The sequence below is a fragment of the Herbiconiux sp. genome, assembly GCF_023264855.1.
In the GTDB taxonomy this organism is placed as follows: Bacteria; Actinomycetota; Actinomycetes; order Actinomycetales; family Microbacteriaceae; genus Herbiconiux.
This window is the reverse complement of sequence record NZ_JAHFUW010000022.1, coordinates 1-55975: the sequence shown is the minus strand read 5'-3', so window position 1 is coordinate 55975 and position 55975 is coordinate 1. Positions and strand designations below refer to the sequence as shown.

The window sequence follows — 55975 nt, the reverse complement described above, 5'->3', positions numbered from 1 at the left end:
CGGATCCTCCAGCAGCGAAGCGATCTCCTCGGCGTTGTCGGGGGTCACGATGTCGAAGCCGGTGTTGATCCAGCCCTCGGGCTGGGCGGCGTCACGGAACGCGGTGTTCGCGATCAGGCGCATCCCCACGTACCCCTGCAGCCACGGGCGCTGGGTGACGGCGCCCACCATCTCGCCGCCGGCGATCGACTTGGCGGCCACCGGGTCGTCGCCGCCCGCGGTCACGCCGATCAGGAAGTCCCCGCCCGCCTGCTGCTTCATCTTGACCATGTTGGTCAGGTCTTGGTCGCAGGCGCCCACGAAACCGAGGGCATCCGGGTACTTGGCCTGGATGCGCTGCCAGGCGGCGAAGTTGCTCGGCGGGTCGCCGGCGGTCACCTCGGCCTCGATCACGTCGATGCCGGGGCGCTCCTGCTCCATCCGGGTGGTGAAGCCCTCGATCGGAGCGGTGAGGCTGCGCAGCCCCGCCACGCAGATGCCGGGCACGATGATGCCGGTGGCGTCTTCGGGCAGCTGCTTGATGTACTCGTCGGCGAGCGCGGCGCCCATGGCGACCTTCTGCGGGCCGACGTTGGTGAGGGCACCCGAGCCGACGGAGGGCACGTCCGAGGTGGCGACCGTGACTCCGACACCGGTCGCCTTCTTGATCGGCGCGACCCACAGGTCTCCCGGGAAGGCCTGCACGAGCACGCCGGTGGCCCCGGCGGCGACGGCGTTCTGGAAGTCGGAGATCGCCTTGTTCGGGTCGAGGGTGACGGGGCCGTACTGGGTGAACTCCGCGCCGTCGAGGTCGGCGGCGGCCTTCGCGCCATCGGCCACGCCGTCGGTGTAGGGGGCGGCGTAGAGGCCGACCATGGCGAGTTTCTGGCCGGCGCCGTCGGAGCCGCCCGAGCCGTCGGTGGAGGAGGCGGCGCCTCCGGAGGAACAGCCGGCGAGCAGGGCGGTCGCGGCCAGGGCTGCGCCCGCGATCAGCAGACGGGGTGAGTGGGACATGGTTCTCCTGTGATCGTCATTGATGAGGGATGAGTGGTGCGGTGTCGGGTGGTGCGGTGTGGGGTGGTGCGGTGTTCGGGTCCAGCGGAAGGGAAGACGAGAAGCGGCGGTGGCGCCGAGGCCGCTTGCGGCGCTACGGCCGTTTGCGGCGCTTGAGCACCGAGTCGAGGGCCACGGCGCCCACGATCACGAGGCCCGTGACGAAGCCGGCGTAGTTGGCCGAGACGCCGAAGGCGGTGAGGGCTCCGTTGATGACGCTCACGATCAGGGCTCCGAGCGCGGCACCCACCACGCTGCCGCGGCCGCCCGAGAGCGTGGTGCCGCCGATCACGGCCGCCGCCACGACGAGCAGCTCGTACCCGGTGCCGACGGCGGGGTCCGAGGCCTGGAAGAACGCGAACGAGAGGATGCCGGAGATGCCGCAGAGCACACCGACGAGGGCGCCGACGGTGATGCGGATGCGGTTGATCGGGTAGCCGCTCAACCGGGCCGCGTGCGGGTTCGAGCCCACGGCGCGTACCGCGAAGCCGAACGAGGTCTTGGTGTAGACGAAGGTGAGGATGATCGTGAGCACCAGGAACGCGATGCTGAGGGCCGGGATGCCGCCGATCGAGCCGCCCAGCACGGCGAAGAACGGATCGTCGGGGTCGCCGCCCGACACCGAGCCGGCTCCCGAGATGATGAGCGAGGCTCCGCGATAGGCGGCGAGGGTACCGAGGCTGATCACGATGATGGGCACCCTGAGGGCGTTGGAGAGCAGCGCATTCAGTGCTCCGAGGCATCCTCCCACCGCCACCGCAGCGAGCGCGGCGAGCCAGGGATTGACGCCCGACTGCACGAGCAGCGCCACCACCATCGCGCAGAAGGCGAAGTTGCCGCCCACCGAGAGGTCGAGCTCGCCCATCGAGAGCAGGAACACCATGCCGAGGGCGATGATGCCGAAGAACGAGGCCTGCTGGGTGATGTTCGCGATCGAGGCGATCGAGAGGAACTGGGGGTGGAACACCGTCACGATGACCACGAGCACCACCAGCACGCCGAGCACACGGATCTCGTCCATCCGCCGCACGATGAGGCCCTTCGAGCGCCCTCGACCCGGGCCGCCGCCCGATCCGGACGCCGTGGTCGGGGCGGAGGACGACGCCGCGGCGTCGCCGTGGGCGGGAGCCGGTTCGGTCGCGCCGAGGAGAGGGGATGATTGCGCCATTGCTGATCCTTCGAATGCCCGGGAAGTGTGCACACATGCTCTTCACGGATCCGCGGCATGTCAATGGACCGTTCCGGTGACTGCAACACAGCGTTGGGAACGGCCGCCCAGAGTACCTACACTTGCGGCGACCGTCACCGTCGACGTACTGGAGGATCCCATGACCGCACTGCCCACCGCCGAAGCCGGCTACAACGTCTACGACATCTACTCGCCGGTTCAGGACGTCGTCTCCGTGACCGACTCGAACCGCGATGCCGTGCTCACCGAACTGCTCGACCGCCAGCGCATCTCCGAGGTGATGCTGCGCTTCGGCCGCGGCCTCGACCTGCACGACTGGGAGATGTACGCCGCCACGCTCGACGACGAGTTCGACGTGAACTTCTTCGACCTCACCGGCCAGGCGCCGGCGCGCACCACCCCCGCCGCCTGGGCCCGCTTCGCGAAGGCGTGCCTGGAGCGGCTCACGCTGCAGCACCAGTACTCGAACTTCGCGATCGACATCCGCGGCGACGAGGCCGACGGCGTGTTCTACTACATCGCCCGCCACCGTTTCCCGAACCGCTTCGGGGGCGACGACTACACGCAGTACGGCTGGTACGAGAACTCGTTCCGCAAGACGGAGTCGGGCTGGAAGATCACCAAGCTCAAGCACTCGTTCCAGTGGAGCGACGGCAACCCCACCCTCATCGACGCCACCGACCCCGAGTGGCAGGCCGCCGCCGCCGCGGTCTTCGGCGGTGGCGAGTAGACCCCACCCGTCGTCGGTGCACCCCTCCCAGGTCAGGCGGAGGGGTGCACCGGGGTCCAGAGGAGACGGGTGCGGCCGTGCATGTAGGCCTTGCCGCGGGGGAAGGAGACGAGCTCGAGCAGCATGCCCCAGGGGGAGAGGAAGTGGGCGAAGGTCGAGCCGTCGCCGCCCTCGACGCCCAGGCCGTCCTTCGCGCCGCCCAGGATGCGCAGGCCGTGCTGCTCGAGTTCGGCCAGTGACGTCGCCATGTCGTCGACGTAGAACGCGAGGTGCACGCCGCCCCAGTCGCTCATCCGCGGCATCCGCTGCACCTGGCCGGGGGCCTCGTACTCGAAGATCTCGAAGTTCGAGCCGTGGCCGCAGCGCAGCAGCGCGCCGCGTGGGATGCGGGCGCGGGGATCGAGGTCGAGGTTCACCGCGAACCAGTCGCCCTCGGGGTCTTCGAACGGGCCGATGTCGTAGAGGTGCTCGCAGCCCAGCACGACGACGAAGAAGCGGATGGCCTGCTCGAGGTCGGGCACGGTGAAGGCGACGTGCTCCATCCCCCGCAGGGTCGAGACGGGTGGTGCGGTCATGGGGTGCTCCTCTGGTCGGGTGTCGATCTGCTCGGGATCGGGCTGGTTAGGATCGGGGCATGCCCGCCGATGACGCCTCCGCCTCGGCGATCGACGAGGTGCGGCGCAGTATGAGCCGCTCGTCGGACACGAAGGTGGCGCGCACCAGGCAGGCGATCTTCGAGGCGGTGGAGTCGTTCGGCGAAGACGAACCGGTCACCGTCGGCGAGGTCGTGCGCCGGGCCGGCATCAGCCGGGCGGCGTTCTACACGCACTTCGCCGGCTTGGAGGAGCTCGGCCTCGCCATCATGCACGACATGCTGGAGACCATCGCGGCGCAGCACCACGACGCCCCGCTCACCGGGTACGCCGGCTGGCGCGAGGCCTCCACCGCCATGCTGCGCCGCAACGTGGAGCATGTCGTTCGCCACCGGGGCCTCTACCTCAGCGTGTTCGGGATGCCCGGCAGCTCCGGCGCCTTCGAGGTGGCCGTGGTCGACCTGGCCGGGGCGATCGCCGCGGCGTTCGAGCAGATGCCCGTCCTCCCCGCCCGCCTCGACGTGGCGGAGACCTCGCGGTTCATCGCCGGAGGCACTCTCACGATGCTCATGCACTGGATGCGCACCGACCCCGGGCTGCCCGTGGACGAGATGGTGACACGGCTGATCTCCTTCTTCCCCGACGTGGAACCCTGAGCCCCGGCGCACTCAGCGCAGCAGGCCGCCGTCGACCCACAGGGTCTGCCCCGTCACGAACGAGGCGTCCTCCGAGGCGAGGAACGAGATCGCACCGACGAGATCCTCCGGCACCTCCGCCCGGGTGATGGCCTGCAGGGCGGGCACCGCGTCGAAGAGCTCGTCGGGATTGGTCTTCACGGGCGTGCGCACGAGGCTCGGGCCGACGGCGTTCACCGTGATGCCGAACTCGGCCAGCTCGGTGGCGGCCGCCCGGGTGAGCCCGATCACGGCCATCTTCGAGGAGATGTAGTGCGCGAGACCCGGGATGACCAGCCCGGTGGAGTTCGAGGTGATGTTGATGATGCGGCCCCAGCGCGCCTGCTTCATGCCCCGCGAGTAGGCCTGCAGGGCGCTGAAGACGCCCTCGACGTTGACGGCGAACATGTGCCGCCAGTCGTCGATGGTGATCTCGGCGAGCGGCTTCGGCGGGTAGATGCCCGCATTGTTGACGAGGATGCCGACGGGTCCGAGCGCCCGGGTCACAGCATCCACCGAGGCCTCGACGGCCTCGGGATCGGTGAGGTCGACCCGGTGGGAGAAGGCCCGTCCGCCCTGCGCGGTGATGGCGTCGACCGTCTCGACGGCGTCTTCGACGTCGAGCACGGCCACGGCGGCACCGTCGGCGGCGAGCCGTTCGGCGTAGGAGCGGCCCACGTTGCGGGCACCGCCGGTGACGACGGCCACCCGGCCGGAGAGACGGCCGGGAGCCGAGGAGCGGGAGGCGGGGGCGGTCTGGGGAGGGAGCGTGGATGTCATGGCCCGCAGTCTGGACCGGCGTCGGCCGGAGGGGCCAGCATCCGGCCCACTGAGCGGGACGGAATGACGGATGTCGCGGGGCCGGGCCGCGTCGGGGCGAGCGTTATTCCGCGAGCTCGCCGCGCACGATGGCGATGGCGCGGCGGCTCCACGCGATGCCGAGCTCGGCCGAGTCGATCAGGTAGTCGAACACGTGCGCCTTGAGGGCCGCGATGCGGGCGTGGTCGGCGGTGTCGCGCGAGGCCAGCCGCTCGCGCAGCAGCGGCGTGTCCCGGGCGAGCAGGCGGTTGCGGTGCACCGTCCACTGCTCGATTCCGGCCTCCAGCGCGTGCAGGTGGGCGGTGAGCACGCGCTCGGCGTCGGCCGGTTCGACGGTGTCCAGGAACAGCGTCTGCAGCAGCAGGGGATCGCGCACCGGGGGCTCGTCGTGCGGCTCGGCCAGCCAGTCGCGCAGGTCGGCGAGGCCGGCTTCGGTGAGCGAGTACGAGGTGCGCTTCAGCTTCTCGCCCCGCAGCTGCTCCTCGCCCACGATGAGCCCCTCGGCCTCGAGCCGGCGCAGCAGGGGGTAGATCTGGCTCTGCGGGGCGCTCCACACCCAGCGGGCGGTCGACTCGAAGAATCGGGTGAGCTCATAGCCCGTCATCGGCCGCGCCTCGAGCACACCGAGGATCGCGTGCGGCAAGGACATGACCGAGATTCTACGCCGCGGCCGCCGCCATCCTTGCACTCTTGACATTTCTACATATACAGGTACGTTTTGGGATAACGGTAAAGGAGCCCGATGGACGACGACGTGCAGGATCGGCTGACCGAAGCGGCCCACGCGGTCGCGGCGGCCGGGCTGGTCGATGCCTTCGGCCATCTCTCGGTGCGCACCGCAGCCGGGGCCTTCGCCATCACGCCGCCGAGGCCACTGGGTTCCCTCTCGACGGGATCCACTCTCACCTCCGTGCCCCTGGACGCCGCCGAGTTGCCGGACGGCGCGCCCAAGGAGGCCTGGATCCACACCGCCCTCTATGACCGCCGGCCCGGGATCGGTGCGGTATGCCGGGCGCAACCGCCGAAGCTCGCGGCCTTCGCCGCGCTCGGCCGCGAGCTGCCGGCCCTCAACGGGCACGCCGCGATGCTCGGCCCGGTGGCGGTACACCACGACTCCCGTCTCGTGCGCGACGCGGCGGGCGGCGCCGCCGTCGCGCGCTCGGCCGGCGATGCCGACGCGATCATCCTGCTCGGCAACGGCGCCGTCACGCGCGGCCGCGACCTCGCCGAGGCGGTGGCCCGGATGTGGCTGCTCGAGCGCACGGCCGAACTCGCCCTGCGCGCCCTGGCCGCCGGCGATCCGCAGACCATCCCCCTCGACGAGCAGGAGTGGTGGCGCGACCGTGCCGCCGAGCTCCTGCCCCGCATCTACACCCATCTCGCCAACCCTGAGGGAAAGGACCTCTCGTGATCGAACTGAAAGACATCCAGTACGTGCGCTCCGGATCGGCCGACGCGGCCGAGGCGGTGCGCTTCGCCACCGAGATCGTGGGCATGGAGTACCGCGGCAGCGAAGACGGCGTGCACTACCTGCGCGCCGACGGCCGCCACCACTGCCTCGCCTTCGTGGAGGGCCGCTCGGGCGTGCTGAGCTCGGGCCTCTCGCTCGCCGACAGCGCCGCGCTGCGCGCCGCCGAGGTGGAGCTCACCCTGGCCGGCATCACCACGCGCTGGGGCACGCCCGAGGAGGCACACTCGCGTCACGTGCGGGAGTTCCTCGAGTTCCTCGACCCGTGGGGCAACCGTTTCGACCTCGTGGTCGACGCCGAGTCGGATGCCGCACCGGTGGAGTTCAGCCGCCGGGCCGGCATCATCGAGTTCGGCCACCTCTGCGTCGACGCGCCCGACCCGCGCGCCGCCTTCGAGTGGTGGAGCTCGCTGTTCAACATCAAGATCAGCGACTGGATCGGCAACAAGGCGGCGCTCATGCGCTTCGATCCGGTGCACCACAAGCTCGCGGTGTTCCAGGGCGATCGGCCCGGCCTCTGCCACATCAACTTCCAGGTGGAGTCGATCGACGACGTGATGCGCAGCTGGCACTTCCTCGAGAAGCACGAGGTGGAGATCGAGCAGGGCCCGGGACGGCATCCGCAGTCCACGGCCGTGTTCATCTACTTCAAGGGGCCGGAGGGGCTCACCTACGAGTACTCCTACGGTGTGCGCCGCATCGAGGACGACGCCAGCTGGGTGCCGCGCTACTTCGACCCGGCGCTGCCGAACTCGATCGACATGTGGGGCGGGCCCACGCAGCGCGCCTCGACGCAGTACCAGGTCGACGACGAGCCGGCGGTGACGGATGCCACGCCCCCCGCGTCCGATGCCACCCCGGCGTCCGCTCCCAGTCTGCAGGGGGCCTGATGCCGTTCATCGAGGCCACCGTCGCGGCGGGCCGCACCCCCGAGCAGCTGCGCTCGCTGATGAGCGAGCTGCACGGCGCGGTCGAGCGATCGCTCGGGGCGCCGGCCCAGAGCATCCGCGTGGTCGTGCGCGAGGTGCCGCCCGAGCACTGGTCGTCGGGCGGGGTCACCCTCGCCGAGAAGGCGGCCGCCGCGGGCACCTGAGCCGGATCCTCCCCACCCCCTCGACGCCCCGGCGTCGTAAACGAAGCGCCCCTCCCGTCCCGCACGGAGAGGGGCGCTTCGTCGTGCGCCCGGCATCCCACTCAGCGGACCGGGCACTTGACGTGGGCGAGACGGATGCGGAGACTCGTCACGAATAGACATGTGTCCATTTCGACACGGGTCGTTCGCCACGACTTCGAAGGAGCAGTTGTGCCCACCCTCCCCCGCACCGCGCTGCACGGACTGAGCTGGCCGGTCAAGCAGAGTTTCGCCCGGTACACGGCCGCCTCCCCCGGCGGCGGCATCGACCTCGGCCACGGCGCCTCGGTGGTGCCGGGGTGGGACCTGGTATTCGCGCCGGCCACGGCCCGCTTCGATGCGGCGAGCGGCGACGGTGAGATCGGCTTCGCCGGATCGGTGCGCTACACCGGGCATTTCGGGGCGCTGGAGGTGACCGTGCGCGATCCGCTGCTGCGACTCACGGCCGGTACCGGTGTGCTGGAGATCGGCGAGCCGGATGCCCGGCTGATCCTCGCGACCGTCTCCTGCGCGTACTCCGTCGGAGACGACGGGGCCTCGGTGTGGGAGTCGCTCACCTGTACCCTCACCGCCTCGGGCATCGCCTTTCTGGGCGGGGTGTACGAGCAGGGCACCCCGCTCGACCCGTTCTCCGCGCGTCTCGCACCGGGCGGATCGGCGGTGGGCTCGTGAGCGGCGCCGTGACGGCCGACCGCTCCGTCATCCTCACGACCGGGCCGGCGGATGCGGCCTCCGGCACGCTGATCGTGGCGTACGCCACCGAGTCGGGAAACGCGCGGGGCGTCGCGGCGGCCGCCGGCGCCTACGCCGCCTCCCTGGGACTCGGGCACCGCGTGGTCGACCTGGCCGAGGTGGCGCCCGCCGACCTCGCGAGCGCCGCATCGCTGCTCGTGGTGGCGGCGACGGCCGGCGAGGGCGAGGCGCCCGAGCGCTCGGCGGGCTTCCTGGCCGCGCTGCTGGCTGACGACGCCCCGCGCTTCGACGGGGTGCGCTTCGCGGTGCTCGCTCTCGGCGACCTCGCGTATCCGACCTTCTGCGGCCACGGCGAGACCCTCGACGCCCGCCTGGCCGAGCTCGGCGGCATCCGGATGGCCGAGCTCGTGCGCTGCGACTTCGACTACCAGGCCGACGCGAGCGGGTGGATCCCGCGCACCGTGCCGCTGCTCGCCCCGATGACCGCGACCGGCACCGGCACCGGCACCGGCACCGGCACCGGCACCGGAGCCGGAGCCGCGATCACCCTCGAGCAGCCCGGCGAGGAGTACGAGGCCGTGCTGGCCGAACGGCGCGAGCTGCACGGTGAGGGGGCCGAGCGCCGCTCGGTTCAGCTCACGCTCGAACTCGACCGGGATGCATCCTTCGAGGCGGGCGACGTGGTGCTGATCACCCCGCAGAACGATCCGGCCGTGATCGACGACCTGCTCGAGGCCGTGGGCCTCTCGGACCACGAGGCCCTGCGCGCCGAGCTGCGCGACCTCGACATCACCTCGGTCACCGCCGCCCACGTCGCCGCCTGGGCGGACCGCACGGGCGACCCCGGCCTGCGCACGCTGGCCGCGGCCGGCCCCGGCGCCCTCGCCGGCTACCTCGGCACGCACCGCCTGGCGGACCTGTTGCGCAGCGTGCGCACCCGGCTCACTCCGAACGAGTTCCGGTCACTGCTGCGCGCTCAGCCGCCACGTTCGTACTCGATCGCCTCGAGCCCGCTCGTCAGCCGGCGGCGGCTCGATCTGCTGGTCGCCGAGACGAGCTGGCGAGCGTCGGACGGCGGGCAGCGCACCGGCGTGGCGAGCGGCGACCTGATCGACCGGCGGCCGATCGGCAGCCGGTTCCGCGTGCGCATCGCGCCGAACGAGCAGTTCCGGCTGCCCGCCGATCCGTCGACGCCCGTGGTGATGATCGGGCCCGGATCGGGCGTGGCCCCGTTCCGCGGGTTCCTCCAGGAGCGGCGCGCGAGCGGAGCATCCGGAGCCGCCTGGCTGTTCTTCGGGCACCGGCGGCGCTCGTCGGACTACCTGTACGAACACGAGTGGCAGGCCGCGCTGAACGACGGCACGCTGCAGCGCATCGACCTCGCGTTCTCACGCGACCAGGAGCAGAAGGTCTACGTGCAGCACCGCATCCTCGACCGCGCCGACGAGCTCGCCGAGTGGATCGCCTCCGGCGCCGAGCTGTACATCTGCGGCGACCGTGCGATGGGGGCCGCCGTCGAGCAGGCGCTCGAGAGCGCGCTCGGCCCGAGCCGCTCCGGCGGCACTTCCCTCGCCGATCTCCGGGCGCAGAACCGCCTGCACAAAGACACCTACTGACCCGATCGCCCCCCGCCCCACCGTTCTCGAAGGAGAGACAATGAGCACGACAGCACTGGCCTGGAACCCCGAGGCCGAATTCGCCGCCCTCCGCCACGGCGAGGCCCCCGGAACCGCGGGCGTCTACGAGGCCCTGTTGCACCAGGGCTCCGTGGGCCTGCTCGACCGCGGTGACGGAAACCCCAGCTACGGCCTGTTCAGCCGCGAGGCCATCCAGAAGGCAGCACTCGACACGGCCACCTTCAGCAGTGTGACCGTGCCGCCCGGCACCCCGCGCATCCTGCCGCTGATGGCCGACCCGCCCGAGCACACCCCGTACCGCCGCCTGTTCGGCGAGTGCTTCAAGGCCGACGAGATCGCCCGCGTGGAGGCGGAGGTGCGCCCGCTGGCCGCCGAGTGGCTCGACCGGATGATCGCCGCGGGCTCCGCCGACTTCTCGCAGGAATACGCGTACCCGTTCACCACCCACAGCCTCTGCGTGCTGCTGCGGGTGGAGGACGACTGGAGCATCTTCAACGACTGGTCGAGCACGATGGAGAAGCTCACCGCATCGGGCTCGCGCAACTCGGGCAATGCACTGCCCGCCGAGCACTTCGGGAAGATCATCCCCTACCTCGGCAAGCTGATCGGCGAGGCCCGGCAGAACCCCGGCACCGACCCGGTGAGCCGCTTCCTCGCCGCCGAGATCGACGGTTCCCCGCTCGACGACCAGATCGTGATCGGGCTGATCATCGCGCTCATCCTCGCCGGCCGCTCCACCACGGCCTCGGGTGTCACCAACCTGGTGCTGCGACTGGCGCAGAACCCGGAGCTGCAGGCGTTCCTGCGCGCGCATCCCGAGCGCATCTCCGACGCGATGGAGGAGAGCCTGCGCCTGGACAGCCCGCAGCAGCAGATGCCGCGGATGGTCACCACCGACGTCACGATCGACGGGGTCGACATCCCGGCCGGCTCACCGCTGTTCCTGAACTACGGATCGGCCAACGTCGACCCCGCCTTCTGGGACCGCCCGGCCGAGTACGACCTCGACCGCCCCACCCGCCCGCACTTCGCGTTCGGCCGAGGGATGCACCAGTGCCCGGGCGCCCCGCTCGGGCGGATGCAGATCCGCCTCACCATCGAAGAGCTGCTGAAGCGCACGCGCTCCTTCACGCTCACCGGCCCGATCGAGCGCGACACCTGGCCGCGCCTCTCGGTCGAGCGGATGCCGCTGACCTTCGTGCCCGCCTGACGCCTGACCCCACCATCCACCGCCGACAAGGAGCCTGACCATGCCCACCGAAATCATCACCCTCACCGTCCAGCCCGGCCGCCGGGCGGAGTTCCTGCAGAAGGTCGCCGAGACCGGCCCCGCCTACCTGGCGCAGCCGGGCGTGCAGAGCGCCCGCTTCTTCACCCAGATCGACGATGACGACTCCGTTCTGGGAGTGATCGACTGGGCCTCGAAGGCCGACCTGGAGGCGGCCGTCGCGAGCCCGGCCGGGCAGTCCTTCCTCGGCGCGATCGGCCCGCTTCTGGCGGGCGCGCCGGCGATGCGCCTCGGCGAGGCCGTGCCCGCATGAGCGACATCCGGCCCTTCCTCCTGGACATCCCCGAGAGCGAGCTCGACGACCTGCGCGCGCGACTCGCCCTCACACGGTGGCCGGTCGCGGAGACCGTCGACGACGGCAGCCAGGGCGTGCGGCTCGAGCAGCTGCGGCCGCTCGTGGAGCATTGGCGCGACCATTACGACTGGCGGCGGGTGGAACGCGAGCTGAACGGGATCGGGCAGTTCCAGACCTCCATCGATGGCGTCGACGTGCACTTCCTGCACGCGGTCTCGCCCGAGCCGGATGCGCTGCCGCTGCTCATGACGCACGGCTGGCCGGGCTCGGTGCTGGAGTTCCGCAAAGTGATCGGGCCCCTCACCGACCCCGTGGCCTTCGGCGGAGACGCGCGGGACGCGTTCCATGTGATCGCTCCCTCGATGCCGGGCTTCGGCTTCTCGAGCGCGCCCACGTCGACGGGCTGGTCGTTCGACCGCATCGCAGAGGCCTGGGTCACCCTGATGAATCGGCTGGGCTACGAGTCCTGGGGCATCCAAGGAGGCGATCTGGGCGCGGGCGTGTCGGAGACGATCGCGGCCACGAATCCGCGCGGGCTGGTCGGGATGCACCTCAATTTCTCCACCGCGCAACCGACGCCGGCCGAGATCGCCGAGGCGGATGCCACGGAGGGACGCATCCTCGCCGACGGCCAGGACTTCTGGGTGAACAAGTCGTCGTACGCCCAGCAGCACCAGAGCGGCCCGCAGACGATCGGCTACTCGCTGGCCGACTCGCCGGTGGGACTGGCCGCCTGGCTCTACTCGGTGTTCCAGAACGGCTGCGCCACCCCGGATGACGCGCTCGCGACGTTCACGAAGGACGAGCTGCTCGACGACTTCATGCTGTACTGGCTGCCCGGCGCCGGCGTGACCTCGGCGCGCACGTACTGGGAGCTGAGGAACGCGGGCTGGGCGTCGCCCGTCACGATCGAGCATCCGATCACCGTTCCCACCGGCTACACACAGTTCCCGGGCGAGCCGGTGCGCCAGTCGGAACGCTGGCTGCGCCGCCGCTTCACCGACCTGGTGCTCTTCCACGAGGCACCCCGCGGCGGGCACTACGCGGCGCTCGAGCAGCCCGACCTCTTCGTCGACGACGTACGCGCGACGTTCCGCTCCCTCCGCCCCGAGCGCTGAGCGCAGAAGGCCCGCCGCCCCACCCCAGGCCGAGACCGGGATCGGGCCGAGGGATCGTAGGCACACCTCGGCCCGGTCACCGGGCCGGCGTGAGGGAGGCGTTACTCTGAAACATCCCTCGAGCACCTGAGACAGGACCCCGTATGCCGCGCCTGCCGTTCCGCCCCGCCCTCCTCGCTGTCGCGGCACTGCTGCTGGCCGGCGGCTCGCTGTCGGCAGCGCAGCCGGCCGACGCCGCGGAGGGCGATGCGGGGTACGTCACGATCCCGGTCGGGTCCGGTGCCGTCATGCCGGAATTCACTCCCGACGGACGGCTCGGCTACATCGCGGCCTACGACACGAACACGGTGACGGTGTTCGACACGGCGACCGACGCGGTGCGCGCGACGATCACGGTCGCGCCGCACCCGCGCAGTGTGGGGTTCTCCCCGGACGGCTCACGGGCCTACGTCGCGAGCCAGAGCGGGCCTCCCGGCAAACTGACCGTCATCGACGTCGCGACCGACAAGGCGATCAAGACCATCACCCTGAACGCGAAGGCGTGGGACGTCGCGATCGCGCCCGACGGCGACACCGCCTGGGTGGCCGCGGAAGACGGGATCGAGATCGTGGATCACCTGCGGTCGAACCCCACGGTGTCGTATCTCGGCGGCTCCGACGCCACCTTCATCCGATTCACCCCCGACGGCTCAGCGGTCTACGCCGCCATCAGCGGCGAGATCGCCCGATACGATCCGGTCACCCGAAAGCTCACCGGGTCCGGCGGTGCCGCCGGCTGGACCCCGCGCCTCGCCTTCTCTCCCGACGGTTCGCGGGCGTTCTTCGCCACCGGAAGCAACCGCATCGCGGTGGCCGACCTGAGCTTCACGACCGGCGGCTCGACCATCCCCACCGACTTCGACGGCGCGGTCTCGGTCGATCTCTCGGCATCGGGATCGGAGCTCTACACAGTCAATTCGAAGAACAACCATCTGCTGGCCCTCGACTACGCCTCCGGCACCATCCTCAGAACCACCGAGCTGCCGGCGATGCCGAACAGCGTCACGACCTCACCCGACGGCTCGAAGCTGTACGTGGTGACACTGAATCCGAGCTCGATCATCGTGGTGCCGACCGGCCAGCCCGCGCCGGCGCATCCGGTCACTCACCGCATCAGCGGCACCGATCGCTACGACGTCGCCGTGAAGGTGTCGCGAGACGGGTTCCCCGACGGTGCATCCGTGGTCTACGTGGCCACGGGCGAGAAGTTCGCCGATGCCCTCAGTGCGGCGCCCGCGGCCGTGAAACAGGGCGGACCGGTGCTGCTGACCCCCACCGCGGCCCTCCCGCAGGCCGTGGAGGACGAGATCCGGCGCCTCCACCCCGCGACGATCGTGACCGTCGGTGGAGTGAACTCCGTCTCGCAAGCCGTCCGCGGCGCTCTCGCGTCGATCGCCCCGGTCACGGCCATCGAGGGGGCCGATCGGTACGCGGTGTCGCGCGGCGTGGCCCGGTACGCATTCGGCACGGCCGACGGCATCTATGTGGCGGCCGGGGAGAACTTCCCCGACGCGTTGTCGGCGAGCGCCGCCGCGGGTTCGCGTGGCTATCCGGTGATCTTGATCCCCGGCCGCGCCGACCCCGCACACCCCGACGCCTTCGACCCCGACACGAGGTCGCTCTTCGAGGAACTGAATCCCGATCAGGCCTACGTCGTGGGCGGGCCGAACACCATCCAGGACTCCGTCATGTTCGCCTTCACGAACGCGATCTGGGGGCCGCTGCCGGAGATCACCCGGCTGTGGGGGAACGACCGCTACTCCGCTTCGCAGAACATCAACGGGCAGGCGTTCACCTCCGCCACGTCGCTCTACCTCGCGACGGGATCGAACTTCCCCGATGCCCTCTCCGGCGCGGCCGTCGCCGGAGCGCGCGGCGCGCCGCTCTACGTGGTGCCGGGAACCTGCGTGCCCCAGCGCGTGATCGACGACATCACCAGCCGGGGCGTGCAGGATGTGACGCTCCTGGGCGGCACCGCGTCGCTGTCGCCCGCGGTCGAGAAGCTGACCGTCTGCTGATCCGCACGGCCGGCGCCGAGCCGACGCCGGCCGTCGGGCCGGGACGTGCGGCTAGCGGAAGCCGGCCGTCACTCCGCCGTCGACCGAGATGTTCTGGCCGGTCGTCCAGGCCGACTCGTCGGAGGCCAGGTACACCGCGAGGTGTGCGATGTCGTCGCCCACGCCGGCCCGGCGGATGAGGTGCATCCCGAGCTGGAACTCGCGCAGCTCGGGGCCCACGGCGGCATCCGTCGCGGGCGACTTCACGAAGCCGGGCGAGATGGCGTTGGCGCGGATGTTGTGCTCGGCGCCCTCGGCGGCGAGCGACTTCGTCATGCCCACCACTCCCGCCTTGGCGGCGGCGTGCGCCACCTGGCCGAGCGGTGCGATGCCGCGCAGGGCCGACATCGAGGCGGTGTTGATGATGGAGGCCGCCCCCGAGGCCTTGAGGTGCTTCCACGCCGGGGAGATGGTGTTGAACACGATGTTGAGCTCCACGTCCATGACGTGCAGCCACAGCTCACGGGTCATGTCCTCGAACGGCGAGAAGCCGTAGCCCGCCCCGTTGTTGTAGAGCACGTCGATGCCGCCGAGCGACTCGGCGCCGGCCTCCACCCACGCGGCGGTCGCGTCGGCATCCGACAGGTCGAGCGTGTGGCCCGTGACGTCGTACCCCTCGGCACGCAGTACCTCGGCCGTGCGCTCGGCGGCTCCCGGCTGCACATCGCAGCCCACGATGCGGGCGCCCTCTTCGGCGAAGCGGCGCTGGGCGGCTTCGCCCTGCCCGCCCGCGGTGCCCGTCAGCAAGACGCGCTTGCCCTCTAGTCGATTCATCCGAAGCTCCTTTGCTCGGTCGTGCGATCGGTTCGGGGAAATGAACAGGTCAGTGGGGTGCGGGCGGCAGCATCTGCATCACGACGGCTTTGGGCTCGGTGAAGAACTCGCGGCTGAAATTGCCGCCCTCACGTCCCACCCCCGAGGCCTTCGCGCCGCCGAAGGGCGCCCGCAGGTCGCGGATGAAGAAGCAGTTGACCCAGACGGTGCCCACCACCAGCGCAGCCGAGACCCGGTGCGCGCGGGTGAGGTTCTCGGTGAACAGCATGGCGTTCAGCCCGTACGGGCTGTCGTTCACCAGGTTCACCGCCTCCTCCTCGGTGTCGAAGGGCGAGATGGTGACGATCGGCCCGAAGATCTCCTCACGCTGGTGCACCGAGTCGCTGTCGGGCGTCGCGATCACGGTGGGGGCGATGAACCAGCCCTCCCCCAGCGAGCCCGAGAGCTGCGATCCGCCCGACTCGCCGATGGTGTCGTAGTAGCCGCGCACCTTCGTGTAGTGCTCGCCGCTGGCGAGCGGGCCGATCTGGGTGGCCGGATCCTTCGGGTCACCGATGGTCATGGCATTCGCCGCCGCCACGAAGCGGTCGACGAACTCCTCGTAGAGCGGGCGCTCCACATAGATGCGGCTGCCCGCGAGGCAGACCTGCCCGGCGTTGGTGAAGATGGCCTTGATCGACCAGTCGATCGCGTTCTCGATCTCCGCATCGGCGAACACCACGTTGGCACCCTTGCCGCCGAGCTCGAGGCTCACCGGCACGAGGTTGGCCGAGGCCGCCCGGGCGATGATCTTGCCGGTGCCCGACTCGCCCGTGAAGGTGATGCGGTCGACATCCGGATGCTCGGTCAGCGCCGAGCCCACCGACTCCGGCCCGTAGCCGTGAACGACGTTGAAGACGCCGGGCGGGATGCCCGCCTCCAGCGCCAGCCGCGCCATGATGGTGGCCGACACCGGGGTGTCTTCGGCCGGCTTCAGCACCACGGTGTTGCCCCAGGCGAGCGCGGGCGCCACCTTCCAGCTCTCGAGCATCATCGGGAAGTTCCACGGCGCGATCGCCACCACGACCCCGGCGGGATCGAACCGCGTATAGGTGTGGTGCCCCGAGTCCATCGGCAGCACCTCGGCCGGGCTGAGTGCGGCGTGGTCGGCGAAGAAGCGGAAGTTCAAGGCCGTGCGCGGCACGTCGTTGCCCTTGCTCTGGGTGATGGGCTTGCCCATGTCCCGCGTGTCGGCGAGCGCGAGCTCGTCGGCGTGCTCGATCAGCAGATCGGCGAAGCGGTGGATGACGGTGCGGCGCGCACCCGCCGTCATCCGGGGCCACGGCCCCTCGTCGAAGGCGCGCCGGGCCGCGGCGACGGCGAGGTCGGCCTCGGCCTGGCCGCCGAGGGCGATCTCGGCCCAGGGCTTGCGGGTGTACGGGTCGATGCTCGCGAACACCTCGCCCGAGGCCGACTGCACCTCCACTCCGTCGATGACGTGGCCGAAGCGGGGCAGCAGGCCCTCGGGCCCGGTGGCGGTTCCGGATGCGCCGGTGGCGGCGGTCGGGAGAACGGTGGTCATGATGTTCCTTCCACGGAGAGCGTCACCGAACCCAGTGACGTGAATTCTGCTGAGACCTCGTCGCCCGGCTGCACGAACACGGCATCGGTGAGGCCGCCGGTGAGCACGAGGTCGCCGGCTTCGATCGCCTCGCCCCGGCTCGCGAGGTCGTTGGCGGCCAGCGCCAGCGCCTCGAGCGGGTTGCCCTGCACGGCGGCACCGGTGGCGGTGTCGACCACCACGCCGTTCTTGCGCAGCACGCAGGCTTCGAGCACGAGGTCGAGCCCGAGCGCCGACACACCGGTGGCCGAGACGGTGAAGCGCGAGCTGGAGGCGTTGTCGGCCACCACGTCGGGCATAGCGAAGCTGAAGTCGCGGAAGCGGCTGTCGATCACCTCGAGCCCGGCGTGCACGCTGCCGACCGCGGCGAGCGCCGTCGCGGCCGTGACGCCGGGGCCGGCGAGTCGCGAGCGCATCACGAACACGATCTCCGGTTCGATGCGGGGGTGGATGAGCGCGCCGAAGGGCACGGGCTCTCCCGCGGTCAGCGCCATACCGTCGGTGAGCACGCCGGTGAGCGGCGAGGTGATGCCCATGCGCTGCTGCTTGGCCCGCGAGGTGAGCCCGAGCTTCACGCCGACACGCGATTCTCCGGATGCCAGCTTCCGCGCGATCAGCAGGCGCTGCGCCCGGTACGCGGCGCCGAGGTCGAGCCCGTCCCACTCCTCGGTGAGGCGCGTGATGTCGTGGCGGCCGTGCTCGGCCTCGAGCAGCGTGTCGACCACGCGCTCGACGCCCCACGCACGGGTGCTCGCGCCGGTCTCCACGTCCCCGCCGCTCATACGGATTCCTTGGCGAGCTCGATGGCGACGTCGATGATCATGTCTTCCTGTCCACCCACGTAGCCCGCCTGACCGACGCGCTTGAGGATCTGGTAGGCCGGCACGCCGTACCGCTCCGAGGCGCGCTCGGCGTGCAGGAGGAACGAGTTGTAGACACCGTAACGCCCCTGCACGATCGAGGCGCGGTCGGCGACGGGCAGCCTCGTGATGAGGGGGCGCAGCACGTCCTCGGCCACGGCCAGGATCTGCTCCTCGTCGACGCCGGTGGGGATGCCGAGGGCGCTGAACACGGAGACCAGCACCTCGGTGGGCGAGTTGCCGGCGCCCGCGCCGAGTGCGCACAGCGTGCCGTCGATCTGCTTCGCGCCGGCCTCGTAGGCGGCGATCGAGTTGGCGATCCCGAGCGAGAGGTTCTGGTGTCCGTGGAAGCCCACCTGGGCGTCGTCGCCCAGCTCGTCGACGAGGGCCGCCACGCGCGCGGCCGCACCCTCGGGCAGCAGGGCGCCCGCCGAGTCGACCACGTACACGCCCTGGCATCCGGCATCCGCCATGATGCGGGCCTGCGCGGCCAGGTCGGCCGGCCCGATGCGGTGCGAGAGCATCAGGAAGCCCACGGTCTCCATGCCGAGCTCGCGCGCGGCTTGGAAGTGCTGGATCGAGACATCGGCCTCGGTGCAGTGCGTGGCGACCCGCGCCACCGCGGCCCCGGCATCCCGGGCCTCGCGCAGGTCGGTCACGGTTCCGAGACCCGGCAGCAGCAGCACGGCGATGCGGGCCCGCTCGGCCTCGTCGGCGGCGGCGGCCACGAGATCGATGTCACGCACCAGGCTGAAGCCGTAGTTGAAGGAGGAGCCGGCCAGGCCGTCGCCGTGGGTGACCTCGATCACCTCGACGTTCGCCTGATCGAGACCGCGCACGATGTCGCGAACCTGCTGCTCGGTGAAACGGTGGCGCACGGCGTGCGATCCGTCGCGCAAGGTGGTATCGGTGAGGCGGACGGGGCGCTTGGCAGCGGGGGCGGATGCGGAGGCGGCCCCGGCCGCGCCCACAATCTCGGGGGCGCTCATGCGACGCTCCGGCCCGAGGCGAGCAGTTCGCCGACGCGCACGGCGGCGGCGGTCATGATGTCGAGGTTGCCGGCCCACGGCGGCAGGTAGTCGCCGTTGCCGGTGACCTCCAGGAACACCGCGACCCGGCCCCGGCCGCCCCAGAGCTCGTTCGGGTCGTCGAACTGCGGATCGCTGCGCAGCGTGTAACCGGGCACGTACCGCTGCACCTCGGCCACCCGTGCGTGGATGGCGGCGCTGATCGCGTCGCGGTCGGCGCCGGGCTCGAGCGAGCAGAAGACGGTGTCGCGCATGATCATCGCGGGCTCGACGGGGTTCAGGATGATGATCGCCTTGCCCCGCTCGGCGCCGCCTACCTTCTCGATCGCGTGCGACGTGGTCTCGGTGAACTCGTCGATGTTGGCGCGCGTGCCGGGCCCGGCCGAACGCGAGGAGATGGTGGCGACGATCTCGGCGTAGGGCACCCGTGTCACGCTCGCGACCGCGTTCACGATCGGGATGGTGGCCTGGCCACCGCAGGTGATCATGTTGAGGTTCTTCTCCGACGTGTGCTCGGCCAGGTTCACGGCGGGGCACACGAACGGGCCGATCGCGGCGGGCGTGAGGTCGATCGCCACGATGCCGGCCTCCGCGTAGAGCGGGGCGTTGGCCTCGTGGGCCTTGGCCGAGGTGGCCTCGAACACGAAGTCGGGCAGCTCGGACTGCGCGAGCAGCCACGGCACGCCTTCGGCGCTCGCCTCGACGCCCATCGACCGGGCGCGGGCCAGGCCGTCGGAGGCGGGGTCGACCCCCACCATCGAGTGCACGTCGAGGTGCTCGTTGCGCAGCAGCTTCACGAGCAGGTCGGTGCCGATGTTGCCCGGCCCCACGATGGCGGCGGTGGGCCTGCGGCCCGATCCCGCCCGGTCGGAGGTCGTGGCATCCGGCCGGATGCTGTGGACGGTGGTCATGCGCTGACTCCTGTTCCGGAGGTGAAGGCGGCCTCGACGCTGCCGAGGTGCGCGAAGGTGGCCGTGAAGCGGTCGCCCGGGGCGATCGGCACGGCGGCGGTGAGGGCTCCGGCCATCACCACCGAACCGGAGGGAAGGGAACGGCCGAGCGAGCCGAGGGTGTTGGCCAGGAAGAGCACGGCGTTCAGCGGATGCCCGAGCACGGCGGCACCGGCACCGGTGGCGACGACCTCGCCGTTCTTCTGCAGCACGCAGCCGATCAGCCCCAGATCGGCCGCATCGATCCGCAGCGGCTTGGTGCCGAGCACCAGGCCGCCGGAGGAGGCGTTGTCGGCGATCGTGTCGGCGAGCGTGATCTTCCAGTCGGCGATGCGGGAGTCGATCAGCTCCACCGAGGCGATGGCGTAGTCGACGGCGCGGATGACGTCGACCAGGGTGAGGCCCGGCCCCGCCAGCTCGTCCTTCAGCACGAACGAGATCTCCGGCTCCAGCCGGGGGCTGATGAAGCGGCCGATGTCGATCGGCGCCGAGCCGTCGAGGATCATGTCCGAGAACAGGTGCCCGAAGTCGGGGCGGTCGACGCCCAGCTGCACCTGCATGGCGCGGGAGGTGAGTCCCACCTTGAAGCCCGCGATCCGGCGCCCGGCGGCGAGCCAGGCGTCCACCTGGTGCAGCTGGATGCCGTAGGCCTCTTCGAGCGACACAGGGCCCTCGGCCGTGATCGGCGTGGTCGGGATGCCCGAGTCGTACGCCGCCAGAAGGCGGTCGCCCGAGCGGGCAATCGATGATTCGTCCACGAGCACTCCGTCGTCTCTCTGATCCGCACTGCTGCGGCTTTCGGTGTTGTTGCATTGTGGGCTGCCACGATCCCATAATCAAAAGATGCGTACCAGTGAGCGGGACGATTCGGCCTCGATGGTGGGCCGCGTGGCAGCCATCTTCGACGCCTTCACGGCGCGCGACGACACCCTCGGGGTCTCCGAGCTCGCCCGCCGTACCGGGCTGGCGAAGTCCACCATCTCGCGCATCGTGCAGGAGCTGGTGGCCTACAAGTTCCTCGAGCGCAGCGGCACCGGCGTCCGCCTCGGGCTCCGGCTGTTCGAGCTCGGCGAGTCGGCCACCCGACCGCGCGACCTGCGCAAGATCGCCATCGCCTCGATGAGCGACCTGCGGGCGGCGGTGAACCACACCATCCACCTCGCCGTACTTGAACGCTCGGAGGTGGTCTACATCGAGATCCTGCCGGCGCGCGGCACGCCTCCGCTGCCCAGCCGCATCGGCGGACGGATGCCGGCCTACGCCACCGGGGTCGGCAAGGCTCTGCTCGCCTGGAGCGACCCGGAGGTGGCCGAAGAGGTGATCGAGGGCGGCCTCGTGGCCGTCGGGCCCAACACGATCACCGACCCGGTGCGGCTGCGACGCGAGCTCGCCCGCATCCGGGCGAACGGCATCGCCTACGAGCGCGAGGAGAGCGCGCCCGGCGTCACCTGCGCGGCCACGGCCATCCGCGGGGCCAACGGGGAGCCGATCGCCGCCCTCTCGGCCGCGGGCTGGGTGAAGAACCTCGACGTTCGACGGGTGGGGCTCGCGGTGCAGACCGCCGCGCAGACCGTGTCGCGCCTGATCGCCCGGCGTCCGGGGATGCACTTCTAGCCACAGGCCGTCCCGCTCACCGGATCATCCGGTCGTCGTCACGCGTGCTGTCGTATACCTTTCGAGCCGGAGTGCATACACTCGGCACTGAGTTCGAACGCCACTCAGAGTCCACGATGACGTGCAAGTGAGAGGAACTACGCGCATGACAGCCCCCCGTCCGGAAACACCGGTCTCCGTCTCCAAGCTCGGCTACGTCGAGTTCCAGACCCACGACCTGGATCGGCTCGCCGATTACTACACGCGCGTGCTCGACTTCGTCGAGGTCGATCGCACGGCCGACGAGGTCTACCTCACCCCTTCGTTCGATCACCACGCCGTGGTTCTGCGCCGGGGCGAGCACAAGCCGCGCACGAGCGTGGGCTACGAGATCTTCGAAGACCTCGCCGACGCCGAGCGGCGGCTGGGGGATGCCGGCTACGCCGTGGAGCGCCGCAGCGACATCGCACCGGGCATGCCCGACGTGCTGGTGCTCGCCGAGCCGATGACGGGCACCGACATCCACCTCTTCGACCAGCAGCCGCGCAGTGGTGTGGGCCCCGACGACAGCACGCTGCGGCCCACCAAGCTCGGCCACGTGGCCTCGTTCACGCCCGAGCTCGCACCGATGCAGGACTTCTACCAGAGCCTGCTCGGCTTCAAGTGGTCGGACACGATCGGCGACTTCTTCGTGTTCCTGCGCTGCAACTCCGACCACCACGCCGCGAACTTCATGGCGTCGAAGTCGTTCTCGGGCATGCACCACATCGCCTACGAGATGCGCGACCTCAACCACCTGCAGACCATGCTCGACCACCTCGCGCACGAGGACTACCGCCTCGAGTGGGGGCCGGGCCGCCACGGCGCCGGCCACAACATCTTCACGTACCACAAGGATCCCGACGGCAACACGATCGAGCTGTTCACCCAGCTCGACATCATCCACGACGAGGCGAAGGGCTACTTCGAGCCGCGGCCGTGGCACACCGACTTCCCGCAGTATCCGAAGACCTGGGAGGTCGACCTGGTGGCCGTCAACAGCTGGGGTCCCATCAATCCCGCTCTCATCGAGCACTGACCGTGAGCGAGCAGACCTGGGCACTGGCCCAGTACACGAGCGCGCCCGCATCCGACGCCCGTCTGGGCGTGCTGCGTGGCGACACGGTCCACGCCCTGCCGGCCGGCTGGCCGAGCAGCACCCTCGAGCTGATCGAGGCGGGAGAGTCCTGGAGCGAGCGCCTGCGCACGCTCGTGGTCGACGACCTCGACGAGGTGCCGGGAGCCGCGCTGCTGGCACCGCTCACCTTCCCGCGCAAGCTGCTGTGCGCCGGCGCGAACTACTACGACCACGCCGCCGAGATGGGCACCGCCCGCCCCGACCCCGACGAGAGCCCGTTCTTCTTCTTGAAGCCGCCCACCACCACGATCGTGGGTCCGGGCGCGGTGGTGACGGTGTCGCGCCTGGAGGAGGCCGATCTCGACTGGGAGGCCGAACTCGCGGTCGTGATCGCCGACCGGTGCCGTGACCTCACGGCCGAGGAGGCGCCCGCTCACGTGTTCGGGTACGCCGTGGCGAACGACCTCTCGGCCCGCGGCTTCTTCCCGCGGCCGAACGCGGTGTTCCCGCCGTTCGCCTTCGACTGGCTGAAGCACAAGGCGTTCGACGGATCCTGCCCGCTGGGGCCGGGCATCGTGCCGGCCTGGCAGATCCCGGATCCGCAGCAGTTGCCGATCTGGCTGAGCGTCAACGGCGAGAGCAAGCAGAACTCCTCGACCGCCGACATGGTGGTGGGGGTGTACGAGCTCATCGCCGCGGTGAGCCGCACGCTCACCCTCGAACCGGGCGACGTCATCCTCACCGGAACCCCGGCGGGGGTGGGGATGCCGCGCAAGACGTTCCTGCACGACGGCGACGTCGTGGTGACCGGCATCGAGGGCCTCGGCCGGCTCGAGACCACGATCGCGGGTGCCCGATGAGCGCCGTCCAGGGCGCGTCGCACGCGCCGCACACGATCGACTGGCCGGATGTCTCGGGCGGGGTGCCCGACGAGATGCCCGCGATGCTGTTCCGCGAGTTCGGGCCGCCCGAGGTGCTGCACACCGAGACCGTGCCCACGCCGCATCCGGGGCCGGGAGAGGTGCTCGTGCGGGTGGGCGCGGTGAGCGTGGGGCGGCTGCTCGATCTGCTCGCGCGGTCGGGCAAGCATCCGTATGCGAAATTCCGCTTCCCGCACATCCTCGGGGCCGATCATGCCGGCACCATCGCCGAGGTGGGCGATGGCGTGACGAACGTCTCCGTGGGCGACCACGTGGGCACGTTCCACGTCTTCCTCACGGGTGAGGACGAGTTCACGCGCTCGGGGTACGGCGACATCTCGCCGCTGGTCGAGATCCTCGGCACCCACCGCCCCGGGGCCTACGGCCGCTACGTGGTGGTGCCGGCACGCAACGTGCACGTGGCGCCGGCCGACATCGACCCCGTGATGGCCGCCTCGATCGTGGGCGTCGGGCCGGTGGCCGTGAACCAGTTCGAGCGCGCCGGCGGTGTCGGGCCCGGCTCGAACGTGATCGTGCAGGGCGCCACGAGCGGGCTGGGCGCCACCACCGCGATGCTCGCCAAGCACCTCGGCGCCACCGTGGTGGTGTCGTCGCGGCACGAGAGCAAGCGCGCCCGGCTGCGGGAGCTCGGCTTCGAGCACGTCTTCGACGCCGTCGACGAGCGGTTCGCGGCCCAGGCCCGGGAGGCCTTCGGCGGCGACGGGGCGCACGTGCTGGTCGACAACCTCGGTGCGCCCCTCGTGTGGGAGCACGGCTTCGACGTGCTCCGGCCGGGCGGCGCCGTGGTGTCGTCGGGGGCCTTCCTCGGCCACACCGTGCCGCTGAACCTGCAGCGCACCTACACGACGGGCATCCGCGTGATCGGTGTGCGCACGGGCACCCCCGAGACCGTCGAAGCGCTCTGGCGCGAGGCCGAGCGCGGGTTCCGCACCGTGGTCGACGCGGTGTTCCCGATCGAGCGGGCTCCGGATGCGCACCACTACGTGGAGTCGGCCGAGAACGTGGGGCGTGTGGTGCTGACGCACTAGGCGCCCCCGCCTCTCCCCCCCTCCCACCGCCTCCCCGGTCGGCGCGTGCACCGTAGGCTCGTGGCAAGACGACGCTGCGGGCCCGCGGCGCGGTGCCGGGGCGGGGTGGAGGTGGTGCGGATGCGGTCGCTCACCGAGGTGGCCCGCGTGCTGTACGGGGTGACGCCGGGCGAGTTCCTGGCCGCCCGCACGGCCGAGGCATCCGGCGCCCTCGACACCGGGGACCGGGCGCTGGCCACCCGCATCCGGGCACTGCGCAAGCCCTCGGTGGCCGCCTGGGCCGTGAACGCGCTGGTGCGCGAACGGCCCGACGAGGTCGACGCGGTGCTCAAGCTGGGCGAGCGGATGCGCGCGGCCAGCGCCGACCTCGACCGCGAGGCGCTGCAGGCGCTCGGCCGCGAGCGGCACAGACTGCTGGCCGGCATCGGCCGGGCCGCCCGGGAGGTCGGCGACGAGGCGGAGGTGGCCGTGTCGGAAGCCGCCGTCGCCGCCGTTCAGACCACGTTCCAGGCAGCGGTCTCGGATTCCACAGCCGCGGCAGCCGTGCGCAGCGGCCTGCTGGTGCGCACCCTGACGGCCGACGGCATCGACCCGGCGGAGCTGGCCGGCTCGATGGCCGTCGCCGTGGCCGCCGTGCCGCCACTCGCCGCCGCGGCAGACTCGGGTGGCCGGTCGGCGAGCGCGAGGAGCACGCCGGGCGCGCAGTCCTCGGCTCCATCGCCTGCGCACTCGGGCTCGGCGACGTCTGCGGCGGCCACCCGCGCGGCCGAACGCGAACGCGATCGGGCCCGCGCTCGCGAGTCCGCCCAGCGCGATGCCGATGCCGCGCAGCAACACGCCGATGACGCCGCCGCCGCCCTCGCCGAGCTGGAGTCGCGCATCCGGCACAACCACGACGAACACGAGCGCCTCACGGGCGACCTGCGCCGCCTCCGCCGCGAGCTCGACGAGCTGCAGGATGCGGTCACCGAGGCGAAGACGGCGGGAGCCGCCCTGCGCCGCGAGCGTCAGGCCGCCGCTCGCGCCTCCGACGCCGCCCGTCGCGCCGCCACCCGCGCCCGCCAGTCCCTCGACCGCCTCCCCTGACCCGCCGCCCTCCTCGAGCGGGGGGTGGCGGGGAGCGTCAGACCGCGAGCAGCGCGGCGACGAGCACGAGGATGGGCACCGAGCCGATCGTCGTGAGCAGCACCGTGTCGCGCGCGAGCACGACGCCGCGCTGGTAGCGCGAGGCGAAGTTGTAGATGTTCTGGGCGGTCGGCAGGGCCGCGAGCGCCACCACGCCGAACACGTCCTCGGCCGGCAGCACGAACACGAACCGGGCCAGCAGGAACGCCACCAGCGGCATCACCGCGAGCTTGATCGCGGTCGCCACGACGATGTCGATCCGCCCGCTGCCGGCCTGCAGCGGCCGCTGCCCCACGAGGGACATGCCGAACGCCAGCAGCACGAGCGGCACGGCGGCGCCGCCGATCAGCTCGAACGGGGCCATCACCGGGTCGGGCACCGTGACGCCGAGCAGCGCGATCACGAGTCCGGTGAGCGAGGCGATGATCATCGGATTGCGCAGCGGCTGGCTCAGGATCGACCCCACGGAGGCCTTGCCGTGGGTCGAGATGTCGAGCGTGGTCAGCACGATCGGCGCCAGCACCACGAGCTGCAGCAGCAGCACGGGCACCACGAGCTGCGGGTTGCCGAGCACGTAGCTGGCCACCGGGAGCCCGATGTTGTTCGCGTTGACGTAGGCCGAGGCCGCGGCGCCCACGGTGGTGTCGGCCACGCCCCGCCGGAACCAGATGCGCGAGACGAGCACGAACAGCGCCACCGACACCACGACCGAGCAGAGCGTCACGAGCATCGCCTCGGAGAACACGACCGCCGGATGCGAGCGGGCGAGCACCGTGAACAGCAACGCCGGCGTCGCCACGAAGAAGGCCACCCGGTTCAGCACCAGTCGCGCATCCGGAGGCAGGATGCCCGCCCGCTGCACCCCGTACCCCACCAGGATGACGAACCCGATGATGCCGAACCCGATCAGCACCCCGAGCATCCGCACCCCTTCCCCGGGGTGTCCCTGTCGCGCGGGGTCATCGCGCGAGCGCGGCGCTCATCGCCCGCTCTAGGAAGGGCTGCAGGGTGAACGCGAAGGTGCGCGTGAGGTGGTCGGGATCTCGGTACACGTTCGCACCGCCGACGACGGCCGAGCACTCGGTGGCCGTGCAGTAGGTGTCGCTGAAGTCGAGCAGTGTCACGTCCAGCCCCTCCGACCGAGCGGCGGTCGCGGCGAGGGCGATCGGATCCGACTCGGCCAGTCCCTCGTCGCGCGGCTCGGTGCAGTCGGCCGCATCCGAGATGCGCAGGCACTTGTTCGGGTCGTCCTCCCATGCCGGGTTGTCGACCACGGTGACGATCGGCGTGCCGACGTCGAGCAGCTGAGCCCACGCGGCGCTGTACCCCTGGGCCGCGGCCTCCTCGTCGTCGGCCGTGCCCGGCACGTTGCGGTCGGTCAGCGCTGCGGTGAACACCGCGTCGAACGGCTCGTGCGAGGCGAGCTCGGCCGTGAGCGAGGCACGCCAGGTGTCGCACGAGACGGCGAAGGCGTCACGGGCGGCCAGCGGCGCCGTCGTCCAGGGGCAGCCGCCCTTGAGGTACGTGGTGAGGTGCCAGCCGTTCTGCTCGGCCATGGCGATGAACGGATCCATCAGCGCGTAGGCGTGGCTGTCGCCGATCAGCGCGACCTGCGGAGCATCCGCCTCCTCGCTGCCGAACTCGCAGTCGCGCACGCTGGCGTCGTTCAAGGTCGACAGGCACTCCGGATGCTCGGGACGGTCGGCGTTGCCGAATCCGGGACTCGGGATGATCTCGCCGGCGAGCGCAGGATTCACACAGAGCGGGTCGATCGGCGCGAGCCCGTCGGTCGGCCCGGAGGCCGCACCGAAGCAGGCCGGCGGATCCGCGAGGGTCGACGCCAGCTGGCTCGCCTCGGCGTCGTACTTGGGCTGCTGCACGGCCCAGGCGGTGCCGACGAACAGGGTCGAGACGGCCATCGCGGCGACGACCGCGAGCAGGGTCGTGCGGGGCCGGCGCACCGTGAAGAAGCGCCACTGACGTGCCGGGTCTTCGATGAAGCGCTTGGTGAGCCAGGCGAGCACGAAGCAGAACGCGAACAGCGCCAGGCGGTGCGCGGTGGAGAGGCCCCAGCCCGGGATGTAGGGCGCGATCACGATCAGCGGCCAGTGCCAGAGGTAGAGGGAGTACGAGATGTCGCCGATGAAGCTCACCGGGCGGAAGCTGAGCACCCGGCCCGCATCCCACGGCTTCTCGCGGTGGTGCGCCACGATGATGGCGGCGGTGCCGAGCACCGGGATGGCGGCCATGTAACCCGGGAACGGGGTGGAGGCGGTGAAGAAGTAGCCGCAGGCGAGCACCACGACGATGCCGCCGTATCCCAGCAGGTTCGAGAGCCAGGCCGTGGTGGGCCGCAGCCTCGGCAGCAGCGCGAGCGCACCGCCCACCGCGAATTCCCACACCCGCGTGTAGGTCACGAAGTAGGCGGCCGCCGGGTCGGTGGCCGTGAACACGATCGACAGCACGAACGAGACGACGCCCACGATCGCCAGAACGGCGATCAGGCCCACCCACTTGCGCTTCTTCAGCACGCGCACGGCGAAGACGGATGCTCCGAGCAGCAGCACCGGCCAGAAGAGGTAGAACTGCTCTTCCAGCGACAGCGACCAGTAGTGCTGCACGAGGCTGGCCTCGTTGGCGGCGGCGAGGTAGTCGACCGAATTCGCCGCGAGCACCCAGTTCTCGACGTAGAAGGTGGAGGCGAGGATCTCGCGCACGTTCTCGGTGAGCGCCGAGAGCGGCATGATGAACAGCGTCGCCAGGCTGGCGAAGACGAGCACGACCAGCGCGGCGGGCAGCAGTCGCCGGGCGCGCTTGGCGTAGAAGCTCGGCAGCGCGATGCGGTCGGTGCGTTCGAGCTGGCGGGTGAGCTGCTGGGTGATCAGGAAGCCGGAGATCACGAAGAACACGTCGACGCCGATGTAGCCGCCGGTGAGCCGGCCGGGCCAGAAGTGGTAGACGACCACCAGCAGCACGGCGATCGCGCGGAGGCCCTGCAGGTGCGGGAGGAAGTGGTCGGGCCGTGCCGCCTTGCTCGTGGTCGGCGCCGCCGTCTGCTTCTCCATCGGCTCCATGGTACCTGCGGGTACCCGGGAGCTCCGGCCGGGCCGCGCGGGGCCCGGCCGGAATCACGGCGCGGCCTAACGCGTGAGCTTCGTCTGCAGGTGCGCCCGCAGCAGCTCGATCATGGCATCGGAGATCGTGTTGGGGCCGCCGAGCACCACGATGCGCGTTGGGGCGATGCGGTCGAGTTCGGCGCCGATCACGGTCGGGATCGCATCTTTCGTGACCAGCAGCACCGGGGACTGACCCTTGATCGCCGCGGCGGAGCCGGAGAGGGCATCCGGGAACACCGCCCCCGAGGCCACGTACACCGTGCGCGTGCCCGGAACCGGGAACGCGCTGGCGGAGACGGCAGCCGAGACGTCGAAGCGGTCGGCACCCGCGATGCGGGTCGTCGGCGCGATCGCCTTCAGCGACGTCTCGACCGTGGCCGAGAGGCTGTTCGTCCCGCCCAGCATCACGATCCTGGCGGGTGCGATCCGCGCCAGCTCGGCCGCCACGACCGCGGGGAGCACGTCCTTCGATGCCAGCAGCACCGGGCCGCCTTTGAGGCCGGCCGCGGCGGAACCGGACAGTGCATCCGGGAACACCTCGCCGGACGCGACGTAGGCGACCGGCACTCCGGGATCGGTCGCCCCGGTGTAGGTCGCTTTGGAGATGCCTGCGGACACGGCATAGCGGTCGATGCCACCGATGCGCGAGACGGCGCCGGCGGGTGCGTAGCCCTGCAGCGCCGCCTCGACGGAGGCGTCGATGGTGTTCGGGCCGCCGATCACGACGATCTTCTGCGGCTTCAATCGCGCGAGTTCGAGCCCTACGACATCGGAGATGGCCCCCTTGGAGACCAGCAGCACCGGGCCGCCCTTGGCCCCGGCCGACGCCGAGGCCGAGAGGGCATCCGGGAACACCTCACCCGAGGCGATGTAGGCGACGGGGACGTTCGGTGCGAACTTCGCGGCCGAGACGTTGGCCGAGACGGCGTAGCGGTCGGCGCCGCCGATGCGCTCGACCGTGCCGGCGACGGTGAGCGTGACCGTGGCGTTCGCGCTCACGCAGCCGACCACGGGCAGCGCGATGCAGTACGTGAACACGTCGACACCCACGTAGCCGGCGGCGGGCGTGTAGGTGAAGACCCCGCCGGCGCCGATCGCGCCGAGCGTGCCGTGGGTGGGCGCACCCTGCACCTGCACCAGGGCCGAGACGTCGAGCCCGAGGTCGTTGGCCAGCACGCCGAGCCCGGCGGCCGTGGTGAAGACCGAATCGGCGCCCACCGAGTAGGCGTCGTTCGTGGCGGTCGGGGTGGCCGCGTGCGCCGCGGAGGGGACGAGCACGAAACCGGCTGCGACGGCCGTGGCGGTCGCGATCGTCGCGGCGCGGGCTCGGAGCCCGGTGGCGGATCGGCGTGGAGCATGAAACATGATCGATCTCCTTCGAGGATGGTAACTGAGTCTTGCTCATTAACAATGCACCTCAGGCGCCGGATGCGCTAGAGCCAAACCGACGACGGGAATCCGCGCGGGCGCCGGGACAAGACGCACGAGAACACCGCACAGGTCAAAGAAGCGCGAATCCCTTGCACGTAGCCTGGACGAGACGATCGATTGGAGGTTCCACCATGTCCGCACACCCCCGCACCAGCACTCACGCCGCCACCCGCGCCGAGTCCATCATCGGAGAACCCGAGGTCGTCGAAGACGCCGCCGCGATCACCGGCGCCGTGGAGGAGTCGCCGCACTGGCTCGCCCTGAAAGGCGCCGTCGCCGCCCTCCAGCCCCTGCAGGTGAAAGACGGATCGGTGCCCGACCCGGTCGACCACCCGGCCGCCCGCGAGCACGTCGCCACGATCGCCGAGGCCGTCCGCGCCCTCGCCCCGCGCTTCCCGCACGACCGCGACTACCTCGACGCCGTGCGCGACGACCTCGCGCGCTGGGCCGACGGCGACTTCGGCATCCCCGACTTCCTCGCCTCCCTGGTCGCCTTCCACCCCGAGTCGCATCGCGCCGACGGGATGCAGCACCTCGTGCTGTTCCCGATGTACACGCAGAACGGCAGCACCGACCGGCACGTCGAGGCGGTGCTGGTGGAGGTCATCTGGCCCGACTTCATCGCGGGCCTGGAGGCCGGCGACTACTCGAACGCGCTCTTCGTGCCGATCCGCTTCCTCGACTTCACGGCCGGCTACGACACCAACTCGGCCGTGCTGTTCCCCGAGTCGGTGGCCACGTCGAGCATCCCGGCCTACACCTGGGGCGCGATCTTCGCCGATCGCGAGGCCGCGCGTTTTCGCCGGGTGCTGCGGGAGGCGGCATCCGTCACCCGGCTCGAGCTGCCCGACGACGCCGTGCGCCTGCTCGAGAGCCAAGAGCTCACCGAACGCACCTTCGTGATGTGGGACCTCATCCACGATCGAACGCACATGCGTGGCGACCTGCCGTTCGATCCGTTCATGATCAAGCAGCGGATGCCCTACTTCCTGTACTCGCTCGAAGAGCTGCGCTGCGACCTCACGGCGTTCCGCGAGGCCGTGCGCATCGAGCGCCGGCTGAGCGCCCCCGATGCTCCTGGTGTGGCGGATGCTCCTGGTGTGGCGGATGCCACGCCCGGCAGCAGCCCGGAGCGCACCCCGGCCGACGCCGAACTGCTCGACCACGCGAAGCTCGTGCAGTACGCCGTGCTGTTCGACCGCATCTTCCGCTTCGCGATCACCGGATCGCGGGTGCGCAACTACGACGGGCTGGGCGGCCAGCTGCTGTTCGCCTGGCTGCACCAGCGCGGCGTGCTGCACTGGACCGACACCAAGCTGCGCATCGACTGGCCCGAGGTGGCGGATGCCGTGCTCGCGCTGAGCGACGCCATCGACGAGCTGTACTGGCGGTCGATCGACCGCCCGAAGACCGCGCACTGGCTGGCCGCCTACGCGCTGGTCACGAGCACGGTCACGCCGAACCCCGCGAGCGTGTGGGCCCGCGGGGTCGACGCACTGCCGCTGGACGGGCCGCCGCGCGGGCTCACCGACGCCGTGCTCGACGACGAGTTCCCGCTGTCGATGTTCTACGAGGCGCTGGAGAAGAAGATGCGCCCCGTGATCGAGTCGACGGCCGGGATCACCGGTCGTGACTGACGCGGGGGCGGGCACGGGCGTGAGCCCCGACGTCACCGGCCGCCGGATCGTGGTGGCGGGGGCGACCAGCGCCTCCGGCACAGCGGTCTGCGCGGCCCTGCTCGAGGCCGGAGCCGACGTGGTGGCCGTCGGCTCCGACGCCGGCCGCCTGGCCGAGCTCGAGCGACGCGCCCCGGGCATCACCCCCGAGGTCTGCGACCTGGCCGACACCGCAGCCGTCGACGCCCTGGCCGCGCGCCTCGGCGCCGGCGGGGGCATCGACGGCCTCATCCACCTCGTGGGCGGCTGGGTCGGCGGCGCCGGCATCCCGGGCCAGAGCGAGGAGGGCTGGGCGGCGATGGAACGCTCGTTCCGCACCCTGCGCAGCACCACGCGGGCGTTCTACCCGGCTCTTCTGGCGTCGCCGGCGGGCCGGGTGGCGTTCGTCTCGTCGGTCTCGGTCGAGGCGCCCACGGCATCCGGAGCCAGTTACACCGCAGCCAAGGCGGCCTCCGAATCGTGGATGCGCTCGGTCGCCGACGGCTTCCGCCGGGACGCCGAGTCGGAGAGCCAGGCTTCAGGCGGGGGCGCTGCCGCCACGATCTTCGTCGTGAAGGCCCTGGTCGACGAGCGGATGCGCGACGCGTCCCCCGAGAAGACCTTCGCCGGCTTCACCGACGTGCGCGACCTCGCCACCGCCGTGCTCGGCCTCTGGCAGCGCCCGGCCGCCGACCTGAACGGCGCGCGCATCCGCCTCCCCTCCCGACCCTGACGCCGTCCGAAACGAAGGCGCGGGGCTACCACTCCCCCGCGAGACGGATGGCACGCCGCCCCGGCGTGGGTAGCGTGGACGCATGAGCCGCAACGACGACTGGATGCGCCCGCGCCCCGACGGCGCCGGCTACCGGCGCGATGCCGTCGTGGCCGCGGTGCTCACGGTCGCCGCCTTCGCGAGCACGATGCTCTACGCCGGCGCCGCGGCCCAGGATCACGCCCCGTGGCCGGTCGCACTGGGCTGGTCGGTGCTGATGGCCGGCTCACTGGCGTTCCGCCGCCGCCTGCCCGAGCTCGTCGCGCTCGTCATCTCCGTCACCTTCGTCGTCGGTCAGTACTCCGGCATCACCGAGACGCTGTTCGCCAACATCTGCCTCTTCCTCGCCCTGTACTCGGTGGGCGCTTGGGGCCGAAACCGGATGCTCGCGACGGCGGTGCGCATCGTGATCGCCACCGGAATGGGGGTCTGGCTGATCGGCGTGCTGATCTACCAGGCGCTCAACCCGGGCGCCCAGCCCACGGTGTCGCACGAGGGCGTGCTGTCGCAGTTCGTGTCGATCGGCCTGATCACGATCCTCACCAACCTGCTCTACTTCGGCGCCGCCTTCGTGTTCGGCAACGCTTCGTGGAACTCGGCCCGCCAGCGCGAGGCCCTGATCGAACGCACCCGTGAACTCGAGTTGCAGCGGGAGGTCAGCGGCCGTCAGGCCGTGGCCCTCGAGCGGGTGCGGATCGCGCGCGAGCTGCACGACGTGGTGGCGCACCACGTGTCGGTGATGGGGCTGCAGGCCGGGGCGGCCCGGCGGATGCTCGCGAAGGCCACGCCCGAGGGACCGGCCGACCCGCGCATCCGCGAGTCGCTGGAGGCCGTGGAGTCGAACGCGCGCGACGCCGTGGACGAGCTGCACCGGATGCTCGGCGCCCTGCGCGAGGGCGACGGTGACGGCAACGGCGAGCGCAACCGCGACGGTGACGACGACGTGTCGGAGCCGGCCGGCGCCGCCTCCACACGCGGAATCGCGCAGCTCGACGAGCTCGTGGCATCCGCGCGGGCGGCCGGGCTCCCGGTCGAGTTCTCGACCGTCGGACAGCCGCTGCCCGTTCCACCGGTGATCGGGCTCAGCGTGTACCGGATCAGCCAAGAGGCGCTCACGAACGTGCGCAAACACGGCGGCCCGCGTGCCTCGGCCGATCTGCGGCTGCGCTACCTCGACTCGGGCATCGAGGTCGAGATCAGCGACACCGGAGTGGGCTCCGCAGCATCCGGCCGCCCGCCGGGCCCGGACGGCGCAGGCCTCGGGCAGGTGGGCATGCGCGAGCGCGTCGCGGCCGTGGGCGGAGAGATCGAGCTCGGCCCGAAGCCCCGCGGGGGCTACCGCGTGCGGGCGCTGCTGCCCCTGGAGCCGGCCGCCCGGCGCTGCGTCGACACCCCGCCGACAGGAGCACCGGCATGACCGGCGCCGACGTCACGACCGACTCCGAGAGCATCCGGGTGGTGCTCGCCGACGATCAGGATCTGGTGCGGGTGGGGCTGCGCATCATCCTGGAGTCCGAAGACGGCATCGAGGTGGTGGGCGAGGCCGCTACGGGTCGCCAAGCGATCGAGCTCGTGACGCGACTGGCCCCCGACGTGGTGTGCATGGACGTGCAGATGCCCGAGCTCGACGGCCTCGCCGCCACCCGCGAACTGATCGCCGCGGGAGTGGACACCGGCATCCTCGTGCTCACCACCTTCGACCGCGACGACTACCTCTTCGAAGCGCTCTCGGCCGGGGCGAGCGGCTTCGTGCTGAAGAACTCCTCACCCGAAGACCTCGTGGCGGCGGTGCAGGTCGTCGCCCGCGGAGACGCGCTGCTGTCGCCGGATGTGACGCGGCGGGTGATCGAGCGCTTCGTCGCGTCGGGCGCCGGGTCCGGGGCATCCGGAACGCCCGGATCGCTCGAATCACCCGGGCCGGGGGCATCCGGAGCCGGACCCGGATCCGCCGGGAACGGATCGCACCGCGCGGCCTCGGCGGCACTCGACGACCTCACCGAGCGCGAGCGCGAGGTGCTGCAGCTGCTGGCGGCCGGACGCTCGAACGCCGAGATCGCGGCGGAGCTGTACGTGGGCGAGGCCACGGTGAAGACGCACGTGTCGAAGATCCTGCAGAAGCTCGGACTCCGCGACCGCATCCAAGCAGTCGTCTTCGCTTACGAGAACGGCGTGGCGGTACCCGGACGCGGTTGAGCGCATCCGGGCCCGTCACGACGGTGGGGCTCGGGGAGCTACTTCTTCTTGACGTTGGAGACCACGTCGGAGTGGTCCTGCTTGTCGCCCTTGGCCTTCTTGTCGGCGCGCTTCTCCTTGAGGGAGCGTACTGCCGGTTTGGCGACGGCCTTGCGCTGGGTCTTCTCGGCCATGTGATCCTCCATACAGACAGACGGAGCCACGGTGGCCCGGTGTTCGAAGGGTATGCCCCCGGTGGCCCGGCCGGTGCCGATTCGCGACATTGCCAGCGAATCGGCACCCCTGCACGGATCGGCCCGCTGCGGGCTCAGGCCTCGATCGGCTCCAGCTTCGCCATGATCGAGTCGCGCTCGGTCTCGAACTGAGGCGGCAGCATGAACGCGCGGCCGAGCTCCTCGGGCGACTCGTCGCAGTCCCAGCCGCCCTCGTTGTGCGTCACGGCGAGCTCGAACAGCGCACCGCCGGGGGTGCGCACGTAGTGCGACTTGAAGTACGTGCGGTCCTTGAGCTCGGAGATGTCGGTGTAGCCGGCACCCTCGATGTCGAACTTCACCTCGTTCTGGTTCTCCAGCGTGTCCATGTTCCAGGCGAAGTGGTGGTACGCGCCGGCACCGTAGCGCCAGGTGCCCTGTTCGTCGGTGCGGTTGCCGGTGAGCTCGATGAAGTTGCCGAAGGCGGCCTCGCCGACCTGGAAGCGGGCGCGGTCGCCCTCCTCCAGGATGTCGCCGGTGGCGAAGAAGGCCTCCTGGCCGAAGTCCACCATCCGGTTGTGGTCGTAGACATGGATGCCCACGCCGTGGATTCCGTGCACCGCGTTCTCGATGCCCACGCCGTTGCCGGTGAAGCCCTCGCGCGGGTCGTCGGCGTTCTCCACCAGCACGTACTCGATGCCGCACGGGTGCGCCAGGTTCAGGCGGCGGGCGCCGAAGCCGTCGGCGAAGCCGTTGTCGATGCCGTGCTCGGTGAGCCGCTTCGACCAGAACTCGAGCGAGCCGACGGGCACCGAGAGCAGCACCTCGCGCGCCTGGTTGGTGCCGCGGGTGCCGTAGAGGCCGGCCTGCGCCCAGGGGAAGGTGGTGATGACGGCCGAGGGATCGCCGTTGGCGTTGGAGTAGTACAGGTGGTAGACGGGCGCGGAACCGTCGTAGAGCACGGTCTTCTTGATGAAGCGCATCCCGAGCACCTTGGTGTGGAAGTCGACGTCTTCCTGGGCGTGGCCCACCGACAGGGTGACGTGGTGCGAGCCGGCGACGTAGGTCATGGGTGATCTCCTTTGATCAGTTCTTGTTCAGCACTCAGATTGTCATACGATAGGACTGACTACTCATAGTAGACCGCCAATTTCGATGCGCAAGTATGAAAATAGACGGTGACACCTCGACCCTGGAAAGGGCGTTCCGCAATGACGCTGGACTTCTCCTATACCGCACTCCCCGGCCGCGTGGCCTTCGGCCGTGACCGAGCCGCCGATCTGATCGCCTCCGAGCTCGAGCGCTTGGGGCTCGAGCGCGTGATGCTCGTGGCCGGTGAGGGCGAGGCAGCCCTGGCCGAGCGGCTCACCGCCGGTGTGCGCGACCGCATCGTGACGGTGTTCGACGGCGTGCGGATGCATGTGCCGAACGCCGTGGCGGAGAGCGCCCGTGCGGCAGCGGCATCGGCCGGCGCCGACGGCCTGCTCTCGATCGGCGGCGGCTCCACCACCGGCACCGCCAAGATCGTCGCACTCACGTCGGGCCTTCCGATCGTGGCCGTGCCCACCACCTACGCCGGATCGGAGATGACCCCGGTCTGGGGTCTGACGACGGATGCCCGCAAGGAGACCGGCACCGATCTGCGCGTGCTGCCGGCATCCGTGGTCTACGACCCCGCTCTCACCCAGACGCTTCCCGCCGGGATGGCGGTCGCCTCGGGCCTGAATGCGATGGCGCACTGTGTCGAGGCGTTCTGGGGGCCCGGCGCGAACCCGGTCACGTCGTTGCATGCCGCCGCGGGAATACGCGCGCTGGCGGCCGGCATGCGCGCTCGCGCGAGCGGGGCCGAGGGCACGGAGGCCGCCGACGGCGAGGACTCGCTGCTGTACGGCGCCTACCTCGCCGGCAGTTCGTTCGCGGTCGCCGGATCCGGACTCCATCACAAGATCTGCCACGCGCTCGGCGGCGCCTTCGACCTGCCCCACGCGCAGACCCACGCCGTGGTGCTGCCGCACGTGCTGGCCTTCAACGCCCCGGCGCTCGGCGCCTCCGACGCACAGGCGATGGCGCAGGCACTCGACGCCGACGACGCCGTGACCGGCCTGCGCCGGCTCTACGCCGACATCGATGCGCCGAGCACGCTGGCCGAACTCGGGCTCACCCGCGCACAGCTGCAGGAGGGCATCGGAATCGTGGCGGCGCGGCTGCCGATCCCGAACCCCCGGCCGGTGTCGCCCGACGACGTGGCCGCCATCCTCACCGCCGCCTACGGGCCGGAGGCCTGAGCCGTGGCGACCGACGACACGCGCGACGCCGGCGGGTCCGGCCGCACCGACGACGAGAGCGACGCGCGCGACGCCCGCGACGCCCACGAGCAGGCGGCCCGCGAAGACGCCCTCACCGCCGAGGTGGTGGCCAGCTTCGACGGATCGGCCGACGCCCGCTCGGGCCAGGTCATGCAGAGCCTGGTGCGCCACCTGCACGCCTTCATCCAGGAGGTGCGGCTCACCCAGGCGGAGTGGGACACCGCGATCGCCTTCCTGACCCGCGCCGGGCACATCACCGACGACACCCGGCAGGAGTTCATCCTGCTCTCCGACGTGCTGGGCGCCTCGATGATGACCGTCACGGTGAACTCCCCCGCCGTCTCCACGGCCACCGAATCGACCGTGTTCGGGCCGTTCTTCGTGCAGGACGCGCCCCTCATCCACAACGGCGACGACATCGGCGAAGACGTGAAGGGCCGCGCCTGCCACCTGCACGGGCGGGTCACCGGCACGGGCGGCGAACCGGTCGCGGGCGCGCGGGTGGAGGTCTGGGCGGCCGACGACGACGGCTTCTACGACGTGCAGTACGCCGGCGGCCCGATGTCGGGCCGGGCGCACCTGGTCACCGACGACGACGGCGCCTACGACTTCTGGACGGCGCAGCCCGCCGCCTATCCCATCCCCGACGACGGGCCGGTGGGCGATCTCCTGAAGGCCGCCGGGCGGGGCCCGATGCGGCCGGCGCATGTGCATTTCCTGGTGTCGGCGCCCGGTTACGAGACGCTGGTCACGCACCTGTTCGTGGCGGGCGACGAGTGGCTCGGCGACGACGCGGTGTTCGGCGTGCGGGAGAGCCTGATCGTGCCGTTCACCGAGCATCCGGCGGGCGAAGCGGCCCCGCACCCGCGGGCCACCGCGAGCGGCTGGAGCGAAGGCGTGTTCGACATCGTGCTGGCCCCGGTCGGCTCGGCGGCGCCGGCCGGCACGTCGGCGAACGCTCCGGACGCCGCATCCGGTGCCCCGTCGCGCGTCGGCACGGACGGGGCCGCCTCGTGAGCGCGCCCCGCGGAGCCGTCGTGGCGGTGCACGGCCGCACCCAGGACCCGGAGTTCATCCGCGGTGTCGTCGACCGCCTCGCGATCGGCTCGTCGCTGACCGTGATCGCCCCCGCGGCGGAAGGCCGTTCCTGGTACCCGAAACCGTTCCTCGCCCCGATGGAGGAGAACCAGCCGTTCCTCGACGCGGCGCTCGACCGGGTCGACGCCTGTGTGGAGGAGGCGCTGGCCGCCGGCGTCCCGCTCGAGCGCATCGTGCTGCTCGGCTTCTCGCAGGGCGCCTGCCTGCTCACCCACTCCGCACTCACCCGGCCCCGGCGGTACGCCGCCGTGATCGCGTTCACCGGCGGCTTCATCGGCCCGATCGGCACCTCGATTCCGCGGCCCGCCGGTCTGGAGGGCATGCCGTTCGCGTTCGCCACGCACACCGACGACCCCTGGGTGCCGCTGTCCCGCACACTCGAATCGATCGCCGTGGCCGGTTCGGCCGGAGCGAGCGCGCGCCTGCTGGTCGAGCCGGGCGGCGTGCACGAGGTGACGGATGCCGCCATCCGGCTGGCCGACGAGGTGCTCGCTCCCCTGTTCCCCTAGTCCCGCCCTCCACCGCGCGGCGGAGCGCGGGTGTGCGCGACCATCCTCGCGGCGGATGCCCTCGCCGGCCGCCCCGGCCTAGCGTGGACTCGGGCCCGCCAGGTCGGCCTCGGAGGGAAAGGGACATCATGCTCGACGTGCACGACATCTCCCGCTCGTTCGGCACCCGGAAGGTGCTCGACGGCGTCAGCTTCACGGTCGGCGACGGCCGGATGACCGGCTTCGTCGGCGGCAACGGCGCCGGCAAGACAACCACGATGCGCATCATCCTCGGGGTGCTCTCGAGCGACTCGGGGCACGTCGAGCTCGACGGCCGGCGGCTCACCCCCGCCGACCGCGCGCTGTTCGGCTACATGCCAGAGGAGCGCGGCCTCTACCCCAAGATGAAGGTCGCCGAGCAGATCGTCTACCTCGGCCGCCTGCACGGCATGAGCCAGGCCGCCGCCACCGCGAGCACCACCACCCTGCTCGAGCGGCTCGGCCTCGAGGAGCGCGCCTCGGCCACCGTCGAGAGCCTCTCGCTCGGCAACCAGCAGCGCGCGCAGATCGCCGCCGCGCTGGTGCACGACCCCGACGTGCTCGTGCTCGACGAGCCGTTCTCGGGCCTGGACCCGATGGCCGTCGAGGTCGTGCAGGCCGTCCTCTCCGAGCACGCCGCCAAGGGCGCGCCCGTGCTCTTCTCCTCGCACCAGCTCGACATCGTGGAGCGGCTCTGCGACGACCTCGTGGTGATCGCCGACGGCCGCATCCGGGCCGGCGGATCGCGCGAGCAGTTGCGCGAGAGCCACTCCGAACCGCGTTACGAGATCGAGCTCTCCGGCGACGCCGGCTGGGTGCGCGAGCAGCCCGGCGTGAGCGTGATCGAGCTCGACGGCCGATACGCATTGTTCGAGGTCGAGCACGGCAGCGTGGGCGAGCAGGCCGCCCAGGCGGTGCTGCAGCGCGCCCTCGCCGCCGGAGCGGTCACCCGCTTCGCCCCGGTACGCCCCACCCTCGCCCAGATCTTCAAGGAGGTCGTGAAATGAGCATCGCCGCACCCCAGGCCGTCCGGCTCGTCGCCGGACGCGAGATCAGCATGCGCCTGCGCAGCAAGGCCTTCCTGATCTCCACCGGCATCCTGATGCTGGCCATCCTCGCCTCGATCATCGCCGGCGGCATCCTCAGCGCGTCGGCCACGGCGCCCAAGGTGGCCGTGGTGTCGGAGACCTCGTCGGCCGTCTCGGCGCTCGGCTCATCGGGTGCGCTCGAGCTCACCACGGCGACCTCGGTTCAGGATGCCGAGCAGCTCGTGCGCGACGGAACGGTCGACGCGGCCGTGGTTCCCGCATCCGACCCCCTCGGCTACGAGATCGTGGCCCTGGATGCCGCACCCACCGCGGTCGTGCAGCTGTTGAGCGTCGCGCCCACCGTTCAGCTGCTCGAACCGAGCGACAACGACGGCTTCCTCACCTACCTGATCGGCATCGCGTTCGGCGTGGTGTTCTTCATGTCGGCGGTCACCTTCGGCAGCACGATCGCGCAGAGCGTGGTGGAGGAGAAGCAGACCCGCGTGGTGGAGATCCTGCTGTCGACCATCACCGCCCGCCAGCTGATGGCCGGCAAGGTGCTCGGCAACAGCATCCTGGCGTTCGGGCAGATCGCGCTGATCGCGGTGATCTCGTCGCTCGGGCTCACGATCACCGGGCAATCGGCGTTGCTCGGGGCCCTCGGGGCGGCCATCGCCTGGTTCGTGGTGTTCTTCGTGTTCGGCTTCGTGCTGATCGCCGCCCTCTACGCGGCCACGGCGGCACTGGTGTCGCGGCAGGAGGACGTGGGCTCGGTGACCTCGCCGGTGACGATGCTCGTGATGATCCCGTACTTCCTGGTGATCTTCTTCAACTCGAACGAGAGCGTGATGGCCGTGATGTCGTACGTGCCGTTCTCGGCGCCGATCGGGATGCCGCTGCGATTGTTCCTGGGCGACGCGCAGTGGTGGGAACCGCTGCTGTCGCTGGTCATCCTGCTCGCCACGACGCTGCTGGTGATCGCGATCGGCTCCCGCATCTACGCGAACTCCCTGCTGCGCACCGGCACCCGCGTGAAGCTCAGCGAGGCCCTGCGCGGCTGAGCGGCACGGCACGCACGACTCGAGCGTGCTGAGGAGGGATTCGCGCGATGCGAGCGCGGATCCCTCCTCACCCGTTTGGCAGACTGGGAGGGTGAGCGAGAACAGCGTGACCACCCTGCACGACACCGGCTACCGGGGGTTCGCCTCCGACAACTACGCGGGCGCGCATCCCGAGGTGCTCGCGGCGATCGCGGCGGCCAACGGCGGCCACCAGATCGCCTACGGCGAAGACGTCTACACGGCACGCCTCCAAGAGGTGCTCAAGGGTCACTTCGGAGACGCGGCCGAGGCGTTCCCGGTGTTCAACGGCACGGGGGCGAACGTGGTGGGCCTGCAGTCGATGCTGCCGCGCTGGGGCGCCGTCGTCTGCTCCACCACGGCGCACATCCACACCGACGAGAACGCCGCCCCCGAGCGGGTCGCCGGCCTCAAGCTGCTCACCGTGCCCACGCCCGACGGCAAGCTCACCCCCGAGCTGATCGACGTGGAGGCCTGGGGCTGGGGCGACGAGCACCGGGCCCAGCCTCTGGTCGTCTCGATCACGCAGACCACCGAGCTCGGCACCGCCTACACGGTCGACGAGGTCGCGGCCATCGCCGACCACGCGCACTCGCTCGGCATGCGCGTGCACCTCGACGGCTCCCGCATCTCGAACGCGGCGGCCTCGCTCGGCGTTCCGCTGCGGGCGTTCACGACGGATGCCGGCGTCGACGTGCTCTCGCTCGGCGGCACCAAGAACGGCCTGCTCTACGGCGAGGCCGTGGTGGTGCTGAACCCGGCGGCGGTCGACGGCATCCCGTTCCTGCGCAAGCTCGACATGCAGCTGGCCTCGAAGATGCGCTTCGTGTCGGCGCAGCTGATCGCGCTCTACGGATCCGATCTCTGGCTGCGCTCGGCCACCCACGCCAACGCGATGGCGGCACGGCTGCGCTCAGCGGTCACCGGCCTGCCCGGCCTCACGTTCACGCAGGACACCCGGGCGAACGCCGTCTTCGTCACCCTCCCGGCGGGCGTCGCCGACCGCCTGCGCGAGTCGTTCCGCTTCTACGACTGGAACCCGGCCACGGGCGAGGTGCGCTGGATGTGCGCCTTCGACATGACTCCGGATGACGTCGACGCCTTCGCCGCCGCCGTGCGCCGCGAGCTCGAGGCCGTACCGGCCGTCTAACCCGGGTCGCCGGGCGTGCAGCCCGGTGGCTCGGAGTTGCCGCTGATGCTGAAGTCGCCGCAGGTGAGGAAGTGCGACTGGTTGGCGCCCAGCAGGAACGAGGCCACGGCGATCAGCAGCACCGCGCCGATCACGACGAGCCGACGCCCCCAGGAGATGGTGTCGCCGAACTCCGGCCAGATGATCCGGGCGAGCACCCAGATCGTGGTCGGCAGCGCCAGGATGCCCACGAGAACACCCACCAGGGTGACGATGCCGGTGAACAGATCGCCCTCGTCCTGATCGTCCAGGAAGGTCAGCGCCAGCCACAGGCTCGGGATGAGCAGTGCGAAGGCCCGCCCGAGCCGCGGTACGCCCCGAGGCTGGATCAGCACGACGATCAGCGCGCCGGTCGCGGCCGCCCACACGGTGAGCATCTGGTCGAAGAAGAAGTCGCCCCAGGCGCCGAGCGTGAACGCCGGCCACCACACGGCCACGCTCATGCCCACCACGATCACCCCGGTGATGCGCGACGAGGCGTCGGCGCGGGCGACGGATGCTCGCGCGGCAGGTGCGGACGGCTCAGACCCTGACACGAGCCTCACGGTAGCACCGCACCGTTCGCTATGGCAGAGCATCTTGTTTAATACCCCTAGGGGGTATATCTTCGGAACCATGGACAGCGAACTGCGCAGCGGACAGGCACCGCACGAGCACACTGAGCACTGCGACCACGATCACGGAGCGCACACCGCCAGATCCGACCACGCGGGACACTCCGCTACCGGGCACGACGGCCACGGCCACGGGGGGCACGGCGATCACGCCGGGCAGTTCCGGCGGCTGTTCTGGGTGATGCTCGTGCTGGGGCTGCCGGTGGTGGGCTTCAGCGCGATGTTCGCGATGATCGTCGGCTACCCGCTGCCGATGGAGGGCTGGACCACCTGGATCCCGCCCGTTCTCGGCACCGTCATGTTCCTTCTCGGCGGCCGCCCGTTCCTGTCCGGTGGCGCGGCGGAGCTCCGGGCGCGCCGGCCCGGCATGATGCTTCTCATCTCGTTGGCCATCACCGTCGCCTTTCTCGCGTCGTGGGGCGCGACGCTCGGCATCCTCGACCACGAGCTCGACTTCTGGTGGGAGCTGGCGCTGCTGATCGTGATCATGCTCCTCGGGCACTGGATCGAGATGCGCTCGCTCGCGCAGACCACCAGCGCGCTCGACTCGCTCGCCGCGCTGCTGCCCGACGAGGCCGAGCGGATCGACGAACCCGCCCCCACCGGGGGCGCGGTCGGCGGCTCCGGCGGCCCCACCATCACGCAGGTCGCCCCGGCCGAACTGCGCGTCGGCGACCTGGTGATCGTGCGGCCGGGCAGTCGTGTGCCCGCCGACGGTGCGATCGTCGAGGGCACGGCCGACGTCGACGAATCGATGATCACCGGCGAGTCCGTGCCCGTGCGGCGCGGGCCGGGCGAGCGCGTGGTGGCGGGCACGGTGGCGACCGACACGGCACTGCGGGTGCGCATCACCGCGGTAGGCGACGACACGGCGCTGGCCGGCATCCGTCGCCTGGTGGCGGAGGCGCAGAACTCGAGTTCGCGGGCTCAGCGGATCGCGGATGTGGCAGCGGGCTGGCTGTTCTGGTTCGCGCTGGGAGCGGCCGTGATCACGGCGGTCGTCTGGACGCTGGTCGGCAGCCCCGACGACGCGGTCGTCCGCACCATCACCGTGCTCGTGATCGCCTGCCCGCACGCGCTCGGCCTGGCCATCCCGCTGGTGGTGTCGATCGCCACCGAGCGCGCCGCGAAGGCCGGCATCCTGATCACCGACCGGCTCGCGCTGGAGACCATGCGCACGGTCGACACCGTGCTCTTCGACAAGACCGGAACCCTCACGAAGGGCGAACCGGCGGTCACCGCCGTGCTCGCGGCCGGCGGTCACGACGAAGCCGAGGTGCTCGCACTGGCCGCGGCCGCCGAGGCCGACAGCGAGCATCCGCTGGCCCGGGCCATGGTCGAGGCGGCGCGCTCGCGCGGGCTCGCGGTGCCGGCCGCCGGCGGTTTCGAAGCGTCGACCGCGGTGGGGGTCTCGGCCGTCGTCGACGGCGCGACCGTTCGCGTCGGCGGCCCGCGTCTGCTCGACGAGCGCGGAATCGCCTCCGAGGCGTTCACTCCAGCGAGCCCCAGCGCACGCACCGCCACTATGGCGGAGCTCGGCCGCAGACTCGCTGGAGTGAACGGCGTCAGCCCCGCGGCATCCGCAAGCCGCACGGTGCTGACCGTGCTGCGCGACGACGCCGTGATCGGGCGGATCGAGCTCGCGGACGCGGTGCGCCCCGAGTCGAGGGCGGCGGTCGACGCCCTCCGTTCGCGTGGCGTCGAGGTCGTGATGATCACAGGCGATGCCGAGCCGGTGGCGCGGGCCGTGGCGGCCGAGCTCGGAATCGAGCGCTTCTTCGCGGGCGTGAAGCCGGGCGACAAGTCGGCCGAGGTCGGCCAGCTGCAGGGCGAGGGCCGAACGGTGGCGATGGTCGGCGACGGCGTGAACGACGCCCCGGCGCTGGCCCGGGCCGACGTCGGAATCGCGATCGGCGCCGGTACCGACGTGGCCATCGCCTCGGCGGGCGTGGTGCTCGCCAGCTCGGACCCGCGCGCGGTCGTGTCGGTGATCGAACTGTCGCGGGCGAGCTACCGCAAGATGACCCAGAACCTGTGGTGGGCCGCCGGCTACAACCTGCTCTCGGTGCCGCTCGCCGCCGGAGTGCTCGCCCCCGTCGGCTTCATCCTGCCCATGGCCGTCGGTGCCGTGCTGATGTCGCTCTCGACGATCATCGTGGCCGCCAACGCCCAACTCCTGCGCCGCCTCGACCTGCGTAAGTAGCCGGTCGTTGTCAGCCCCACCTCAGACGGCATCCGTAACCTGGGGGCATGAGCCTGGCCCTTGCCGACCCATCGACCGCCCTCCGATCCCTCTCCGCCGCCGAGGCCGACGCGTCCCCTCTGGTCGCCGTGGCCGATGCCGGCGCCGGCTCCGCCGAGGGGCAGGAATCTTCCGGCGGGTTCTCCGCCATCACCGACGGGGTGGTCGGGCTGATGGAGACGCTCGGCGCACCGGGCGCGGGCCTCGCCGTGGCGGTCGAGAACCTGTTCCCGCCGATCCCGAGCGAGGTCATCCTGCCGCTGGCCGGGTTCGCGGCGAGCCGAGGCGACCTCGACCTGGTGGCCGCGATCGTGTTCACCACGATCGGGTCGCTCGTCGGCGCCCTCGCGCTCTACGGACTCGGCGCCTGGCTCGGGCGCGACCGGATGCGCCGCCTCGCCGTGCACCTCCCGCTGATCGACGTGGAAGACGTCGACAAGACCGAGGCGTGGTTCGTGCGCCACGGCAGCAAGGCGGTCTTCTTCGGGCGGATGCTGCCGCTGTTCCGCAGCTTCATCTCGATCCCCGCGGGCATCGAACGGATGCCACTGTGGAAGTTCGCGCTGCTGACGACCGCGGGCAGCCTGATCTGGAACACCGCCTTCATCCTCGCCGGCTTCTGGCTCGGCGAGCAGTGGCATCTGGTCGAGCCCTACGCCGACGTGCTGCAGTGGGTCATCATCGCGGCGATCCTCGGCGCCGTGGGCTGGTTCGTCGTCGGCCGACTGCGCCGCCGCCGGCAGCGCCAGGGGCGGCCCGAGGGTGCGGAGGGCTGACCAGCGCTCGAGCGCATCGCGATCCGGAATCGAGGAATAGCAGCGCTCTGCGCGCGGTTGTCTCGAAACGGACCAAGGTCCGCTTGATCCGTTTTCCGTGCCCGATGGCGTGCACACCACTTTCGCCTTGGGAGACATCATGACCAGCGCTGCACCCGCCCCCGCCCTCACCTCGCGCCTCGCCGAGACGAGCACGCCCATCCACCCCGCTCTCGCCGAGCGCTGGAGCCCGCGCTCGTTCGTGACGACGGAGCCGATCGACGAGACCGTCCTCACCGCCGCCCTCGAAGCGGCCCGCTGGGCGCCCTCGGCCAACAACTCGCAGCCTGCCCGCTTCGTCGTGGGCCGCCGTGGGTCGGCCGTGTTCGACACGATCGCCGCGAATCTGCTCGGTTTCAATCAGGTCTGGGCCGGATCGGCCGCCGCGTTGATCGTGGGCATCGCCGAGACCAGCGACGACCAGGGCACGCCGCGTCGCTTCGCCGAGTACGACCTCGGGCAGGCGCTCGCCCACCTGACCGTGCAGGCCCAGCTCGACAGGCTGCACGTGCACCAGATGGGCGGCATCGATGCAGCGGCCCTGTCGGCGGCATTCGGCCTCCCCGCCAACCAGCTCCCGCTCACGGTCACCGCTCTCGGCACCCTCGGCACTCCGGATGCTCTCCCCGACGAGGCCCTCCGCTCCCGCGAGACGGCCCCCCGAGCCCGCCGCCCCCTCGACGAGATCGTGCTCGTCCGCGAATAGCTCCCCACGAAGGGAAGGGGGCGGCGACATATCGCCGCCCCCTTCTACATCCCGGTCTAGCGGCCCTATTCCGCCGCGACCGTCAAGCCCTCACCCGACGCCGCCACACCGACCCGTACGGTGTCGCCGTCGCGGATCTCGCCCGCGAGCAGCGACATCGCGAGGCGGTCGTCGATCTCGCGCTGCATCAGCCGGCGCAGCGGCCGGGCCCCGTACAGCGGATCGTACCCGCGCTCGGCGAGCCAGGCCCGGGCATCCGGGGTCACCGCGAGCGACAGGCGCCGCGAGGCGAGACGCACCGACAGACGATCGACGTAGAGCGACACGATCTGCGCCAGGTCGTCGTGCGAGAGCGCCTGGAACACCACAATGTCGTCGAGCCGGTTGATGAACTCCGGCTTGAACGCCTGCTGCACCGCGAGGTTCACCGCCTCGACCCGCTGCGACGGGGTGAGGCCCGCATCCGTCAGGAACGACGAACCGAGGTTCGAGGTGAGGATCAGGATGGTGTTGCGGAAGTCGACCGTGCGACCCTGACCGTCGGTCAGCCGCCCGTCGTCGAGCACCTGCAGCAGCACGTCGAAGACCTCGGGATGCGCCTTCTCGACCTCGTCCATCAGCACCACCGAGTACGGCCGGCGACGCACGGCCTCGGTGAGCTGACCACCCTGCTCGTAACCGATGTAGCCGGGAGGGGCGCCGAGCAGCCGGGCCACCGAGTGCTTCTCGCCGTACTCCGACATGTCGATGCGCACGAGCGCCTTCTCGTCGTCGAACAGGAACTCGGCGAGCGCCTTGGCCAACTCGGTCTTGCCGACACCGGTGGGGCCGAGGAAGAGGAAGGAGCCGGTGGGCCGGTCCGCGTCCGCGATGCCGGCGCGCGAGCGGCGCACCGCGTCCGCAACGGCGCGAACGGCCTCCTTCTGGCCGATCAGCCGGCGGCCGAGCTCGGCCTCCAGGTGGAGCAGCTTCTCGGTCTCGCCCTGGGTGAGGCGGTCGACGGGGATGCCCGTCCACGCGGCGATGACGGCGGCGATGTCATCCGGACCCACCTGGTCGTTCACCATCCGCTCCTCGCCCTCGGCCGCCACCTCGGCGGCCTCGGCCTCGGCGAGGGTGCGCTGGAGCACCGGGATCTCGCCGTAGAGCAGCCGCGAGGCCTGCTCGAGGTTGCCCTCGCGCTGAGCCCGCTCGGCCTTCATACGGGCGCGATCGAGCTGCTCCTTCAGCGAGCCGACACGGTTCAGGGCCGCGCGCTCGCGGTCCCACCGCTCCTGCAGCGCCGCGAGCGTGGCCTGACGCGTGGCCAGCTGCGTGCGCAGGGCGGCCAGGCGCTCCTTCGAGGCGTCGTCCTTCTCCTTCTTCAGGGCCAGCTCTTCGAGCTTCAGACGGTCGACGCCGCGGCGCAGTTCGTCGATCTCGACCGGGGCCGAGTCGATCTCCATGCGCAGCCGCGACGCCGCCTCGTCGATCAGGTCGATCGCCTTGTCGGGCAGCTGCCGACCCGGGATGTACCGGTTGGAGAGGGATGCCGCGGCCACCAGGGCCGAGTCGGCGATCGCGACCTTGTGGTGCGCCTCGTAGCGCTCCTTGAGGCCGCGCAGGATGGCGATCGTGTCTTCGACCGACGGCTCGCCCACGAACACCTGCTGGAAGCGGCGCTCCATGGCGGCGTCCTTCTCGATGAACTCGCGGTACTCGTCGAGCGTGGTGGCGCCGATCAGGCGCAGCTCGCCGCGCGCGAGCATCGGCTTCAGCATGTTCGACGCCGCCACCGAGCCCTCACCGCCGCCCGCGCCCATCAGCGTGTGCAGCTCGTCGATGAAGGTGATGATCTGGCCGTCGGCCTCGTTGATCTCCTTGAGCACGGCCTTCAGCCGCTCCTCGAACTCGCCCCGGTACTTGGCACCGGCCACCAGGGCGGCCAGGTCGAGCGACACCAGCTGCTTGCCTTTCAGCGAGTCAGCCACGTCGCCGGCCACGATGCGCTGCGCGAGCCCTTCGACGACGGCCGTCTTGCCGACGCCGGGCTCGCCGATGAGCACCGGGTTGTTCTTGGTGCGCCGGGTCAGAACCTGGCTGATCCGGCGGATCTCCGCATCCCGGCCGATCACGGGGTCGAGCTTGCCGCTCGCCGCGATCTCCGTCAGGTTGACGCCGTACTGCTCGAGGGCGCTCTTCTGCTCGTCGCCGCTCGCACCTGCCTGTGTGGGCATGCTGGGGTGGTCTTCTTTCTGCGTGTGCGCATCCGGAGACCGGCTGAGAGACGATCATCCCGGACACAAAGTTGAGTTGATGTGACTCAAGTTTACCGCAGGTCGACGCTCAGCGCTAGTGAACGTCGTATAACGGATGCGGTGCGAGCGGCCGCTCTCCCGGCGTCAGCGCATCCTGGCGTGGTAAGACGGAACCGTGCATGTCCTCCCTCCCCGCGTGCGTCTGCCGCTCGGAATCGCCGGCTCCGTGTTCATCGCCGTCGGTTCGCTGGGCGTCGGCTGGATCGGGCCCGCCTCCGCGCTGAACGCGTGGCCGCTGTTCGAGGTGCTTCGCAACACCCGCGCCGGAGTCGGCATCTGCGCGATGCTGGTGGTCTTCGGTGCCCTGATGCTGCTCGTGGCCTGGCTCGCACTGGGCCTCTCCCTGCTCGGCCGCCGGGCCGACACCGCCACCCGGGCCTCGCAGCTGCGGCAGGTCGTCGTGTCGGCCGCCGCCTGGGGAGCCCCGCTCCTGGCCACCATCCCGATGTTCAGCCGCGACATGTTCGCCTACGTCGGCCAGGGCCGGCTGATGGCCGCCGGGCTCAACCCGTACACGACCGGCATGGCCGACCTCCCCGGCTGGTACGGCATCGGTGTCGACCCGCTCTGGGCCGATACGCAGACCCCCTACGGCCCGGTGTTCGTGTGGCTCGAGCGGGTCGTCGTGATGTCGACGGATGCACTGCCCACCGAGGTGGCCGTGTTCGCCTTCCGCCTCGCCGCCGCCGCCGGGCTCGCCATGCTCGCCTACTACGTGTGGCGGATCGCGCGCCTGCGCGGACTCAACGAGGCGGGCGTGCTCTGGGTCGTGGCCGCCAGCCCGCTGGTGCTGATGAACTTCGTGGTGGCGGGTCACAACGACTCGCTGATGCTCGGCCTGATCGTCGGCGGCGTCTACTACGCCCTGAAAGACCGGCCGGTGCTCGGCACGATCTTCGTGGCGCTCGCCATCGGCGTCAAGCCGATCGCGGTCATCGCCCTGCCGATCATCGGCCTGATCTGGGCCGGTTCGAACGCGGGCTGGGGCGCCATCATCCGGCGCTGGCTCGCGGTGTCCGGGATCGCCCTCGGCGGCATCGTGCTGATGGGCTGGGGCATGGGAGTCGGTGTTGGCTGGATCGCGGCACTGGCGACCCCGGTGTCGATCTCATCCTGGTACGCGCCGGCGAACATCCTGGGCGTCAGCGTGGGCGGACTCGCGAACGGCGTGGGGCTGGACGGCGACCTGGTGCAGACCCTCGTGAAGCTCGCCGTGCTGGCGCTCGGCTGCGTGGCCGCCGCCTTCTTGCTGATCTCGCGCCGCCGTGCCGATCCGGTCTGGCTGCTGGCCGGCTGCTTCGCGGTGATCGCCCTGGCCTCGCCCGTGATCCACCCGTGGTACGGGCTCTGGCTGATCACCTTCTTCGCCATCGCGGGCCTGCAGAAGCTCTGGCGCATCCGCACGGTCGTCTACGCCACCGTGTTCTTCATGCTGATCGGCCTGGCGGAGCCGCTCGACCTCGTGCCTCGGCTCGACGGCGACACCGCGATCCCGGTGCTCGTGATCGGCACGGCGTTCCTCGGCGCGGTGGGGGTGCTGGTGGCCACCGAGCTGGTGGTGCGGCGTCGCACCCTGGTGCCGGGGCTCGTTCGGCAACCCGTCGTCAGCTGAGAACCTCGCGCTCCCGAGCTCTGGAGCCGTCCTCACGGGATCGCTCGGTGTCGGCCGTCTCCCACCGGTGTCCCCGCTGCGCGACCTGGCCGTGATGGCGTTCGTGCGCAACAGCCGCGGTGCCGTGCTGATCGTCTGGTTCGAGGTGGTGCTGTGCCGGCGCTTGCGGGGACGCGGGGTATCCGCGCCCATGCTGGCCCCTGCCAGCGCGTTCACTCCAGCGAGATAGAGCGACAGCTCGGCCACTATGGCAGAGCTGGACCTGAGACTCGCTGGAGTGAACCGATACCGGCGGTCAGCGCTTGACGGAGACCATCACGGTGAACTTCGGGGTGCGGTCGACCTGGGAGGTGGCGCCGACGGTGCGCTGGAGCGCCGCGCGGTAGGAGAGGTGCGAGTTGAAGACGGTCCAGAGCTCGCCGCCCGGGGCCAGCACTCGGCCGGCGGCTTCGAAGAGCTTGAGCGCGATGCCGGCGTGCACGGTCGATCCGACGTGGAAGGGCGGATTCAGCAGGATGAGGTCGGCGCTCGCGTCGTCGAAACCGGCGAGGGCGTCGTCGCGCACCGCCTCGACGCGGTCGGCGAGGCCGTTGGCCTCGAGCGTGGCGCGGGTGGACTCGAGGGCCGCGGCGGACTGATCGGTGGCGATCACCCGGAGCAGCGGATGCTCGGCGCCGTCTGAACCCGGGCGGGCGCGGGCCAGCGCCGACGCGAGCACGCCCGTGCCGCACCCGAGGTCGATGGCGAGCCGCGCATCCGGTTTCATCTCGGCCAGGTGCTCGAGCAGCAGCCGCGTGCCGATGTCGATCTTGGTGCCGGCGAAGGCGCCGCCGGTGGCGCACACCCACAGGTCGCGATCGGCATGGAACTCGCGGCGCACCTCGGCGGGGGCGATGCCCGCGAGCGGCGAGCGAGCGATCAGCACCCGCGACTTCTGGCGGGCCAGCGTAGCCGACACCTCGCCGAAGGATGCCGCGAGCACCTCGTTCATGGCCGGCGTCATGTGCTTGACGCGACCGCCGGCGAACACCACGACCGACGGATCCGCGTACGCGGCGATCGCCCGGGCGAACTCGTCGAGTGCGGCGAGACTGCGCGGCAACTGCAGCAGCACGACGGTGGCCCCCTCGAGCAGCTCGGGTCCGAGCGGCAGGCTGCGGAAACGCCCGCTGAGGTCGACGTCGAGCACGCGCCGGGCGTTCTCGGCGAGCGCGAGCTCACCCGACCGGGCGTCTTGGTGAACCCGGATGCCGTGCACCTCGAGCACCCCGGCGACCGCCAGCGTGAGCGCGCCGTAGTTGTCGCCGATCACGACGACGCGGCCCGGCTCGTCGCGGGTCGCCTGGATGGCCGCATCCGCCTCGTCGAGGATGAGCCGGTCGCTCGCATCGACCGCGAACAGGTTGTCGGCCTCGATGTCGGGGTGGCGGCGGAGGGCGTCGAACGAGAACTCTGTCACCGTTCAACCGTACGGGGTGCGAGGCCGGGTCAGATCCTCACGGGCGGAGCGGCGGGCGACGACTGCGCCCCGGGCGGTGCCAGGAGCGGGTCAGCGGGAGCGGCCGGCCGGTAGGCGCGGGACAAGCCGGGTACGGCGAGCAGGCCGGCCAACAGCGTGGGCAGCGCCGCGCCGAGCGCCGCCACGACGACGATCGGCCCGAGCGCGTCGCCGCTCATCGTGAACACGAACGACAGGGCGGAGAAGAAGAACGCCAGGAATCCGGCGAGCGTCGACGCGACGGCGGAGACCACCGCCGCGATCGCGAGGGACCAGCTGGTGACGGCGATCGGATGCTCGACGCGATGACCGCGCAGAAGCCCCCAGCGATCCCCCGGCCAGCAGCGCGCCCCGGCGCTGACACGGGGTCAGCGGCGGGCGGACGGGCGCGTGGGTGTGCCGCCGGTCCCCCCGCCCGAACCGCAGGCAAGTCGTGAGAATACGTCACATCATGAGCATCGCGGCTCGGCGACCCGAAGTCGACGCCCAGCCGCAGCACCAGGCCACCAGGCTGCGCGGCCTTGCCGCTCCGCCGGTGGCGCTACTCGTCGCGGACGGGGCGCCAGACCACCAGTCCCGTGCGGCGCTGGGTGCGCGTGCCGTGCTTGAGGGAGACGACCTCGCCCTCCACGCCGGCGGCGAAGACGCGGCGGCCGGGGCGGTTGAGCAACTCGTCGGCGAGAGCGCCTTCGAGCTCCCGCACGCGGGCGCTGAGCGCCGAGACCTGGTTCTCGAGCTGCAGGATGCGTGCGATCCCCTCGAGCGACACCCCTTCGGAAGACAGCCGTGCGACCTCGCGCAGCTGCACCACATCACGCATGGAGTAGCGGCGCGACTTGCCGGCCGTGCGGGTGGGGCTGACCAACCCGAGCCGGTCGTACTGCCGGAGGGTCTGCGGATGCATGCCGGCGAGCTCGGCGGCGACGGCGATCGCGAACAGCGGCGAGTTCTCATCGACCTCGTTCATGCGATTCCTCCCTCGGAGCGATCTGACCTGCGGGCGCGCCGGCCCGCCTCCGGAGAGGGCGGGCCGGCGGGCGGCATCCTCAGTCCTGCGCTTTCGCGAGGAGCTCGGTGCGCGGGTTCTCGGCGGGCTCCACGGCGTGGAACGCCTCGAGGGCCTCGCGCTGCGCCGCCGTCAGGTGCGCGGGGACCGCGACCTGCACGATGGCGAGCAGGTCGCCCTTGCCCTTGGCGGATTCGACGCCGCGCCCCTTGACGCGCAGCACCCGGCCCGACGGAGTGCCCGCCGCGACCTTGAGCTTCACCGGCGCACCGCCGAGCGTCGGCACCTCGATGGTGGCGCCGAGGGTGGCCTCGACGAAGGTGACCGGCACGTTCACGCGCAGGTTCAGCCCGTCGCGCTCGAACACCGGATGCTTGCGCACCGAGACCGTGAGCACGATGTCGCCGGGCTCGCCGCCGTCGGGCGAGGGCTCGCCCTTGCCGCGCAGCTTGATCTTCTGCTGGTCGGCCACGCCGGCCGGGATCTTCACCGTGATCGGCTTGCCATCCGCCGTCTGCAGCTTGATGGTGTCGCCCTTGACCGCGGTGATGAAGTCGATCGTGGTGCGCGCCGTGACATCCCGGCCCCGGGTAGGACCGTAGGCCCCGCCGAAGCCGCCACGACCGCCGCGCGCACTGCCGCCGAACATCCCTCCCAGGATGTCGTCGAAGCCACCGGGCGACTGCTGGTAGCTGTAGGACTGCCCGCGGGCACCCCCGCCGCCCTGCCCGAACATGCCGCCGAAGACGTCTTCGAAACCGCCGCCCTGGCCTCCGCCGCCCGCCGTGAAGCGAGCGCCGGAGCCCATGGCGCGGATCTGGTCGTATTCCTTGCGCTGCTCGGCGTCGGAGAGCACCGAGTACGCCTCGGAGATCTCCTTAAACCGGGACTCGGCCTTGACGTCGCCCTGGTTGGAGTCGGGATGGTACTGACGGGCGAGCTTGCGGTACGCCTTCTTCAACTCGGCGTCGGAGATGTCTTTCGACACCCCGAGCACCTTGTAGAAGTCTTTGTCGAACCAGTCCTGGCTAGCCATTGGGCACCGCCACCACGACCTTGGCGGCGCGCAGCAGCGTGGAGCCGAGGAAGTACCCCGACTCGACAACGTCGGCGATCGTGGGAGTGGTGACGTCGTCGCTGGGCTGCTGGAAGATCGCTTCGTGCAGCTGGGGGTCGAACTCCTCCCCGACCGCGGCGAAGGGCTTCAGGCCCACCCGCTCCACGCTCGAGCGGAGCTTGCTGGCGATGGCGGTGAACGGGCCGCCCTCTTCGAGGTCGCCGTGCTTGGCGGCCCGGTCGAGGTCGTCGAGCACCGGGATCAGCACCTTCACGACGTCGCCGGTGGCGCGCTCGCGCTCCACCTCGCGGTTCGCCTCGGTGCGCTTGCGGTAGTTGGCGTATTCGGCCGTCACCCGCTGCAGGTCGGCCAGCCGCTCGGCGGCCAGCTCGTCGGCGGATGTCTGACCCGACAGGAACGACAGGTCGGCATCCGAGAGGGAGGTCTCGATGTCCGGTCCCTCAGCCTCGATGAACTCCGCACCCTGTGCAGAGGTCGAGTCGGGCGTCTCCCCTTCGGAGGAGGCGCCCGACTCGTCATCGGGCTGACGACCGTTGGTGGTGTCGTCAGTCATGGATTACTTGTCCTTCGGCTCGTCTTCGTCTTCGACGACCTCGGCGTCGACCACGTCGTCATCCTCCTTGGCGGAGGACTCGGTGGGCTCGCCCTGCTCGCCCGCCGGAGCGGACGCGTCGGCCTGAGCAGAAGCATAGATGGCCTGCCCCAGCTTCTGCTGGCTCTCGTTGAGCTTGTCGAACGCGGTCTTCACGGCCGTGTCGTCTTCACCCGCGAGGGCCGACTTCAGCGCGTCGACGTCGGCCTGGACCTCGGTCTTGACGTCGTCGGGCAGCTTGTCGTCGTTCTCCTTGATGAGCTTGTCGGTCGAGTACGCGAGCGTCTCGGCCTGGTTGCGCACCTCGGCGGCCTCGCGGCGCGCCTTGTCCTCAGCGGCGTGCTCTTCCGCCTCGCGCACCATGCGCTCGATGTCTTCCTTCGCCAGCGACGAACCGCCGGTGATGGTCATCGACTGCTCCTTGCCGGTGCCCTTGTCTTTCGCCGAGACGTGCACGATGCCGTTGGCGTCGATGTCGAAGGTGACCTCGACCTGCGGGATGCCGCGGGGCGCCGGCGCGATGCCGGTGAGCTCGAAGGTGCCCAGGTTCTTGTTGTCGCGGGTGAACTCGCGCTCGCCCTGGAACACCTGGATCGCCACGGACGGCTGGTTGTCGTCGGCCGTGGTGAAGGTCTCGCTGCGCTTGGTGGGGATGGCCGTGTTGCGCTCGATCAGCTTGGTCATGATGCCGCCCTTGGTCTCGATACCGAGGCTCAGGGGGGTGACGTCGATGAGCAGCACGTCCTTGCGCTCACCCTTCAGCACGCCGGCCTGCAGGGCGGCGCCGACGGCGACGACCTCATCCGGGTTCACGCCCTTGTTGGGGTCTTTGCCCCCGGTGAGCTTCTTGACCAGCTCGACCACGGCGGGCATGCGGGTCGAGCCACCGACGAGCACCACGTGGGCGATGTCGTTGACCGAGACGCCGGCCTCGGTGATGACGTCTTTGAAGGGCTTCTCGGTGCGCGCCAGCAGGTCGCTGGTGAGCTCCTCGAACTTGGCGCGGGTGAGCGTGGCGTCGAGGTTGGCCGGGCCGTTCTCGGTGAGCGAGAGGTAGGGCAGCGTGATGCTGGCCGACATGCCCGAGGAGAGCTCCTTCTTGGCCTGCTCCGCGGCCTCCTTGAGGCGCTGCTTGGCGATCTTGTCGTTG

At 70.9% G+C, this 55975-nt stretch carries 54 protein-coding genes (1 of these 54 cut by a window edge); 30 read left to right on the top strand and 24 right to left on the bottom strand.

All coding sequences use genetic code 11. The annotated features are described in order from the left end of the window. On the bottom strand, positions 1-993 hold the 5' portion of the coding sequence (locus tag Q0D75_RS10765; protein ID WP_291053030.1) for a sugar ABC transporter substrate-binding protein. Its footprint begins 132 nt before the window's first position; only the first 993 of its 1125 coding nucleotides appear in the window; its start codon is at positions 991-993; its stop codon lies beyond the left edge, outside the window. 133 nt (positions 994-1126) lie between these two features. Then, on the bottom strand, positions 1127-2200 hold the full coding sequence (locus Q0D75_RS10760) for an ABC transporter permease (RefSeq protein WP_291053027.1): 1074 nt from the start codon (positions 2198-2200) through the stop codon (positions 1127-1129). A gap of 160 nt (positions 2201-2360) precedes the next feature. On the opposite strand from Q0D75_RS10760, the gene Q0D75_RS10755 reads away from it, so the two are divergent. Further along, positions 2361-2951: a nuclear transport factor 2 family protein gene (locus Q0D75_RS10755; protein WP_291053024.1), complete on the top strand. Its 591-nt coding sequence runs from the start codon at positions 2361-2363 to the stop codon at positions 2949-2951. A gap of 32 nt (positions 2952-2983) precedes the next feature. Here the strand turns inward: Q0D75_RS10755 and Q0D75_RS10750 are convergent, their stop codons facing one another. Further along, entirely contained in the window at positions 2984-3526 is a 543-nt protein-coding gene (locus tag Q0D75_RS10750; RefSeq protein ID WP_291053021.1) for a VOC family protein, read from the bottom strand. Positions 3527-3585: 59 nt separating this feature from the next. On the opposite strand from Q0D75_RS10750, the gene Q0D75_RS10745 reads away from it, so the two are divergent. Then, entirely contained in the window at positions 3586-4200 is a 615-nt protein-coding gene (locus tag Q0D75_RS10745) for a TetR/AcrR family transcriptional regulator (RefSeq protein WP_291053017.1), read from the top strand. A 12-nt stretch (positions 4201-4212) separates the two neighbouring features. Here Q0D75_RS10745 and Q0D75_RS10740 read toward each other — a convergent pair whose 3' ends face one another. Continuing rightward, complete coding sequence (locus Q0D75_RS10740) at positions 4213-4998, bottom strand: SDR family NAD(P)-dependent oxidoreductase (protein WP_291053015.1); 786 nt, start codon at positions 4996-4998, stop codon at positions 4213-4215. Positions 4999-5101: 103 nt separating this feature from the next. Next, positions 5102-5686 (bottom strand): PadR family transcriptional regulator, encoded by a 585-nt coding sequence (locus Q0D75_RS10735; protein WP_291053012.1) that lies wholly within the window; start codon positions 5684-5686, stop codon positions 5102-5104. Between the two features lie 93 nt (positions 5687-5779). Between Q0D75_RS10735 and Q0D75_RS10730 the strand changes: the two genes are divergently transcribed. The 9 genes from Q0D75_RS10730 to Q0D75_RS10690 all read left to right on the top strand — a co-directional run bounded on the left by Q0D75_RS10730 (position 5780) and on the right by Q0D75_RS10690 (position 14725). Continuing rightward, positions 5780-6448, top strand: a complete 669-nt coding sequence (locus tag Q0D75_RS10730) for a class II aldolase/adducin family protein (protein WP_291053009.1) — start codon at positions 5780-5782, stop codon at positions 6446-6448. After that, positions 6445-7395 (top strand): VOC family protein, encoded by a 951-nt coding sequence (locus tag Q0D75_RS10725; protein ID WP_291053007.1) that lies wholly within the window; start codon positions 6445-6447, stop codon positions 7393-7395. Before Q0D75_RS10730 ends, Q0D75_RS10725 begins: the two co-directional genes overlap by 4 nt. Further along, positions 7395-7598: a 4-oxalocrotonate tautomerase family protein gene (locus Q0D75_RS10720; RefSeq protein ID WP_291053005.1), complete on the top strand. Its 204-nt coding sequence runs from the start codon at positions 7395-7397 to the stop codon at positions 7596-7598. The genes Q0D75_RS10725 and Q0D75_RS10720 overlap by 1 nt, the downstream gene beginning before the upstream one ends. A 210-nt stretch (positions 7599-7808) precedes the next feature. After that, positions 7809-8309 carry an HtaA domain-containing protein gene (locus Q0D75_RS10715; RefSeq protein WP_291053003.1) on the top strand — a complete coding sequence of 167 codons (501 nt, stop codon included), beginning with the start codon at positions 7809-7811 and terminating at the stop codon, positions 8307-8309. Further along, complete coding sequence (locus Q0D75_RS10710; protein ID WP_291053001.1) at positions 8306-9946, top strand: sulfite reductase flavoprotein subunit alpha; 1641 nt, start codon at positions 8306-8308, stop codon at positions 9944-9946. Before Q0D75_RS10715 ends, Q0D75_RS10710 begins: the two co-directional genes overlap by 4 nt. 40 nt (positions 9947-9986) lie before the next feature. Beyond that, positions 9987-11177 carry a cytochrome P450 gene (locus Q0D75_RS10705; RefSeq protein WP_291052998.1) on the top strand — a complete coding sequence of 397 codons (1191 nt, stop codon included), beginning with the start codon at positions 9987-9989 and terminating at the stop codon, positions 11175-11177. Between the two features lie 40 nt (positions 11178-11217). After that, the gene (locus Q0D75_RS10700; protein WP_291052996.1) at positions 11218-11508 is read left to right on the top strand and encodes an antibiotic biosynthesis monooxygenase family protein; all 291 of its coding nucleotides are present in this window, start codon (positions 11218-11220) and stop codon (positions 11506-11508) included. Continuing rightward, positions 11505-12668 carry an epoxide hydrolase gene (locus Q0D75_RS10695; protein ID WP_291052993.1) on the top strand — a complete coding sequence of 388 codons (1164 nt, stop codon included), beginning with the start codon at positions 11505-11507 and terminating at the stop codon, positions 12666-12668. The genes Q0D75_RS10700 and Q0D75_RS10695 overlap by 4 nt, the downstream gene beginning before the upstream one ends. 143 nt (positions 12669-12811) lie before the next feature. After that, a complete protein-coding gene (locus tag Q0D75_RS10690; RefSeq protein WP_291052990.1) occupies positions 12812-14725 on the top strand; it encodes a cell wall-binding repeat-containing protein in 1914 nt (637 codons plus the stop codon). Positions 14726-14776: 51 nt separating this feature from the next. Here Q0D75_RS10690 and Q0D75_RS10685 read toward each other — a convergent pair whose 3' ends face one another. From Q0D75_RS10685 to Q0D75_RS10660, 6 genes are read right to left on the bottom strand one after another with little or no spacing between them, the layout of a single operon-like run. Next, positions 14777-15538 (bottom strand): SDR family NAD(P)-dependent oxidoreductase, encoded by a 762-nt coding sequence (locus Q0D75_RS10685; protein ID WP_291052987.1) that lies wholly within the window; start codon positions 15536-15538, stop codon positions 14777-14779. Positions 15539-15587: 49 nt separating this feature from the next. Further along, the gene (locus Q0D75_RS10680; protein ID WP_291052984.1) at positions 15588-17099 is read right to left on the bottom strand and encodes an aldehyde dehydrogenase; all 1512 of its coding nucleotides are present in this window, start codon (positions 17097-17099) and stop codon (positions 15588-15590) included. After that, positions 17096-17920, bottom strand: a complete 825-nt coding sequence (locus Q0D75_RS10675) for a fumarylacetoacetate hydrolase family protein (RefSeq protein WP_291052981.1) — start codon at positions 17918-17920, stop codon at positions 17096-17098. Before Q0D75_RS10675 ends, Q0D75_RS10680 begins: the two co-directional genes overlap by 4 nt. Further along, entirely contained in the window at positions 17917-18987 is a 1071-nt protein-coding gene (gene dmpG, locus Q0D75_RS10670) for a 4-hydroxy-2-oxovalerate aldolase (RefSeq protein ID WP_291052977.1), read from the bottom strand. Before dmpG ends, Q0D75_RS10675 begins: the two co-directional genes overlap by 4 nt. After that, on the bottom strand, positions 18984-19937 hold the full coding sequence (locus tag Q0D75_RS10665) for an acetaldehyde dehydrogenase (acetylating) (RefSeq protein ID WP_291052974.1): 954 nt from the start codon (positions 19935-19937) through the stop codon (positions 18984-18986). The genes dmpG and Q0D75_RS10665 overlap by 4 nt, the downstream gene beginning before the upstream one ends. Further along, positions 19934-20734 carry a 2-keto-4-pentenoate hydratase gene (locus tag Q0D75_RS10660; protein ID WP_291052971.1) on the bottom strand — a complete coding sequence of 267 codons (801 nt, stop codon included), beginning with the start codon at positions 20732-20734 and terminating at the stop codon, positions 19934-19936. Before Q0D75_RS10660 ends, Q0D75_RS10665 begins: the two co-directional genes overlap by 4 nt. 85 nt (positions 20735-20819) lie before the next feature. Between Q0D75_RS10660 and Q0D75_RS10655 the strand changes: the two genes are divergently transcribed. From Q0D75_RS10655 to Q0D75_RS10635, 5 genes are all read left to right on the top strand, one after another. Next, positions 20820-21590, top strand: coding sequence for an IclR family transcriptional regulator (locus Q0D75_RS10655; RefSeq protein ID WP_291052968.1), 771 nt, complete (start codon positions 20820-20822; stop codon positions 21588-21590). Between the two features lie 145 nt (positions 21591-21735). Then, positions 21736-22647, top strand: coding sequence for a VOC family protein (locus Q0D75_RS10650; protein ID WP_291052965.1), 912 nt, complete (start codon positions 21736-21738; stop codon positions 22645-22647). A 2-nt stretch (positions 22648-22649) separates the two neighbouring features. Beyond that, the gene (locus Q0D75_RS10645) at positions 22650-23546 is read left to right on the top strand and encodes a fumarylacetoacetate hydrolase family protein (RefSeq protein WP_291052963.1); all 897 of its coding nucleotides are present in this window, start codon (positions 22650-22652) and stop codon (positions 23544-23546) included. Next, positions 23543-24655, top strand: coding sequence for a zinc-binding dehydrogenase (locus tag Q0D75_RS10640; RefSeq protein ID WP_291052961.1), 1113 nt, complete (start codon positions 23543-23545; stop codon positions 24653-24655). The genes Q0D75_RS10645 and Q0D75_RS10640 overlap by 4 nt, the downstream gene beginning before the upstream one ends. A 120-nt stretch (positions 24656-24775) precedes the next feature. Then, positions 24776-25741, top strand: a complete 966-nt coding sequence (locus Q0D75_RS10635; protein WP_291052957.1) for a hypothetical protein — start codon at positions 24776-24778, stop codon at positions 25739-25741. A 37-nt stretch (positions 25742-25778) separates the two neighbouring features. Here the strand turns inward: Q0D75_RS10635 and Q0D75_RS10630 are convergent, their stop codons facing one another. From Q0D75_RS10630 to Q0D75_RS10620, 3 genes are all read right to left on the bottom strand, one after another. Continuing rightward, positions 25779-26702: an AEC family transporter gene (locus Q0D75_RS10630; RefSeq protein ID WP_291052954.1), complete on the bottom strand. Its 924-nt coding sequence runs from the start codon at positions 26700-26702 to the stop codon at positions 25779-25781. A gap of 37 nt (positions 26703-26739) precedes the next feature. Then, positions 26740-28845 (bottom strand): acyltransferase family protein, encoded by a 2106-nt coding sequence (locus tag Q0D75_RS10625; RefSeq protein WP_291052951.1) that lies wholly within the window; start codon positions 28843-28845, stop codon positions 26740-26742. Between the two features lie 75 nt (positions 28846-28920). Beyond that, positions 28921-30261 (bottom strand): cell wall-binding repeat-containing protein, encoded by a 1341-nt coding sequence (locus Q0D75_RS10620; RefSeq protein ID WP_291052948.1) that lies wholly within the window; start codon positions 30259-30261, stop codon positions 28921-28923. A 197-nt stretch (positions 30262-30458) separates the two neighbouring features. On the opposite strand from Q0D75_RS10620, the gene Q0D75_RS10615 reads away from it, so the two are divergent. The 4 genes from Q0D75_RS10615 (at position 30459) to Q0D75_RS10600 (ending at position 34947) form a co-directional block, all read left to right on the top strand. Continuing rightward, a complete protein-coding gene (locus Q0D75_RS10615; RefSeq protein ID WP_291052945.1) occupies positions 30459-31964 on the top strand; it encodes a DUF6421 family protein in 1506 nt (501 codons plus the stop codon). Then, positions 31957-32715: an SDR family NAD(P)-dependent oxidoreductase gene (locus Q0D75_RS10610; RefSeq protein WP_291052942.1), complete on the top strand. Its 759-nt coding sequence runs from the start codon at positions 31957-31959 to the stop codon at positions 32713-32715. Before Q0D75_RS10615 ends, Q0D75_RS10610 begins: the two co-directional genes overlap by 8 nt. Positions 32716-32797: 82 nt before the next feature. Next, positions 32798-34171 carry a sensor histidine kinase gene (locus tag Q0D75_RS10605; protein WP_291052940.1) on the top strand — a complete coding sequence of 458 codons (1374 nt, stop codon included), beginning with the start codon at positions 32798-32800 and terminating at the stop codon, positions 34169-34171. Then, positions 34168-34947 (top strand): response regulator transcription factor, encoded by a 780-nt coding sequence (locus Q0D75_RS10600; protein ID WP_291052937.1) that lies wholly within the window; start codon positions 34168-34170, stop codon positions 34945-34947. Before Q0D75_RS10605 ends, Q0D75_RS10600 begins: the two co-directional genes overlap by 4 nt. Positions 34948-34985: 38 nt before the next feature. Here Q0D75_RS10600 and Q0D75_RS10595 read toward each other — a convergent pair whose 3' ends face one another. Continuing rightward, positions 34986-35120, bottom strand: coding sequence for a hypothetical protein (locus Q0D75_RS10595; protein ID WP_291052934.1), 135 nt, complete (start codon positions 35118-35120; stop codon positions 34986-34988). A 134-nt stretch (positions 35121-35254) separates the two neighbouring features. Next, the gene (locus tag Q0D75_RS10590) at positions 35255-36208 is read right to left on the bottom strand and encodes a VOC family protein (protein ID WP_291052931.1); all 954 of its coding nucleotides are present in this window, start codon (positions 36206-36208) and stop codon (positions 35255-35257) included. 141 nt (positions 36209-36349) lie between these two features. Between Q0D75_RS10590 and Q0D75_RS10585 the strand changes: the two genes are divergently transcribed. From Q0D75_RS10585 to Q0D75_RS10560, 6 genes are all read left to right on the top strand, one after another. Next, positions 36350-37423, top strand: coding sequence for a maleylacetate reductase (locus Q0D75_RS10585; protein ID WP_291052929.1), 1074 nt, complete (start codon positions 36350-36352; stop codon positions 37421-37423). Between the two features lie 3 nt (positions 37424-37426). Next, positions 37427-38461: a dioxygenase gene (locus tag Q0D75_RS10580; protein WP_291052926.1), complete on the top strand. Its 1035-nt coding sequence runs from the start codon at positions 37427-37429 to the stop codon at positions 38459-38461. Further along, positions 38458-39051: a phospholipase gene (locus Q0D75_RS10575; RefSeq protein WP_291052924.1), complete on the top strand. Its 594-nt coding sequence runs from the start codon at positions 38458-38460 to the stop codon at positions 39049-39051. Before Q0D75_RS10580 ends, Q0D75_RS10575 begins: the two co-directional genes overlap by 4 nt. Before the next feature lie 128 nt (positions 39052-39179). After that, positions 39180-40076, top strand: coding sequence for an ATP-binding cassette domain-containing protein (locus tag Q0D75_RS10570; RefSeq protein WP_291052921.1), 897 nt, complete (start codon positions 39180-39182; stop codon positions 40074-40076). Continuing rightward, complete coding sequence (locus Q0D75_RS10565) at positions 40073-41158, top strand: ABC transporter permease (protein WP_291052918.1); 1086 nt, start codon at positions 40073-40075, stop codon at positions 41156-41158. Before Q0D75_RS10570 ends, Q0D75_RS10565 begins: the two co-directional genes overlap by 4 nt. Before the next feature lie 91 nt (positions 41159-41249). Next, positions 41250-42326 carry a low specificity L-threonine aldolase gene (locus tag Q0D75_RS10560; protein WP_291052916.1) on the top strand — a complete coding sequence of 359 codons (1077 nt, stop codon included), beginning with the start codon at positions 41250-41252 and terminating at the stop codon, positions 42324-42326. On the opposite strand, the gene Q0D75_RS10555 is transcribed toward Q0D75_RS10560, so the two are convergent. Then, positions 42323-42901 (bottom strand): hypothetical protein, encoded by a 579-nt coding sequence (locus tag Q0D75_RS10555; protein ID WP_291052914.1) that lies wholly within the window; start codon positions 42899-42901, stop codon positions 42323-42325. The genes Q0D75_RS10560 and Q0D75_RS10555 overlap by 4 nt on opposite strands. A gap of 79 nt (positions 42902-42980) precedes the next feature. Between Q0D75_RS10555 and Q0D75_RS10550 the strand changes: the two genes are divergently transcribed. From Q0D75_RS10550 to Q0D75_RS10540, 3 genes are all read left to right on the top strand, one after another. Then, the gene (locus Q0D75_RS10550) at positions 42981-45182 is read left to right on the top strand and encodes a heavy metal translocating P-type ATPase (RefSeq protein ID WP_291052911.1); all 2202 of its coding nucleotides are present in this window, start codon (positions 42981-42983) and stop codon (positions 45180-45182) included. Positions 45183-45394: 212 nt separating this feature from the next. Next, positions 45395-45997, top strand: coding sequence for a DedA family protein (locus Q0D75_RS10545; RefSeq protein WP_291053051.1), 603 nt, complete (start codon positions 45395-45397; stop codon positions 45995-45997). 139 nt (positions 45998-46136) lie between these two features. Beyond that, entirely contained in the window at positions 46137-46742 is a 606-nt protein-coding gene (locus Q0D75_RS10540; RefSeq protein WP_291052909.1) for a nitroreductase family protein, read from the top strand. Between the two features lie 65 nt (positions 46743-46807). On the opposite strand, the gene Q0D75_RS10535 is transcribed toward Q0D75_RS10540, so the two are convergent. Continuing rightward, entirely contained in the window at positions 46808-48958 is a 2151-nt protein-coding gene (locus Q0D75_RS10535) for an AAA family ATPase (protein ID WP_291052907.1), read from the bottom strand. A 196-nt stretch (positions 48959-49154) separates the two neighbouring features. Between Q0D75_RS10535 and mptB the strand changes: the two genes are divergently transcribed. Further along, complete coding sequence (gene mptB, locus Q0D75_RS10530) at positions 49155-50651, top strand: polyprenol phosphomannose-dependent alpha 1,6 mannosyltransferase MptB (RefSeq protein ID WP_291052904.1); 1497 nt, start codon at positions 49155-49157, stop codon at positions 50649-50651. A gap of 295 nt (positions 50652-50946) precedes the next feature. On the opposite strand, the gene Q0D75_RS10525 is transcribed toward mptB, so the two are convergent. The 6 genes from Q0D75_RS10525 to Q0D75_RS10500 all read right to left on the bottom strand — a co-directional run. Then, entirely contained in the window at positions 50947-52110 is a 1164-nt protein-coding gene (locus Q0D75_RS10525) for a class I SAM-dependent methyltransferase (protein ID WP_291052901.1), read from the bottom strand. 29 nt (positions 52111-52139) lie between these two features. Further along, positions 52140-52403, bottom strand: coding sequence for a hypothetical protein (locus tag Q0D75_RS10520; RefSeq protein ID WP_291052898.1), 264 nt, complete (start codon positions 52401-52403; stop codon positions 52140-52142). Positions 52404-52690: 287 nt separating this feature from the next. Beyond that, complete coding sequence (locus tag Q0D75_RS10515; RefSeq protein ID WP_291052896.1) at positions 52691-53116, bottom strand: MerR family transcriptional regulator; 426 nt, start codon at positions 53114-53116, stop codon at positions 52691-52693. 79 nt (positions 53117-53195) lie between these two features. Beyond that, a complete protein-coding gene (locus Q0D75_RS10510; protein ID WP_291052893.1) occupies positions 53196-54191 on the bottom strand; it encodes a DnaJ C-terminal domain-containing protein in 996 nt (331 codons plus the stop codon). Continuing rightward, positions 54184-54786, bottom strand: a complete 603-nt coding sequence (locus tag Q0D75_RS10505; RefSeq protein WP_291052890.1) for a nucleotide exchange factor GrpE — start codon at positions 54784-54786, stop codon at positions 54184-54186. The genes Q0D75_RS10510 and Q0D75_RS10505 overlap by 8 nt, the downstream gene beginning before the upstream one ends. 3 nt (positions 54787-54789) lie before the next feature. Beyond that, positions 54790-55975: Hsp70 family protein (locus tag Q0D75_RS10500; RefSeq protein WP_291052887.1), on the bottom strand; the 1186-nt coding region annotated here is incomplete at its 5' end.

Bases quoted from the DNA above. Each gene is read 5' to 3' on its own strand.
- Q0D75_RS10750 (WP_291053021.1), bottom strand. From the start codon at position 3,526: ATGACCGCACCACCCGTCTCGACCCTGCGGGGGATGGAGCACGTCGCC.
- Q0D75_RS10630 (WP_291052954.1), bottom strand. From the start codon at position 26,702: ATGCTCGGGGTGCTGATCGGGTTCGGCATCATCGGGTTCGTCATCCTG.
- Q0D75_RS10545 (WP_291053051.1), top strand. From the start codon at position 45,395: ATGGAGACGCTCGGCGCACCGGGCGCGGGCCTCGCCGTGGCGGTCGAG.
- Q0D75_RS10640 (WP_291052961.1), top strand. From the start codon at position 23,543: ATGAGCGCCGTCCAGGGCGCGTCGCACGCGCCGCACACGATCGACTGG.
- Q0D75_RS10755 (WP_291053024.1), top strand. From the start codon at position 2,361: ATGACCGCACTGCCCACCGCCGAAGCCGGCTACAACGTCTACGACATC.
- Q0D75_RS10685 (WP_291052987.1), bottom strand. From the start codon at position 15,538: ATGAATCGACTAGAGGGCAAGCGCGTCTTGCTGACGGGCACCGCGGGC.
- Q0D75_RS10625 (WP_291052951.1), bottom strand. From the start codon at position 28,845: ATGGAGAAGCAGACGGCGGCGCCGACCACGAGCAAGGCGGCACGGCCC.
- Q0D75_RS10690 (WP_291052990.1), top strand. From the start codon at position 12,812: ATGCCGCGCCTGCCGTTCCGCCCCGCCCTCCTCGCTGTCGCGGCACTG.
- Q0D75_RS10700 (WP_291052996.1), top strand. From the start codon at position 11,218: ATGCCCACCGAAATCATCACCCTCACCGTCCAGCCCGGCCGCCGGGCG.
- dmpG (WP_291052977.1), bottom strand. From the start codon at position 18,987: ATGAGCGCCCCCGAGATTGTGGGCGCGGCCGGGGCCGCCTCCGCATCC.
- Q0D75_RS10540 (WP_291052909.1), top strand. From the start codon at position 46,137: ATGACCAGCGCTGCACCCGCCCCCGCCCTCACCTCGCGCCTCGCCGAG.
- Q0D75_RS10505 (WP_291052890.1), bottom strand. From the start codon at position 54,786: ATGACTGACGACACCACCAACGGTCGTCAGCCCGATGACGAGTCGGGC.
- Q0D75_RS10695 (WP_291052993.1), top strand. From the start codon at position 11,505: ATGAGCGACATCCGGCCCTTCCTCCTGGACATCCCCGAGAGCGAGCTC.
- Q0D75_RS10585 (WP_291052929.1), top strand. From the start codon at position 36,350: ATGACGCTGGACTTCTCCTATACCGCACTCCCCGGCCGCGTGGCCTTC.
- Q0D75_RS10665 (WP_291052974.1), bottom strand. From the start codon at position 19,937: ATGACCACCGTCCACAGCATCCGGCCGGATGCCACGACCTCCGACCGG.
- Q0D75_RS10730 (WP_291053009.1), top strand. From the start codon at position 5,780: ATGGACGACGACGTGCAGGATCGGCTGACCGAAGCGGCCCACGCGGTC.
- Q0D75_RS10615 (WP_291052945.1), top strand. From the start codon at position 30,459: ATGTCCGCACACCCCCGCACCAGCACTCACGCCGCCACCCGCGCCGAG.
- Q0D75_RS10570 (WP_291052921.1), top strand. From the start codon at position 39,180: ATGCTCGACGTGCACGACATCTCCCGCTCGTTCGGCACCCGGAAGGTG.
- Q0D75_RS10705 (WP_291052998.1), top strand. From the start codon at position 9,987: ATGAGCACGACAGCACTGGCCTGGAACCCCGAGGCCGAATTCGCCGCC.
- Q0D75_RS10740 (WP_291053015.1), bottom strand. From the start codon at position 4,998: ATGACATCCACGCTCCCTCCCCAGACCGCCCCCGCCTCCCGCTCCTCG.
- Q0D75_RS10595 (WP_291052934.1), bottom strand. From the start codon at position 35,120: ATGGCCGAGAAGACCCAGCGCAAGGCCGTCGCCAAACCGGCAGTACGC.
- Q0D75_RS10590 (WP_291052931.1), bottom strand. From the start codon at position 36,208: ATGACCTACGTCGCCGGCTCGCACCACGTCACCCTGTCGGTGGGCCAC.
- Q0D75_RS10635 (WP_291052957.1), top strand. From the start codon at position 24,776: ATGCGGTCGCTCACCGAGGTGGCCCGCGTGCTGTACGGGGTGACGCCG.
- Q0D75_RS10605 (WP_291052940.1), top strand. From the start codon at position 32,798: ATGAGCCGCAACGACGACTGGATGCGCCCGCGCCCCGACGGCGCCGGC.
- Q0D75_RS10550 (WP_291052911.1), top strand. From the start codon at position 42,981: ATGGACAGCGAACTGCGCAGCGGACAGGCACCGCACGAGCACACTGAG.
- Q0D75_RS10760 (WP_291053027.1), bottom strand. From the start codon at position 2,200: ATGGCGCAATCATCCCCTCTCCTCGGCGCGACCGAACCGGCTCCCGCC.
- Q0D75_RS10650 (WP_291052965.1), top strand. From the start codon at position 21,736: ATGACAGCCCCCCGTCCGGAAACACCGGTCTCCGTCTCCAAGCTCGGC.
- Q0D75_RS10515 (WP_291052896.1), bottom strand. From the start codon at position 53,116: ATGAACGAGGTCGATGAGAACTCGCCGCTGTTCGCGATCGCCGTCGCC.
- Q0D75_RS10680 (WP_291052984.1), bottom strand. From the start codon at position 17,099: ATGACCACCGTTCTCCCGACCGCCGCCACCGGCGCATCCGGAACCGCC.
- Q0D75_RS10655 (WP_291052968.1), top strand. From the start codon at position 20,820: ATGCGTACCAGTGAGCGGGACGATTCGGCCTCGATGGTGGGCCGCGTG.
- Q0D75_RS10510 (WP_291052893.1), bottom strand. From the start codon at position 54,191: ATGGCTAGCCAGGACTGGTTCGACAAAGACTTCTACAAGGTGCTCGGG.
- Q0D75_RS10745 (WP_291053017.1), top strand. From the start codon at position 3,586: ATGCCCGCCGATGACGCCTCCGCCTCGGCGATCGACGAGGTGCGGCGC.
- Q0D75_RS10535 (WP_291052907.1), bottom strand. From the start codon at position 48,958: ATGCCCACACAGGCAGGTGCGAGCGGCGACGAGCAGAAGAGCGCCCTC.
- Q0D75_RS10565 (WP_291052918.1), top strand. From the start codon at position 40,073: ATGAGCATCGCCGCACCCCAGGCCGTCCGGCTCGTCGCCGGACGCGAG.
- Q0D75_RS10675 (WP_291052981.1), bottom strand. From the start codon at position 17,920: ATGAGCGGCGGGGACGTGGAGACCGGCGCGAGCACCCGTGCGTGGGGC.
- Q0D75_RS10735 (WP_291053012.1), bottom strand. From the start codon at position 5,686: ATGTCCTTGCCGCACGCGATCCTCGGTGTGCTCGAGGCGCGGCCGATG.
- Q0D75_RS10620 (WP_291052948.1), bottom strand. From the start codon at position 30,261: ATGTTTCATGCTCCACGCCGATCCGCCACCGGGCTCCGAGCCCGCGCC.
- Q0D75_RS10720 (WP_291053005.1), top strand. From the start codon at position 7,395: ATGCCGTTCATCGAGGCCACCGTCGCGGCGGGCCGCACCCCCGAGCAG.
- Q0D75_RS10600 (WP_291052937.1), top strand. From the start codon at position 34,168: ATGACCGGCGCCGACGTCACGACCGACTCCGAGAGCATCCGGGTGGTG.